The sequence below is a fragment of the Streptococcus sp. ACS2 genome (assembly GCF_000525585.1).
Lineage (GTDB): Bacteria > Bacillota > Bacilli > Lactobacillales > Streptococcaceae > Streptococcus.
This window is the reverse complement of record NZ_JALT01000031.1, coordinates 112,408-170,078: the sequence shown is the minus strand read 5'-3', so window position 1 is coordinate 170,078 and position 57,671 is coordinate 112,408. Positions and strand designations below refer to the sequence as shown.

The following is a 57,671-nucleotide window of genomic DNA, read 5'->3' as shown; positions in this document are numbered from 1 at the left end:
GTCACGAAGGGCCTCGTCTCCACGTTTTTTGACGTCCTCAATGATAGCCTGAACAGTGCTTTCAACGTCTCTATTTTCTTTTGACAGTTCCAATTGCTCCTGATAAAGAAGCTCCGCAATTTCTTTATTTGTTCCAGTTAATCGTTTCATTCGAACGGTACCTCCTCGTTCCCTACAAGTGATTCAATCTTACAAATGAATGGTAGAACTTCCTTGTTATTTTTCAAAGAAGCCTTATTAACAATCATTCGTGCTGAAATCCTGCAAATATCTTCATAAACTTTTAAGCCATTAGCAACAAGGGTATTCCCTGTCTCCACAATATCGACAATGGCATCTGCTAGACCAATGACAGGGGCAATCTCAACGCTCCCTTGAATCGAAATAATCTCGACATCCTCACCCTTTTGATTAAAATAATCCGTCGCAATAGTTGGATACTTGGTAGCAATACGTTTACGCTTATGGTCATCAGGGTTATAGTCTTCTGTTGATGCTACGGAGAATTTACAAAGGCCAAAATTAAGGTCTAACATTTCCAAATAGCCTGTCGGATGTTCAACCAAAACATCCTTCCCAACAATCCCAATATCTGCGACACCATGTCGGACATAGGTGGTCACATCTGGTGCTTTGACCAGGAGAAAACGGAAACGTTTGTCAGGACTTTCGAAAATTAAATTACGGCCCTTATCAGCCATGAAGGACATGTCAAAGCCAGCTTTTTCTAGTAATTTAACTGTATCTTTCTCAATTCGCCCCTTGGTTAAGGCAATTGTGATTTGATTGCTAGTCATCCAAGTCACCTCCAAATTCCACATCATCATGCACTGCTTGATAGACCGAATCGACATCAATGGCCCAACCAACCGCTGTTAACTCGGTAGCACCAAAGCGTTCAAACAGTTTATCGTAACGGCCACCAGATACAAAGGCATCTGGCACCTTATCACCAAAGACCTTAAACATCATGCCTGTATAGTAAGGCACTGCTGGTAATTGAGCCAAATCAAGCGTCGTCTCTGGGAGACTATCTGCTAGACGATTGGTTAAGACTTCCAAACTATCCAAGGCTGTCAAAAAGGCTTCACTATCTGTCAACTCTCTAGCCTTGGTCAAAACAGCCTTGGTCTCCCCAAAGAGGAAGGGCAACTGCTCCAAGACCTTGTCGTATTGACTTGGATTTTCTTTGGTGAATTCCTTGAGGCCTGTGATAGATTTGTCACGGATATAGGCCGCCAACTCTGCTTCTTTTACAGCTGGAAGGTCTAATTCTTCAAAAATGAGTTGCAAGAGGCGAGCATGTGAAAACTCAAACTTGTAATTTTTGACACCGGCAGCATCCAGAGCCTCTTTAGCAGATATCACAGCTTCTTCCATGGCCTGGTGAACGGGGAATCCTATGATCTCAATACCAGCCTGCGTATGCTCATTGGATAGGCCACGCATCTCCTCATTGTAGTTAAAGACTTTTCCAGAATAAGAAAATTTAATGGGTGTATGAACTTGTGTCGAAGCAATCACGCGCCCAATTTGGCTGGTAATATCCGGACGCAAACTAACAAGATCTCCATTTTTATCAAAGAAATTGTAGTTACCATTGTCCACAAGATCGCTAAAGACTTCGAAATGCTCCAAGGTGGGTGTCTCAATTCGAAGGAAGCCCTTTGTCATCAACAAGTCACAGATACGATGCTCAATCTGATACATGGTACGGGCACGTTTGAAAAGTTTATCGTGCATTCCTAAGGCTAATGTCGTTTTTTTCATGCTTGTAACTCCTGTATTGTCATTAGTACGCGCTCCATCTCATCCTGAGTTCCAATAGAGATGCGTAGTCTGTCTGAAATACGCTCCACTTTTGGAAAATAACGGACATAAATTTTCTTACTTTGGAGATAGTCAAACAATTGACCTGCAGTCACTCCGTGCGGTTTAACCAAAACAAAATTGGTTTTTGAAGGAAGAACATCAAAGCCAATAGCCTTCAATTCTTGACTAAACCAGTCACGTGTGTCCATAATCTTAGCGCAAGTGTCCTCATAGTAGTCCCAGGACTTAACCGCTGCAGTCGCCAAAACTTCTGCGATGCTATCCACATTATAGGGATTGACCGAATTCTTGACGGCATTGATTACAGCCATTAGCTTTGGACTTCCGATGCCATAACCGACACGCAAGCCTGCAAGTGAGGCGTCCTTAGAAAAGGTCCTTGTGATAAACACATTGTCATACTTTTCTAGGAGAGGTAAGGCAGTCTCCCCACCAAAGTTAATATAGGCTTCATCAATAATCACAACTACTGACTGATTGGCCTTTACGATTTCTTCAATTTGATCGAGAGGTTTATAAATACCTGTTGGCGCATTTGGGTTAGTAAGGACAATCCCACCATTTTCAACCAGATAATCTTGAGTATCAATCTCAAATGAAGAGTTCAAGGGCACTTCTCTAAATGGGATGCGATACAAATCTGCCCATACCTTGTAAAAACCATAGGTCAAATCTGGAAACAAAACTTCTTCCTCGCTATTAAAGAAAGCTAGAAAAGCCATTGATAAAATATCGTCTGACCCATTTCCAATAATCACTTGATCGGCAGGAACACCTAACTGTTCAGATAAGGCTTGACGCAAAGTCGCTTGATCCAAAGTCGAATACTTGCGTAACTGATGGGCATCAAAGGATGCTAAAGCTTGATGGACTGCTGAACTTGGTCCATAGGCATTTTCATTAGTATTCAACTTAATGATATTTTTCTCAGCAGGCTGACTACCCGCTACATAGGGTTCAATCTTTCGTAATCCTTTGATTTCCATAGTTTTTCCTTTCTGTTCGACTATAACCAAGTGTACTGCTAGCTACAAATGCTAAAAGCAAGGGTAACAAAAAACGTCCTCGCAAAAATAACTTTTGCAAGGACGTTGGCACGTGGTTCCACCTTAATTCGAACAGGGGTCACCCCCTCTTCCTCATGAAGTCACAAGGTCTCTCTTGTAACTCCTAGTCTCTAACGGAACCACCCGTCGTACACTACTGTCATCCAGAGTTCGCATACGCTCTCAAGAATGTGTCGTCTTTGATCTCATGCGTTCTCAGCTTCCCGCATTCTCTGTGAAACGATCTGACTTTTTCTCTCAACGATTTTATTTGAGATTATTCTACATGAAAATTCAGAACAATGCAAGTCTTTTTTGTATATTTTTATAAAAAGTTGAAAATCATGTATATTTAATAGCAGAAACAAGCCTTTTAAGACTTTCCTTAGGTGATGACGGACGCGGGTGAAATGATTCGATGGATAATTCTAGCCATCCAAAAGTTCCATGCCTAAGTTTTGAACCTCATGTCTCAAAAGTTCCTCGCACCGCAAATACGATAGATTCAGTCACTTCCATCACTATAGACAGTCTCGTTCTATCTAAATTCCTACCACAAAAAAATCAAGCTCAGTTATTTTTTATGAAAATATCTTCAGGCTAATTTCCCATTTAAAATAATTTCTTCCTATTATGGTTTGTATATTTATCCTAAATATTTTTTCAAAGTAAGACAAAAAGCCTGAAGCACAGCTCCAAGCTCTTATTTTATGCCAATTTTCTAGGTCTGATAAATCCTGTCATAATACTCAAACAAAGCAGCCCCGCAGCAACATACCAATAAGGCATATCCACGCTAGTCGTACGACCTGAAACCTCAACGATTCCCTTAACCAAGCAGGCACTAGCAACAACGGCAATAGACGAATTAAAAAGAAGTTTTGAAAGACGTGTTCTCACCCAAGACATTCCCACTCCTGTTAGCAGATAGATAAGTGCTCCAGCTAATGGTGCAAAAAACATCATACGCATAAACATGGATGATTCCCCGTAAGAGAAACGTTCATAGACAAAGGTAAATAGAAGGCTAAAAATGGTTAGACCGATATAAGTGAAAAAGTGTCTGCTGGCTGATTTTTTAGTAACCGATGTAAACAATATCGCTCACCGCCCTTTCTGAAATTTTGCTTCCGTTTGTGGTTGGCTTGTTAATGACTTGACCATTGAAGTACATGGTAGATGAGCCACCACCGTCAAGGTTATAAGCTGTCGTCACACCATAAGATGTCATCAACTCTGCCATTTCATAAAGAGTCAATCCTGACGACTCACTGGTACGACCATCAGAGACAATGACAATATAGTGCACACTGCCGTCACTCTCTTCGATAACTCCGATGGCTGTACGTGGATTGTCAGCCATGGCTTGACCAACCTCTTCATTTTCTGATACAGCTACCTTGCCATTTTCAACCAAGGTTGGACCAAAGGCAAAGGTATTCACCACACCTGAATCAACCAATTTTTGAGCCGTTGTATCGCTTTCCTTAAAGGTCTTGAAGCTACCATCTGAGTAAACGGCAAGGTCCTCGTAATCACTGTTTCGATCAGTATCACGATAGACTTGACCATTCTTAATCACATAACCTGACTGATTAGCCCCATAGTAATCACCATTGATGGCAAAGATAGCGTTGTTTTGCTGAGCAATACTTGAAGTAGTCTCGGTGATGTTGGTCCCATAGGTATTTTGTGCCAAAGCCGTTTTAAGGTAATCTGCACTTGAAAGCTTGATATCTGCCACATAGTAAGTGGTATCACTAGTTTTACCTGTTGTGATTTTGATATCCATGTTGTCATCTTTGTAAGTTGTATCCGTCTTAGTCACCTTACCAGTGCTGGTAGATGCTGTCGACGAAGATGTGCTTGAGCTAGTCGTATTGGCTGAAACCGTTGAGACTGCTGAGGGAATGACAAAGACCTTTAAGAGAGAGTAGACATTTGCCCCCATAAGAAAAAGGGTAAAAACTAAGGCATAGGCATGCCTTTTGAGAAATTTCATAGAAGACCTCCAATTTTGAAAGATGAGATAGAAACCATAAGTTTCTTTTGCTTGACATTAGCATAACAAGCAAAGCTTAAAATCTTCTATAAATCCCACAACCACGCTTTTCCTTTAAGTTTTCCTTAAGAAAAAGACAGCTTCAGTTGAAGCTATCTTCACTATATAATCATATCTTCTGTAATACCAAATTCTCTCAAGAGCTCCTGAATCTTATCAAAGTTCAGACGGAAATGCTCCAACTTATGACCATCAGACCCAATAGAATACTTGCGACATCCCAAATTCTTAACAAGGCGTAGGGCATAACGGTAGAGGGCTTCGTGATGATAGAGGTACATGCTCTTTGCATTCAGCTCAAAAGCCAAATCATTAGCAATCATTTTCTGGAAAATACGTTTGAGTTGTTCTTCATAGACTTTTAGCTCATCAACAGTCACATCAAACAGGCGAAAACCATAGTCAAAGTGGGCCAGAACATCTGCGTCCACACGACCAATAGCGTACTCCAACTTGTCCAGATACTCTTGAATAATGCTTGCCTTGTCCATATCAGCTACCTCATCATCAAGATAATCATTGACCCCATTATGGTGAACAGATAAAAGTTTGAGATCATAGTCCTTACCATCCAGAAAGTCTAAAATATCCCTTTCCCTAGGCTGGTAATAACCAATCTCGATACCACGTTTAATACGATTGCCATACTTACGGTTAAGACTTTCAATCTCACGACTATAGGCCTCGTACTCGGGCACATCATCCTGTTTGGTATAAGGATTAGAGAGATCATAATGCTCAGTCGTTACAATCTCCCCATCAAAATGTGTCAAATAGTCAGTAAAGTTCGCATCCGAATCATAAGAATGATGGGTATGCAAATGGTTATCACGAATAGACATAACTACTCCTTATTTTTCAAATACATTTTAAGCTGCTTACGGGCCAACAAAGTCAGACTCACCATGATTCCCTCATAAATAATAAAGAAAATCACAAAGCACTGAAGAAAGTACTCTTCTGGCAAAACATTGATAATCGGGTCCAAGATTGGATTAAAGAGCCAACTGCTATCCCCAGGAAAGAGGGCCTCATGAAAGAGCGTAAAAAACTCATCAAATCCGAGAAAAAGTCCCACAATCCCAATAAGGACCGGCAAGAGTGCTAGACTCATATAAAGTTTAGCGTAAAGACCAAAGGTCCCTTTCTTCACATTTCGCCAAAGAGAGGTTACGGCTGGATAAGCTAGTAGAATAACAAGCCCCTGTACCAAATGAAAGAGCCACTTCACATCATGGAAATGCTTGAGCCCACTCTCCGACGATGGAAAATCAGGCATGGACAGATGACCAACCCAAGGAAAGGTCAGGTACTTCATGAGGATATTGAAATTATGCCAGAGCTCTGTCTTGCCAAGAATGACATAGTTCAAAAGATGCATCCAATCAATATCAAAATAATAAAAGCCCCATGCCAGATAAATCGTCACTAGGATAGACAGGGCCAAGAGCCAAATCGGAGTCAGAACAGCCTCAATCTTAGTTCGCATCAAAATCCCACTCCGCTAGACTAGGAAGCACATGGTCTGGTTTTACTGGTAAATTCGCAACCTCTTCCGCCTTGGTAAATCCAGTTGTCACAAGAAGTGTTGGAAAGTCATTTTTAATACCAGCTGTAATATCAGTCAAGTAATTGTCACCAACCACGATAGTTTGGCTACGTTCTGTCCCAAGGATTTCAAGAGCCTTGTTCATGATAATAGCTTCAGGCTTACCGATAATGATTGGTTTCACACGTGTTGCTGCCTCAATAAGGGCTAAAAGGGAACCGGCACCTGGAAGAAGGCCGCGTTCTGTTGGGATATTCAAATCTGGGTTAGTTCCAATAAACATAGCTCCCTTATGGATGGCAAGCGTTGCTTTAACCAACATTTCATAAGTGACTTCACGGTCCAAGCCCACCACAACATAGGCAGGATTTTCCTCATCTACCGTATACCCCGCTTCCGCAATAGCAGATTTAAGCCCAGTCTCACCGATAACATAAACCGTCTTGCCACGATTCATATCGTTCATGTAGTCAACTGTCGCCAAAGTAGCTGTGTAAATGGTCTCAAGAGGTGTTTCCAATTCACACTGATTACGCAAAAGCTCTTGCACCATCTCTGGTGTACGCATACTGTTATTAGTCACAAAAAGATAGGGAATCCGGCGCTTCTGCAACTCCTTAACGAAGGCTTCTCCCTCAGGAATACGGTCCTTCCCCTTGTAAATGGTTCCATCTAAATCAATCAAATAACCTTTATATGTCATCTTACTCGTCTCCTATTTCTTTCCATTGGATAATAGCCTGAGCATGAATATTGCCATCAACACAAATCTGATGTTGACTGCTCAAACTTTCTTGGTCAAGCTCATAACCTGAATAAATCTCTGACCCATGATGAATTTCCTTAACATACTTGAGGTCAATATGGGCTGGTGTGTACTTGGTCAAAAAATCCAAATCGAAAACATCCAACATCCACTCCAAGTACTTGCTATTATTAACGTGGCCATTCATATCTAGGTCAAAATAACGCACACGATATAAAGTCTCAATTGGATTTTCCAAAGCCTTATAGCGAGGCCCTCTAAGCAACTTTTTAGTCTTATCTGCTTCGTAAGGTGCTACCACCTCATCTGGCACTTCTGCTACCTTACGCGTTTCATAATCCATAAGGGCAAAAGTAGTCTTAAAGAGCATGATTTGTTGACCAGTTTCATCTGTGATGTAAAAATTACGGTAACAGAAAATCTTATTATAGGAAATAGCTTCCGTTGTAATGGTCACCTTTTCATTGTAGCGAGGCAGACGGTCAATCTCAATCGCATAGTCTGTCACAATCCAAACCAGACCGTACTTATCAAAAACGTCCTTATCCGTATTTCCCAGAGACTCTGACTGCATACCAGATACTTGCAATGAAAACGCTAATAAGTGTGGTAATTTTACCTGATGCGTGATATCCGTCTCATAAAACGGAATCTGATAAGGAATACTAAATTTTAATCCCATCTAATCCTCCAAGATAAATTGCTCAGCGACACTATCACCCAAAAAGAGTCCTCGTTTAGTCATACGAACCACCTCTGGATCCTTGACCAAGAGCCCATCTTCCTGTAGTTTTTTTACAATGTCTCCATAAGTATCCGCGAATGACAAGCCAAACTTCTCTTCAAAACGTTTGATGGACACCCCCGACTTTTTACGCAAACCAAGGAAGAACTCCTCTTCCATCATCTCCGCCTTAGTCAGATGCTCTTCGTGAAGTCTAGCATGACCATCCTCAGCTATAGCCTTTAGATAATGCTGGATAGGCCCTCTATTGCAATAACGAACACCATTGACATAACCAGAGGCTCCAGCACCCACACCATAATACTCATCATTATTCCAATACATGAGATTATGTCGACTCTGCATCCCAGGTTTGGTAAAGTTTGAAATCTCGTAGTGCTCAAAACCATTGTTTTCCAATTCTTGGATAATATAGTCAAACATCTCTGCTTCCAAGTCTTCAGTTGGCAGATTGAGCTTACCCCGACGCATCTTATTCATAAAGACCGTGTGATGCTCCAATATCAAACTATAGAGACTTAGGTGGGGAATATCCAGTTCCAGTGCCTTTCTCACATTTTCCTTGACCTGATCCATGGTTTGACCAGGAAGGGCATAAATTAAGTCAATGGAAATATTATGAAAACCAGCAGCCTTCAAGCTATCAATACTTTCATAAATCTGTGCTTGATTGTGACTACGGCCAATTTGACGCAAGTGCTTATCATCAAAAGTCTGAACCCCTAAAGAGACGCGATTAACAGCAGATTTTTTGAGCACTTCAATCTTATCAACCGTCAAATCACCAGGATTAGCCTCAATAGTAAACTCCTCCAACTTAGACAAATCCAAGTTCTTCTGAAGATTGCTTAAAAGGTAGTCCAATTGCTCCGCAGAAATAGCTGTCGGTGTCCCACCACCAATATAAAGGGTGCGAAGCTCCTTGATATCTAAAAGCTCCCACTCACGAATCAAAGCCCGTAGGTAGTCATCAACGGGCTGATTTTTAATAAAGACCTTAGAAAAGTCACAATAATAACAAATTTGTGTGCAAAATGGAATGTGCACATAGGCTGACGTTGGTTTTGTTTGCATGTAACTATTCTACCATTTTTTAAGCAGAAATGAGACCTTGAAAAATAAGAGTTTAAAGCCAAAAAAGAAGCCATCTCTCCAGATCGCTTCTTTACTTTATTTTGTTAATGAGAATGGGAAAGCATTATAGTTGCTATAATCAAAGGTTGGTCCCAAGTCAGAGATGAATTGAACTGGCGTGTAAGTCCCATTTTCAAGAATAAAGCCAGGCTTAGCTTGGAAACCAGCTCCCCCTAGTCCTGTAATACCAGGAAGCAAGGTAGAAAAATCGCCACCCTCCCAAACATAGAGATTTCCAGAAATTTGAACAGCTTTTGCAGTTGTAGAGCTTTGACGATAGGGTTCGTAATCGACATTGAAATTTGCCTTCGAAGTGATGTTGCCATCAGCATCAACTGTAAAACTAATGTCTGTTGCTTGAGGACTTGTACCAGTCCAAGTTCCAACCAAAGCTGCTGGGACAGGAGCGTCACTTTGGGTATCAGCTGTTGCTTGACTAGACTTGTTTGACTCAGAAGCAGCACTGCTATTTGTCCCTGCTTGAGCATCATTTCCAGCTGAGGCTTGATTTTTTGAAGAGCTAGCTTCAGGAGCACTCTCTTCTTCTTGACCTTGAGAATCCTTTGAAGATGAAGCTTCTGTCTTAGCCTTTTTAGCAGACTTCTTCTCAGATGTTTTTGTTTTAGCAGATGACTTCACTACTTTAGAAGTTGAAGTTGTAGATGATGCTGCAGTGTCTTTTTCTGACTTAGAGCCACATCCTACAAGTGCTGTAGAGACAGCTACAGACAACAAAACAAGGGAACAAACACGAATAACTTTTCTTTTCATTTTCATAAACCTCTTTTCTATATGTCTATTATATCTATTTTGTTACAAAAATCAAGCATTTTATGTAATTTTTGTAACATTTATGTAATTTATTGTATCGCTGTCATAAGTTAATGTCGTATTTACAAGTAAAAAAAGTCCATCACTCCTAGAGGAATGATAGACTTTGGGATATGATCTAAGCACTTCTTATCTGCTAGAGGTATCCTAATTACTATTTGTCTTCTCTTTCAATATAACCCCCTATGGAGAGAATGTTGAAGCTATCCTCCAAGATAATAATGCGCTTACCACCATCTACAACGATATAATAGTATGACTTTCTCGCATCGTGGTAGATGTCATTAACACTCTTAGCCTGATAACCATGTGACTTAAGAGACTTCTGTATTTTAGCAAACTCTTTTTGCACCTTATCATTATCTGCGCTGCCTGATTGATCCGCCAGATATTCTTTTAAAGGCTTAGCAATTAAGATATCTAAAGGCTTAACATTTAAGATATCTATATCATCAGAATCTGTAGTCATAACACCATTTTCAGAGATAGTCAATTCTCCTTCTGATTCATTTTCATCATCATATGTCTTCCATTTTCCAACAAAGGCTTTTGGAACCTCTGCCTTATGAAAAAGACATTTCTTTTTTAAATCTTTGGTACTTCTTGATCCGTAGTAGAGGTCTGATAAGAATAAATCTAGAACTAAGTTTGTCCCATCTTTCTGAATCAGATTATAGTATCCAAACCATTCCCATTTCGTCTTAACCAGTATTATCTCTTTGGTCTGTAATTGATATTTCTTGTCAAAATCAGCAATCGTTTTTAGTTTTGAATTACTGACATCTTCTAAACGTGCTTCAAACTCCTGTCTAACTTTATTACCAATAGAGATTTCTTTGATTTCTTCTTCCCTATAGCCTGCAACAAGTTTTGACTTCTTCCCACTTAAATCATAAACCAAACCAACATTATCATTAGTTACCCACAAACCTCCCAAGTTTGTTCCTTTGGAAGAAAACAAAAAGAGTCCAAGACTTGTTGCTACAACAAGAAATAAAGCAATCCCAAGACCAATAAAAGTCTTCTTGCCAAACTTTTTCTTCTTAACAAAGACCATTTGTTGTGAATAAGCTGGGTTGACCATTTGACCAGTCATTTGATTCGGTAAAGGTCTGACTCCTTCAGTCACAGACTTTCCACTGTTGGAAAAAGTAGCTTGTTTTCCTTCCATAACAAATTCACCATTTAGAAGGGCCTGCTGACACTCCTGAATAGTGGGCTTACGATTATTAATCGCTTCAAAATATTCAATCCATTCTTTTCTATTCATCATCTCTCCTAATATTTCTTAATAGAAAAATCTATCACTAGCTTGGAAGTGATAGATTTCCCAATTATTTAAGCACTTCTTGTGTCTTAGCGTAGTTGGCTTCGACAGCTTCTTTTTCAGCTTTCCACCAGTCTTGGTGATCTGTGTACCACTTGATTGTTTCTTCCAAACCTGATTCAAAGTTTGTGAATTGTGGTTCCCAACCCAATTCTTCACGCAATTTTGTTGAGTCAATAGCGTAACGCAAATCGTGACCAGCACGGTCTGTCACACGGTCGTAAGCGTCTTTTGGTTGACCCATTTTTTCAAGGATGAGCTCAAGCACTTCCTTGTTGTTCTTTTCACCATCGGCACCAATCAAGTAAGTTTCACCGATACGGCCTTTAGTGAGGATAGCCCAAACACCAGTTGAGTGGTCGTTAGTGTGAATCCAGTCACGGACGTTTTTACCTTCACCATAAAGTTTTGGTTTAATCCCTGACAAGATGTTGGTGATTTGACGTGGAATGAATTTTTCGATGTGTTGGTATGGTCCATAGTTGTTTGAGCAGTTTGAAATAGTTGCCTTAACACCAAATGAACGCACCCATGCTTTAACGATAAGGTCTGAAGCAGCCTTAGTTGATGAGTATGGTGATGATGGGTTGTATTTTGTTTCTGCTGTGAATTTTTCACCAGGACCTTCACCGTGTCCAGGAAGATCTTCACGCAATGGAAGATCACCATAAACTTCATCTGTTGACACGTGGTGGAAACGAATATCGTATTTACGAGCAGCTTCCAAGAGTGTGTAAGTACCAATGAAGTTTGTGTGGATAAATGGTGATGGGTCGTTCAATGAATTATCGTTGTGGCTTTCAGCCGCATAGTGAACGATAGCATCAGCCTTAGCAGCCAATTTATCAACCAATTCAGCATCGGCAATATCACCAACAACCAATTCAACACGGTCACCAAGGATTTCTTCAATGTTAGCACGGTTACCAGCGTAAGTGAGTTTGTCAAGGACAGTCACATGTACGTCTGGATGGTTGTTGTAGACATAGTGTACGAAGTTTGAACCGATGAAACCTGCGCCACCAGTTACGATGATGTTTTTATATTCAGTCATTTTTTCTCCAAAAATTTTAGTTTTTTTATCGTTCCTTTCGCTAGTGAGGGACGCCAGCAACCCTTCGGTTTCATGGCTAAATCCGAAGCCGAAGTCTCCGGATTTCCCTACAAGATTCCCTACGGCAATCTTGTTATCACTAGGGCAGGAACGATACTACCAGGCTCCTTGCAGTCGCAAAAATACTGTGCAAGGTTTATTCTTACAAATCTTCTGCTCTTAGTGGTTTAACGTCTTTGAGCAATGGGTGATTTTTATCTGCTTCTGAGACTTCTGCTTCTTCCAAGTTTTCCCACTTGATATCAAGGCTTGGGTCAGCATAATTGACAAAGGCGTATTTAGGTTTAAGTTCAAGTGCCCAGTAATCGTTTACGAGGTAGCTGTATGATACTTTGTCAGACAAAACTTGGAAACCATTGGCAACACCACGAGGAACAAAGATTCCTTTTGAGGCATCAATCACTGTTTGGTAAGTATTTCCAAACGTTTCGCCTTCACGGAGGTCAACCCAAGTTCCAAGAACCTTTCCTTCATCTGCGACTGAGATGTATTTATCCCAAGGCTCAGCGTGCAAGCCACGCAAAACATTTTTACGTGAGAAAGAAACGTTGTTTTGCAATTTCCCTTCAGCAAAGAATGATTCTGGAAAACCAAGTGGCAACATCTTTTCCTTTTGGAAGTTTTCCTTGAACCATCCACGGTTATCTCCATGAACAGGAATATCAAATTCAAGCAGACCTGGGATAGCAGCAATCTTGCGGGCAGCTAGTTCTTTACCAAAAAATTGTTCAGTCATTATGCTTCTCCAATCAAACGGAGCAAATATTGTCCGTATTCGTTTTTCTTAAGTGGTTGTGCCAATTCAAGAACCTGTTCTTTAGTGATATAACCCATGCGATAGGCAATCTCTTCAAGGTTAGCTACTTGGACATTTTGCAAACGTTGAACTGTTTCAATGTACTGAGCAGCTTGCAAGAGACTTTCATGAGTGCCTGTATCCAACCAAGCAAAGCCACGTCCCATAAGCTCAACAGAGAGGTCTCCACGTTCTAGGTAAGCCTTGTTAACATCCGTGATTTCAAGTTCGCCACGAGGGCTTGGCTTGATGTTTTTAGCAATTTCCACAACATCATTGTCATAGAAATAAAGTCCAGTTACAGCAAAGTTTGATTTTGGATGCTCAGGTTTTTCCTCGATAGAGATGGCATTCATATTGTCGTCAAACTCAACAACACCAAAACGTTCTGGGTCCTTAACTTGATAACCAAAGACTGTAGCACCTTTTTCCTTAGCTTCAGCACGTTGAAGCATGGCAGAAAGACCATTGCCATGGAAAATGTTATCCCCGAGGACAAGTGCAACACTATCGTCACCAATGAAGTCTTCACCAATGATAAAGGCTTGAGCCAATCCATCTGGACTTGGTTGTACTGCGTAAGAAAGTGAAATACCGAACTCAGAACCATCACCAAGGAGCTCTTCAAAACGTGGAAGGTCCTGTGGCGTTGAAATGATGAGGATTTCCTTAATACCAGCCAACATAAGCGTTGAAAGTGGATAGTAAATCATTGGTTTATCGTAAATCGGCATCAGTTGTTTTGATGCAGCACGTGTCAATGGATACAAACGTGTCCCTGAACCGCCTGCAAGAATAATACCTTTCATAAGAAGGCTCCTTTTTTCTCTAATATATTACCTATATTTTAGCATTTTTCAGCACTCTTGTCACGATAAACCCTATGTTCTTAAGCTTTCATTAAGAAATTCATAAGTGTCCATTTTCTTAATGCAATCAAAAAAGGATCTCGCTTGAAACCCTTTTCGATTGAAGATAATATCTTGCAATATTCCCCTTGGAGAGTGTGATTAGCATCCTCTTAGTGTCTTTGTGCACTCATCCAGTCAAAGATACTGTTATAAGTTTGTCCATTGACACTGGCACGAGAGCCACCTCCATTGGTTGGATCAGTGGCTACCATTCCACTGTATCCCTCCCAATTTTTCGTATTTTCAGGATGCTGAACGCCAATCACCTGGTCATGGAAGAAATAAATCCAAGCCCAATGACCATCATACTCTGTGCCAGGAAGATCAGTCCCAGTCGCTGTTTCAAAGTATGAGAACCACTTGTTAGTAGCTCCAGAGGTAATCAAGCTCTTATATAAAGGCAAGACACTATTTTCTGGTTGTACTGTTGCGTCTGCCTTTGTGTGAATCAACCACATAGGCTGGTTCTTCAGTTTATCAATTCCAGATTGGTCAACAGTTAAGGGTGCAGCAATTGGAACAAGAGCTGCAAAATAATCTGGATAGGTTGCTCCCATGGTCAAGACCATACCACCACCATTTGAAACTCCCGCAAGATAGATTCGTCCCTTATCTACCTCAGGGTGATTAGCTAGGTAGGCATCAATGGTCTCTTTGAGTTGGGCTGCATTATCTGACCCCCAAGGTGTCTGTGTTTGAACAGCCAGAACATTAACCCCACGCGCCTGATCACCAGTTGTTAAGAAATGACCTTGAATCTCAGGCTGGGTAAGCGCATAGACGTCATTTGAAAGAAGCGGAATATTCATGTCTGTCCCTCTTTCACCAATGCCGTGTAACCAGACTATCAATGGTTTGGTGCTATTTCCCGTACCGGTCTGGGCACTATAAGCCGCATACTGCATGTTACCTACCTGTCCTCGCTCGTCGAAAACTTCCGTCGTTGGCATCAAACGATTGTTGATGGCATCTCGCTCAGATGAAACCATCTGTGACTGACTACTACCTTCTGCCACTACTGACAAGTCTTTCATTGATACCATGTAACTTTCCAGCCATTGGTTAGTCCAGGTAGTAAGGTTGAAATACATAGGTTCAGCATTTCCACCCATGTTGTAGCGGTTATAAGGCGGTAGGCTCAATTCAAGCGTCACGTACTTGCTGTTATCATAATAGACCACGTGCCCCTGATCATCAGACACATAAGAGTTTGTTACCTGACGACTGACCCCTGCTGTTGTAACCTGAGTTGAGCTGTGGACAACCTCTGGCGTGACCTTCTGATTAAATTCAAAAATGACTTTGGTTACAGCCGGTCCAAACTCATAACTTTCTAGCACAATACTTGTCTTTGTCACAGCCAAGTCTTCTGCTGCCCCTGCTTTGACAGACAGGCCTAAACTGATGGCTAGCAAAGTAACAATGACTGTCACATAAACTTTAACTTTTTGGAACATAGTCCCTCCCCTTTTTTATTAGTATTCACCTACAATCGATGAACAGTTACTATTTTATCATCTTCTAATTAAATAAGAAATAGATATAAATAACTCTAATAAAAAAGAATCAGCTAGCATCCCTCAATAAGGAGAAATAGCTAACTGATTCATAAATTCAATATATTGGAGGGCTTTAATACTATTAGTCTTTTTTCTTAACGTACTGAGCCACTGGATAGTCTGCACTGTCCAAACTACCAGGTCGGTTCATGGCCAATTCAACCAGATTTTTTCCAATCAGTGGCCCCGTCGTAAGCCCTGAAGATCCTAAACCAGAGGCGACAAAGACACTCTCAAGTTCTGGAACTTCTCCAAAGAAAGGAGAGAAGTCACTCGTGTAGGCCCTAGTTCCCACACGTTCTGAGAAGGACTTGGCAGTACTTAAGTCAGGAAAATAGGTTTTAGCCTCTTCCTCCAGACTTGCAAGTACAGTCTCATCAACTGTCAAATCAAAGCCTTGGTCATTTTCATGGCTAGCCCCTACCGAAATCTTTCCACCAGCAAAAGGAATGACATCTAATTCGCCCTCCGGCATCAGAACAGGTAATTTAGCAGTATCCATGCCCTCAAAGAAATAGTCACGCAATTGCCCCTTTTGGGGGCGAACATCTACTTCAAAACCAAGGGGTTCAAGCGTTTGACCTAGCCAGGCACCACAAGCGAGAATGACCTTATCAAAAGTTTGACCATTAATCTCGTAAGTGCCATTGTCAAGAGGAGAGAGTGTGATTCGACCTTCTACCTTTTCAAAACCAGAGGCCTCAATCAAAGTAGCTGTCAATTCTGCTCCCTCCACTCTGGCACCTCCAGAAGCATATAGATAACGGTCAAATCCAGTAAATTCAGGGAGGTCGGCAGCATTTTTTATAGAGAGTTCACCAATAATGGGTGATTCTTCTAGCCTAGTTTCTGCATGCTGATACAAACCGTCCAACTTACTGTCATCTTTCTTGAGAAGGGCTACACCAGACTGATCATAGAAGCTCGTGTCGTAACCATCATTTTCAAGATCTGAAACTAAATCTTGGTAAAAATCGGCTCCCAAACGGGCCATGCGATACCAGGCCTTATTACGACGCTTGGAAAACCAGGGGCTGATAATCCCTGCTGCTGCCTTGGTTGCTTGTCCAAGACCATGATCAAATACTGTAACTTCTACGCCTTTTTCTTTTGATAAGTAGTAGGCAGCCGTTGAACCGACGATACCTGCACCAACGATTGCAATTTTCATTTTTTACTCCATCTATTTGAAAAGAGCTGAGTCCTATATCAATAGGCACAGCTTTTTATTATTCTTTTACCCCAAGGCCACGTCCATGACCATCATGACGACAAAGCCAACCATAAGGCCCAAGGTTGCTACGTCAGTATTACCATTGGTTTGTGATTCAGGAATCAATTCCTCCGTTACCACAAAAATCATGGCTCCGGCCGCAAATGCCAAAGCATAAGGAATAATCGCCATCATCAACATGACAAGAGCAGCTCCCATAACAGCCCCTATAGGCTCCACGATAGCTGACATAGATCCCCAATAAAAGGCCTTGATACGAGATTTTCCATCAGCTCGAATAGGAACTGAGAGGGCTGCACCTTCAGGGACATTCTGCAAACCAATACCTATAGCTAAACCAATGGCTCCCATGAGACCAGCGAATGTCATATTGCCACCAGCCAAGGCTCCGAAAGTCACACCGACTGCTAATCCCTCTGGAAAATTATGAATGGTGATAGCCAAAAAGAGCAGGGCTGTCTTGGACAACTTTTTCTTACGAGGTTGAATACCTTCTGCTTTAGAGATGTCATTTCCCAAATGCAAATGGGGAACGACGGCATCAATCAAACGAAGGGCAATACCTCCAAGCAAGAAACCAGCTGCCGCAGGGAACCATGACCACTTTCCATAGCCATTTTGAGTCGCATAAGTTAAAGAGGGGTCCAAAAGTGACCAAAAAGAGGCCGCAATCATGACACCTGCCGCAAAGCCCATCATGATATCTAGCAATTTACGGCTAATATTCTTGAAAAAGAAAACAATGGCCGATCCGACAATGGTACAGCCCCAAGTAAAAAGACCAGCAAGCAAGGCCAAAAAGACCACATTTTGATGTAAAAGCCAAGTCACAGACTCATCCTCCTACAAATGGTCAAAAGGATTGGTTGAGGACTGACTTTCAAGTATCGTCACATTCCAATCATACTCAAGTTTCCAAGCCTCAAGTTTCTCAGCAATCTTTGGGATAAAAAGGGCTTCGATATGGTGCCCAGGATCAATTGCCAAGAGACCATTAGTAATCATTTCCTGTCCTGTATGGTAGTAAATATCACCAGTGATGAAGACTTGTGCGCCCTTTTTCAAAGCATCCTTGTAAAATCCTTGACCGCTACCACCGCAAATAGCCACACGGCTAACAAGAGGGTTTTCATGGTCATAACGAACCAAGCGAACACTATCTAAGGCAAAAACAGACTTGACTTTAAGAGCAAGTTCTTCAATAGTCTGAGGCACGATATCACCTACTCGACCGATTCCATGATTTTCAGAAGTCTGCGTTAAATAAGTGGTGTCTTTAATATCAAGTAAGTCACAGAACCAATCATTCAGCCCATCATTAACGACATCAATATTAGTATGACTCACATAGACTGCAATATCATGCTTAACCAGGTCAAGTAAAATATCTCGGTCAGGCGAAGACACCAAATCCTTAACTGGACGAAAAATTGGAGCATGTTTAGCAATAATGAGGTCCACACCTTTTTCAATGGCTTCGGCTACCGTATTCTCACGAACATCCAAGGTAACCATGACCTTCTGAATCTCTTTGTCCAGACTACCAATCTGCAAGCCAACCACATCACCTTCCATAGAAAGCTCCTGTGGACAAAATTCTTCATAAGTCTTAATAAGTTCACTAGCTAACATGATTCAAAACCTCCTTAATGGTTTGAATTTTATCTTCGATAGCTGTACGATCAGCCTGATTGGCCAATGGAATGGATCCTAAAGCAATCTCTAATTTATTGATTTCGCGTTGCCATTTGAGCTGGAAAACCTGAGATTGGTCTTTCATGAGATGAGGACCAAAACGCACTTCCTTGTCCGAAAGGTTCATGTGTCCAGCTTCTGCCACCATGATTTCGTAGTATTTGCCATTTTCAGTCATGATAGACTCTGCAATAATCTCAAAACCATTTTCCATCAACCAGATACGGAGATCATCTTCACGATTATTTGGTTGTAAAATCAGACGGTCTACGCCCTTAAGTTTGTCCTTTCCAGCATCAAGAATATCCGCAATAAGACGTCCTCCCATGCCACAGATTGTGATGGTTGTGACAGCATCAGAAGGTTCGAAGGCAGCCAAGCCATTAGCCAAGCGCACCTCGATTTTATCTTGGAAACCAGAAGCTGAGACATTAGCGAGAGCAGATTCATAGGGCCCTTTTACAACTTCACCAGCAATAGCTGAAGTAATCAGGCCTTTTTCAAGTAAATAAATCGGAAGATAGGCATGATCACTGCCTACATCCAAGAGTTTTGCACCTTTGGGAACATAGGTTGCTACGTCCTTGAGGCGTTGAGATAATTGTACGTACATATTTCATCTTTCTATTTTTTAAGTCTATTCAATTATATCAAAAAAGGAAGTTGGTAAGAAATGGTTTTAACACATTTCCTAACAACTTCCTTTTTGTTTATACTTTCTCGCCTGTAAAGACGAAGAATTTAGAAATAATATAGTTCAATACAATGATAAGGACCTGAGAGAAGAGGCTCTCGATACCGTTTACCCAAGCATGACTATGACCAACAAATTGACCAATAATTTCTGGATAGGTATCGACCAAGAAATAGGCCAGAGCCAAATCCAAGACCAAGGTCAATAGGCGAGCACCCACAAACTTAACAAAGCGCGTAACCATACCTGTCTTTTCCTGATTAAAGACAAACATGTCATTTGTAAAAAAGGCAAAGATAATGGCAATCGCATTTGCTAAGACTGCTGAAAGTGTTCCTTGTTGGGTAAACTGGAAAATCAAAGTACGACTGACCATATAGACCAAAGTTGCCAAGACACCAAAGAAAAGGTACTTGAAAACTTCGGTGGCCATGAAGGCTCTGAGCTTAGCTATCATACTTAGTCCAATCCAATTTCTGCACGAACAACATCGGCAATCGTATCAACATAGTAGTTCACTTCATCATCTGTTGGGGCTTCTGCCATAACACGAAGAAGAGGTTCAGTACCACTTGGACGAACCAAGATACGTCCATTTCCAGCCATCTCAGCTTCCATTTTTTCAATGATAGCGGCAATTGCAGGAACTTCCATAGCCTTATCTTTCATGCTATTTTCCACACGGATATTAACCAATTTTTGTGGATAGATGGTCACTTCTGAAGCCAATTCAGACAAGCTCTTACCTGTTTCAACCATGACTTTAGTCAATTGGATAGCTGTCAATTGACCATCACCAGTTGTGTTGTAATCCATGATAATAACGTGTCCAGACTGTTCACCACCAAGGTTATAGCCGTTTTTACGCATTTCTTCGACAACGTAACGGTCACCAACAGCAGTCACTGCCTTGTTAATGCCTTCACGGTCAAGTGCCTTGTGGAAACCAAGGTTTGACATAACTGTTGTTACAATAGTATTTTTAGCCAACTCGCCTTTTTGAGACAAATGTTTACCAATGATATACATCACCTTATCACCATCAACAATATCGCCATTTTCATCAACAGCGATGAGACGGTCACTGTCACCATCAAAGGCAAGACCAATAGCTGAGCCAGTTTCTTTAACCAAGGCTTGCAACTGCTCTGGGTGTGTCGAACCAACACCAGCATTGATGTTAAGGCCATCAGGTTGGTCACCAATAACAGAGATTTCTGCGTTCAAGTCAAGGAAAATGTTACGTGCAGATACCGCAGCTGCTCCATTAGCCGCATCCAAGGAAACTTTTATGCCACCGAGGTCAACACCTGTAGCCACCAAGAATTTTTCGTATTTACGAAGACCCTCTGGATAATCCACAAGTGTTCCAAGTCCTTCAGCCGAAGGGCGTGGAAGCGTATCTTCTGCAGCATCGAGAAGGGCTTCAATTTCCGCTTCACGCGCATCATCCAATTTAAAACCATCGCCACCAAAGAACTTGATACCATTATCAAGAGCTGGATTGTGGCTAGCTGAAATCATAACACCAGCGCTTGCATTTTCTGTACGGACCAAGTATGAGACGCCAGGTGTCGCAAGTACTCCAAGTTTGTAGACTTCAATACCCACTGAGAGCAAACCTGCTACTAAGGCAGATTCCAACATCTCACCAGAGATACGTGTATCACGTGCCACAAAAACTTTAGGACGGCCAGTCTCATGTTGGCTAAGCACATAACCACCAAAACGACCTAATTTAAAGGCCAATTCAGGCGTAAGTTCAACGTTTGCTTCTCCACGAACACCGTCTGTTCCAAAATATTTACCCATAATTTTATTATTAGTGCTTAAGCACTAAATCCTCCTTAAACTGTGATGCTGTTTAGCAAGAGTCAATCTAGTGAAATCTATCTAGATAATCTAACTTTATAAGATTTCGCCAATATTTTCAACCCTTGATTTTAAACATTTTTAATTGGTTACATTTTTATGAGATTAGTCCCTCTCAATCCCATCCATTATACATGAATTTAGGAAAAATGTAACTCCCCTATTTTTGCGTGACTTTTAAGTTAACCTTAACAGTGCCAGGCTGAACCGTAACACCTTCTGCCTTAAGGTCTATTGTTTTTGATGTGTCCTTAGTCACTTGGCTAATGTCCACAGGAACTGTGATGCTATCAATCTTATCCATAGCTTCTTGACTACCAACAATAGTCACATGCCCACGATTAAAGCTGTAGCTGATACTAGACACATTGCTAGCCTTATCTCCAGTCAGTTCGACCTTAACAGGAACAGATTTGCTTAATTTTCGCAAACTAATCTTGGCATGCACCTTAGCTGGTGAGATTGAACTTGCTAGTACTGTTCCATTTGTCGAAACTGCTTGAAGGACCAAGTTCCCATCATAATCTTCAGACAGGTTGGAATCGCCTTCCAATACTGCTTGAACATGATCAATCTGGTTAATGATATCTTCACTCGAAGTTACCTCTACCTTGGTTGCATCCAGGCTAACTTTTTTAACTTCATAGCCATTTGCTAACTTATCTGATGTGATATTAGCTACGACGTCAAAGGTCTTGCTGGCTTTTTTACCAATAGTCGCCGTCAAGGTTGATGGCGATACTTGCGCAGACATTCCAGCTGGAAGATCCTTAACCTGAATAGGTACTCGACTGGTTCCTTGACCCAGATTCGACAAATCAGCAACTAATTTAAAGTGACGCGTATCACTACTTGTCTCAGTCGTTAAAGCCAGCTGTGTTGTCGCCGTCAAATAGACTTCGGCATCATAGGAATAACCACTGATAAAGTACTTATCACTATCATATTTAATATCCACAGGAACCGATTCAACGGTTTGTGTAAAGGTATTAGATGCACTTGAGCTATTGTTTTTATTTTGCGTATTTCCCGACCATGCCGTGAAAAAGAGTACCACAGCAAAGAAGAGAGCAACTAGCATCTGCCATAAACGATCGTCTTTAAAGAAATTTACGAAACGCTTCATTTTTTGCTACCTCCCATCCAACGTTGGAAGAATGACTGACGTGGTTCTTGTTCTTTCAACAAGATAAGACTCAACTCTTGTTCAAATTCTTGAACAGAGAGATCATGGATGAAATTTCCCTTGTAAGCAATTGAAATCGCACCAGTTTCCTCAGACACAACAAAGGTCAGTGCATCTGTCTGTTCTGAAAGACCAATAGCAGCCCTATGTCTAGTCCCAAACTCTTTGGAAATCTTATTAGATTCCGTCAATGGCAGATAAGAACAAGCCGTCGCAACCTTGTTATCTCTAATGATAACTGCCCCATCATGAAGCGGTGTATTTGGGATGAATATATTAATTAAAAGTTCCCCAGTCACCACCGCATCAAGTGGAATCCCAGTCGCAATCTGCTCTTGTAAGGTCTGAGTCTGTTCAATAGAAACCAGCGCCCCAATCTTACGAGGACTCATGTACTTAACAGCTTTAACGTAGGCTTGAACCAACTTCTCGTCTGAGCTAACCTCTTTATTTTGCAAAAAATGCTGAGGTGTCCGTCCAAAGGTTTCAAGTGCAGAACGAAGCTCTGGCGCAAAGATTACAACCGCCGCAATGGCTCCATAGTTGATAACCTGATTCATCAAATAAGAAATCGTCGTGAAGCCTATAAAATCAGAAATCAGTTTGACTAAAATAAATAAGACAACCCCTTGAACAAGGGTCATAATTTTTGTCCCTCGTAGGGCCCTAATAAAGCGATAAATTAAAAAAGCAACAATCAATATGTCCAAACTATTGACGATAACTTTCAGCGGACTATCAAAGAGTGACCGCCAAAAATCAATATCAATGGACGAAAGTATTCCCATACATATCACACTTTCTTTTAATTTTTAAACAGTTTCTATTATACCACGAATTCTAACTATTTTGAGACTACAATCACTACTTTTTGTGATAAAATAAATTCATGACTATGAAAACTACCATGGGAATTCTGGCGGGTAAAGCTAGCCATTTCGTCCTTTCAAAATTGGGACGTGGCTCAACCCTGCCTGGAAAAATCGCCCTTAAATTTGACAAAGATATTTTAGACACTTTAGCCAAGGATTACGAGATTGTCGTTGTCACTGGAACCAATGGTAAGACTCTGACAACAGCTTTAACAGTAGGAATTCTTAAAGAAGCTTTTGGTGAGATTGTGACCAACCCTAGTGGGGCCAACATGATCACAGGAATCACTTCTACTTTCCTAACAGCTAAAAAAGCCAAGTCTGGTAAGAAAATCGCTGTCTTGGAAATTGACGAGGCTAGCCTTCCAAAAATCACTGAATACATCACTCCAAGTCTTTTTGTCTTCACAAATATTTTCCGTGACCAAATGGACCGCTATGGTGAAATCTATACCACTTATCAGATGATTTTAGATGGTGCTGCTAAGGCACCTGAGGCCACTATTTTGGCCAATGGAGACAGTCCTCTCTTTAATTCTAAAGAAGTGGTCAATCCTGTACGCTTCTATGGTTTTGACACTGAAAAACACGCTCCAAAGCTGGCACATTATAATACCGAAGGAATTGTCTGCCCTAAATGTGAGAGCATTCTTCAGTATCGCCTCAATACTTATGCTAATCTGGGTGACTATGTATGCCTCAACTGTGACTTCCACCGTCCAGAATTAGACTATAAGCTAACAGAGTTGACTAAAATCACTAACACTACTTCTGAATTTGTCATTGATGGACAAGATTACAAGATTAATGTCGGTGGTCTTTATAACATCTACAATGCCCTTGCTGCCGTTTCTGTCGCTGAATTTTTCGGAGTGGCTCCAGAGCAAATCAAGGCTGGTTTTGATAAGAGTCGTGCTGTCTTTGGACGCCAAGAAACCTTTAAGATTGGTGACAAATCATGTACTCTCGTTCTAATTAAGAATCCTGTGGGAGCTAGCCAAGCTCTGGATATGATTAAACTTGCAGATTATCCATTTAGCTTGTCAGTCCTTCTTAACGCCAACTATGCTGATGGTATTGACACCAGCTGGATTTGGGATGCCAACTTCGAAAGCATTCTCGAGATGGATATCCCTGAGATTAACGCTGGTGGTGTTCGCCACTCTGAAATTGCCCGCCGTCTTCGTGTAACCGGCTATCCAGAAGAAAAGATTACGCAAGCAGAAAAACTTGAAGATATTATGGCCTTGATTGAAAAACAAGATTGCGATCATGCCTATATCTTAGCGACCTATACTGCCATGCTTGAATTCCGTGATATTCTTGCTCAACGTCATGCTGTCGGAAAGGAGATGAACTAATGACTTATACTTCACTCAAATCTCCAGAAAATCGTGACTACACCTATGACCTAAATGTTGCCCACCTTTATGGTAATCTACTCAATACCTACGGTGACAACGGAAATGTCCTTATGATCAAATACGTGGGTGAAAAACTTGGTGCTAAGATGACCTTCGACATCGTTTCAGTTGGTGATGACTTCGACAAGGACCACTACGACATGGTCTTCTTTGGAGGTGGTCAAGACTACGAACAATCCATCGTTGCTAAAGACCTCCCAACTAAGCGTGAGGCTATTGGTCAATTCATCCAAGATAACAAAGTAATTCTTGCCATCTGTGGTGGTTTCCAACTTCTTGGTCAATATTACATCCAGGCTAATGGTGTCCGCATTGATGGTATCGGTGTTATGGGCCACTATACCCTCAATCAAGAAAATAATCGTTATATTGGTGACATCAAGATCCATAACGAAGAGTTCGATGAAACTTACTATGGCTTTGAGAATCACCAAGGGCGCACCTTCCTCTCTGATGATGAAAAACCACTTGGAAAAGTGGTCTACGGTAATGGTAATAACAAGGAAGACGGTTCTGAGGGTGTCCACTATAAAAATGTTTATGGTAGCTACTTCCATGGACCAATTCTTTCTCGTAACGCCAACCTGGCCTACCGTTTGGTCACTACTGCCCTTCGTAACAAATATGGCCAAGACATTAAATTGCCAAGTTACAATGACATTCTTTCAAGCGAAGTCGCTGAAGAATACGCAGATACTAAATCAAAAGCAGAATTTGAAAAATAATTCTATGACATAGCAAAATAGCGAAACCCTAAGGGTTTCGCTATTTTTTCATATCTATTTCCAAAGTCGTCTTTTCTTCAATCTGTCTTCAATTTTTCGATTATCAATCCTTAGAATGGCAATCATATCAAACAAGAGCCAAGTTCGTTTAGGATAAACAATGTATTTGGGAGACCAAATTGGAGAGAACTTCTCCTTATAACGTTGGAGCCCACTAAAAGAGTAAAAACGCTGCGCAAAGACATAGACCAAATTGGCAACCTTCTCTTCCAAAAAACTATCTTCTTCAGTACCCACATTCGCGAGTGGAGCCATTCCCATATCAAAATACTGCTTTCCTTCTGCTTGGAAGTACTGGAAGAGTTTCACAAAGAGGTAATCCATGATACCTTCGGGTGCCTTTTCAAAGTCATAACGCATAAGGTCAATCGTCGCCACCCGTTTGTTTTTGGTTGGCATGATGTTGGCAAAGGCTACAATTTCTCCCTCCTCACTCTCAACAATAGCAATCGGTGCTTGCTGCAGATAGGCTTCATCAAAGAAACCAAGGGAGAAGCCCTTCTCCTTACGACCGTTAAGCCAAATATCTGAGACAGCCTTCATTTCTTGCATCTGAGTCTCTGAAAATGGAGGGTCAAGTAACTTAAACTGGAAACCTGCTTTTTCAACACGATTGGTTGGCTTACGGAACTTCTTACCATGTTTACCATCAACAGAAAATGACGTCAAATCAACCATGGCATTTTCCCCAAATTTCATAAAATCAAAGCCATAATCATGAAGCATCAGGGTAATACTCTCATCTGCCTCATAAAACAAGGCTTGTAAATTCCAATCCGATAAGGTCTTCAAGAAAGATTCCCAAGCTACTCGGTAATAGTTTTCATTACCTATCGGATTTCCCATAACCACACACTTGTTACTGGTTTGTGCAAATTGGAAAACTACCTGGTCTTGTCCATCGACACGATACCAAAAGAGGCGTTTATCATGTAAATAAGCCAGGGCACTTTCTGATGCACCTCCATATTTCTCAAGGAGAGCTGTGAAGCGCTCATCATCCATGCTTTGACCAAAAGGCCTGCGGGGTGCCAAAATTCTCAAGACTCCCCAAACAATAGTTGCAATGATAACTGATGCCAGTAAAATATCAAACCAAATATGAACAAAATGTCCAAGAACATCCCGATTCTTAGGTGGCAATAAATGAGACCAAAAACCGCTGCCACCCAAAACGAGGAGAACCAGAATCGTAAAGGCTAGGAAAAGGAAATCCTTGGTTTTGTCTTCCCAACTATAAACAAAGTAACGATGATACAACCTCTTTCTGATGATCAACATAAGCACCAAAGAGAGTAAAATTAGGAAAGACATGGCCCATGAAATACCATTGAGATTGACATAAATTAAGGCCAAGACAAAGGTTATCAAGGAGGCAACAAAAGCACCCTTAACCCGACGTCTAATGAGACGAGCCATGAAAATGAATAAGGTACCAAATAGGATACTTGGGAATTGCCAAATCAACTGCTCCTGAATAGGATCAAAACGGCTAATAAAGTAGACATTAGCCAAGCGTTCAGGGATTAGGGCAGACAAAATCAAGAAAATCCCTAAAAAACGTAGCAAATAGACGAGAAAACGGTGGAGACTTCCACCAAATACTCGTGAAGAAAGTTTGAAGTATTTCTCGTTGATACGTCCTCCCATGTGTTTGAAAAAGAAGACAACACCAAGCATGAAGGGAATAACGTAGTAGGTTAAACGAAAGAGCAAGAGCAGACTAACCGCAAGAGCATTGCTAACCCCCATAGAGGTCAGACCGGTAATCACAATCAAATCGAAACTACCAATACCACCCGGAATCATAGAGAAGATACCAATAATAACCGCTAGGAAATAAAGTGGAACCAGATTATAAAGTGGAACATGTAAGCCCATTAAATAAGCCACACTGACAAAGCTCCCTAGGGCCGTTCCCCATTCAGCTGTCGAAGCTAAAAGAAGACTTAGCCTCGTTTTCAACGGTACTTGACCAAAATAAGTTAACTTTTCACGACTAGAAACAAAGAAAATAAAAGGCAGATAAAGGAAAATACCCAATAAGAGTAACCAATATTTTCTTAAGTCTGGACTTAGAGGGAAGAACCAAAAGACAGCGAATACCAAACCACTTAAAAGGGATAGACCCGACATAAAATAAGGCAATAAACGAGAAAGTGCCTTAACACCTGTCTTTTCCTGCCCATCCTCAGAATAAAAGGAATATCGCAGACCCACATCGACCAAACCAGCAAAACCAGCCAAGTTATTAATGGTATTGACAGCCCAACTTGTTTCTAAGATATAGGATTTGGAATAATCCGTTTCTAGCTCCTTATTCAGTATGATGTCATAAAAGAGCATGGGGGAGACAGCGACTAGTCCGATGACAGCCATCAAAACAAGATGCCAAATAGACAAACCGGACAGAGCTGACTCCAGTGACTCTAAAGTGATGGTCCGTTTTAGACGAACCAATTCTATGACGACAAGAACCGTAATCGAGATAAAGAAGATGGATTTAACGGCCGCTTTTAAAGGTTGAAGTCTCTCTAAAAGACGCTTCATGCCACCACCTCTTTTCGACTAATTCTCACAAGTTCACGAATCATTTGATTAAAGACCTTATATTTACGTTGAGCTAGACGATGTCCTTCTCGACGTTGGACATAGAGCTTATGAATAGGAAAGAGTTCTGAAATCTCTCTAGAATGCCTAATACTGATAACATCCCTTTGCCCCATAACTACCCAAACAGGATAGGCAGCCTGATGTAGACGTTCCCTATCTAGTGGCAAGTCATGAAGCATCAGACCCGTTACCTGAGCCATGATATCCATTTTAGATGAAAATGGTGACAAGGCTTTTAAGCAAAGATATTGTATATAGACCGCGAATCTTGAGCGTCTCGTCAACCCATTAAAGGTCATATTTCCCGCATTAAGCAAGAGCCCTGCAATCCGGTCAGGATAACGACTAGCATAAACCATAGCCAAATTAGCACCGTCACTATGACCGACAAATAAGGCCTTCTTAATATTCAAATATTGCAAAATTTCCTCCAAATCGGCAGCCATCTGTTCAAAGGTCATCTTGACACTCTGACGACTGGACCTGCCGTGATTACGACTATCAATGAAAATTAAACGATAGTCTCGATACAGAATTCCTTGCTTACCAAAGTAATTCCCTGACAAATTATTGCCATGCAAAAAAACAATTGGAAAGCCTTTACCGAGATCACGATAATAGATGATTTGACCATCTTTCACTTTGAATTCCATAATATTACCTACCTTTTCACTAACGCATTCTTATACGATAATTAGTCTTATAAGGCATTAGGGCTGATGAATTGGACTTATCACATTCCAAAATCATCTAACCCCCTTCACTCCATTATAACACTTCCACTAGGCAAGAGTCAGAATATTTGTGCATTTTCTGCAAAAAGAAAAAGCCTTTTCAGGCTTCTTTAAATATAATCTTTTTGAGACTTCCTTTAAGTGAGTACGGACGTCAGCGACCTTCTTCGAAGTTCCATGACTAATTTTTGAGCCTAAAGTCTCAAAAATTCCGAGTGGCTGGTACTAAAAAGATTCAGCCACTTTTCTCACAACAGGAAGTCTCATCTAGCTTTATTTAATTACTTCTTGAAGAATTTATTTGTATTTATTGCCACGATTGATAAATCACTTAAGGCTAAATTATACTTTTTTTCTAGTATGAGAATTGTTTATCACTCAATACCTAAATATTTTTTTGCAATACCATAAGAGTCTTCCAAATAGCTAGCTTTATTACTAATTCCGTCATTTACACCTGTAAAAATTGCACCAGATTTAGGTAAACCATTGTACTTATTGTATGCATGCATTGAGTAGCTACCACCTTCACCAAAATCAAATGTAAAATCAATCGCTGTATTCATATCTCCTGTATAAGAAGCAGTAGTGACTACTGCACTCTCTTCATTATCATATTTTGTTATCTCAAAAATTTGATGATTTTGGGTATCTAAAACATAAAACTTTTTATAATCATAAAAATCAATCTTATATGCAATATGATTTTTATTATAATCATCTATCTTCTGTTTTTCTCTAGCTGCATTTTCTGATGCTGCTATGCTTGATGATGCACTAGCTTCTTCAGAAGATTCAATTCTTTCAATTACCTTTTTATTCTGATGTAATGTTATGTATTTAACTCGATTCTTTTTACCATTTTTTAAATCAAGTCTAATTTTAGAATCATTCTTATCTTTCAGTTTAAATGACATACTGAATTTACCATCGTCTTTTGCATCTATACTCTGTTCATCTGAAGATGATATTTGTGTTCCCTTTTCTGTAATACCATTAACCTCAACATTGCCATTTTCATCAGCCGTAAACTCTCTATCGAGTTCCAATTTTAGAATTTTCTGATCTCTATTTGAATATGTATGATAAGTTATAGTAACTTTGTCATTCTTTGAAAAAGATGCTCCCTTTTTAAAATTCGTAGTCTTTCCTACTTGAACTTCTTCTACTTCTCCATCGAAATGTACAAATCCAAAAATAAGATCTTCATCTTTCTTGACTACAACATCTGTAAATCCTGCTTTTTTAAAATCAGTCACTAAATCATCATAATACTCTTCATCTAAGTTTTTAGAAGATATAGGAGTCTTTACTTCATTTTCAACTTTCGAATCTGCATTAACATGCGCCACTGCTATCGAAAAAATTATAAGTAATGATAGAAAAGTCATACTACGTAATTTCATTATATTAAACTCCAAATTAATTTGATATCATCAGTATATTTTAAAAGAAATAAAGTGTCAACGTATTCTTTAATTTTTATTTAATTTTAATATTTTGCTTATTTAAGGACTTTTTATTATTTGAGTAAAGTATGTATCAAATAATAAATTAGAGTTTGACAAAAAGAAAAAGCCTTTTCAGGCTTCTCCTCTTATTGTTCGAAAGTTTGTTGAGCGATGAGCTTATTATAGTTTTCTTCATCTTCTTGGTTATCACGGACAACCTTAGATACTGTAAATGAAGATGAAATCAAACCAACACATCCCATGAGGTAGTAACCCTTAACCATCAAAGGCTCTTTAAGGGTATAGAGGCCTACCAACATCAAGATTACGAAGAAGGCAAATGATCCCCATGCCATCATGTTGAAAGATGTTGTGTTACGATACACTTTTTTCTTTACTTTGTTCATAAAGTTAGTCTCCTTTTATATACTAAGACTATTATACCAACAATGTAAGCCTTTCACAGCTCAAAACATGAAAAGGTTCTCATCATCCCTTAACCTTCCAATTGTTCTGATAGGGCACTCCACTCTTCCATCAGAGCTTCTTGATTGACTGATAAGTCATCCAGCTCTTTCTGTAAGTCAGACAATTCTGCCACGTCATTTGTTTCAAGCATGGCAGCAGAGATTTCCTCCAATCGTTCTTCAATCGTCTCTAGCTCATTTTCAATTTGCTCAATGCGTCGGCTTAATTTACGTATCTCTTTTTGATTGGCTTTTTGAGCTTGATAATCACTAGCACCCGCTGAAGCTACTTGGACTTCCTCTGATACTTGATTTTCCTCTGCTTCAAGACGTGCTAACTCTTCAAGCTCCGCCTTCTTCTTAAGGTAGTAATCATAATCTCCAAGATAAATGGTTGCCCCATCCTCAGAAATTTCCATCACTTTGGTTGCCACACGGTTGATAAAGTAACGGTCATGGCTGACAAAGAGAAGCGTTCCATCAAAGTCAATGAGAGCATTTTCCAAGACTTCCTTACTATCAATGTCCAAGTGGTTGGTCGGCTCATCTAGGATGAGAAAGTTGTTGTTTTCCATTGACAATTTGGCTAGGAGTAAGCGAGCTTTCTCACCACCAGAAAGCATGGAAACAGACTTTTTGACATCATCACCTGAGAAGAGAAAGGCCCCCAGACGGTTACGAATCTCAACTTCAGGAGTCGTCGCAAAATCATTCCACAACTCATCAAGGACTGTGTTCGACGATGTCAAGGCAGATTGGGTTTGATCATAATACCCCACTTCAACATTAGCACCATAGGTTGACGTTCCCTTGATAAAAGGCAATTTACCCACTACCGACTTGATAAAGGTTGTTTTCCCGATACCATTTGGACCAACGATGGCAATGGCATCCATCTTCTTAACATCCAGGGAAATAGGCTCTGAGAGAACCTCGTCGTCATAACCAATAGCAGCATCCCTAACTGTCAAGACCACATTCCCAGAGACCTTATCCGCATGGAAAGTCATATTAGCTGACTTCTGGCTTTCTGTTGGCTTATCCAGACGTTCCATTTTCTCTAGCTGTTTACGACGAGCTTGAGCACGCTTAGTTGTAGAAGCACGGACAATATTACGATTAACAAAGTCCTCCAACTTAGCAATTTCCTTTTGTTGTTTTTCGAAGTTCTTTGCTTCAGTGGCCAACTTTTCAGCCTTAAGGTCCATGAATTTTGAATAGTTTCCGACATAACGATCTAAACTATGTTTGGTCAAATCCAGGGTTACTGTCGCCACCTTATCCAAAAAATAACGGTCGTGACTGACAATGATTAGAGCTCCCTGATAATTGACCAGGTAATTCTCCAACCAGGCAATGGTTTCGATATCCAAGTGGTTAGTCGGTTCATCCAGTACCAAGAGTTCAGGCTTCTCAAGCAGCATTTTCGCCAAAGCTAAGCGCGTGTTTTGCCCTCCAGAAAGATCTGAAATGGGCATTTCCCACATGCTTTCATCAAACTTAAAACCATTGAGAATGGCTCTGATATCAGATTCATAGGTAAAACCACCTCGCTGTCTGAAATCCTCAGAAAGGCGATCGTAGTCAGTCATTAACTTGTCCAAGTCTGACCCAGTTAACTCAGCCATCTTCATTTCCATGTCACGAAGGCGTTTTTCGTCTGCACGAAGACCTGCAAAAACATTTAACATTTCCGCATAGATGGTATTGCTAGACTCAAAGCGACTATCCTGAGCTAAGTAAGACAAATTCAAATCACGTTTTGTGTTGATTTCACCACTTGTCGGCGCTTCCTCTCCAACCAAAATTTTCAATAGGGTTGATTTCCCAGCACCGTTACGTCCAACAAGGGCAATACGATCGCGTTCATCTACCTGAATATTAATATTATCAAAGAGCACATCCCCTGAGAAAGAGCGCTCAATCTTGTTTCCTTGTAAAATAATCATAACGTTTCAATTATACCAAAAAAGCCAAGCTCCTGCTTAGGCTTTCTGACTTTCTTTCAAAATGCTTGCTACCTTAGTATTAATCAAATCGATAGCAACAGTATTTGTAACACCTTCAGGAATCACCACATCTGCGTAGCGTTTCGTAGGTTCGATAAACTGGTGGTACATAGGTTTAACCACACTGATATATTGCTCAATAATACTATCCAAGCTACGGCCACGCTCTTCCATGTCACGCTTGATACGACGGATAATACGAATGTCATCATCAGTATCTACAAAAAGCTTGATATCCATCAAATCACGCAAGCGTTTATCCTCAAGTACCAAAATCCCTTCAACAATGAAGACATCCTGTGGTTCCTGACGATAAGTCTTTTCACTACGAGTGTGTTGGGTGTAGTCATAAATCGGAATATCCACTGGACGCCCAGCAATCAGCTCATTGATGTGTTCAATCATAAGATCTGTATCGAAGGCAAAGGGATGGTCGTAGTTAGTTGATACACGCTCTTCAAAAGTCAAATGTGACTGATCCTTATAATAAGAATCATGCTCAATCATAGCAATTTTCTCATCTGGAAAATTTGATAGAATGGCACGAGAAACACTGGTCTTACCTCCACCAGAGCCACCCGTAACCCCAATAATAATCGGTTTTTTAGGCATGGTAAATTCCTATCTAATATAGTCTTTCTTATCTATTCTACACTAAATCATGATATAATAAAAGCAAATCCATATAGAAAATGAGACTTTTATGTTTAAAAACTTTCCTGAACAATGGCAAGACCTCCTTAAAGAAAAAGGAATCACTACAGAGACTGCCATTCAAAAAGAACTCTTTGCACCAATCACTGAAGGAGACAATATCCTAGGTATCAGTCCTACAGGAACAGGTAAGACTCTAGCCTACCTTCTCCCATTGCTCCTCTCACTCAAGCCCAAAAAATCTCAGCAATTGCTTATCCTAGCACCCAATTCAGAGCTTGCTGGACAGATTTTTGATGTGACCAAACAATGGGCTGAGCCACTAGGACTCACTGCCCAACTCTTCCTTTCTGGCTCTAGTCAAAAGAGACAAATTGAACGCCTGAAGAAAGGACCGGAAATTCTCATCGGAACACCTGGCCGTGTCTTCGAGCTGATTAAACTCAAAAAGATCAAGATGATGAATGTCAACACCATCGTCCTAGATGAATTTGATGAGCTTCTCAGTGATAGCCAATACCACTTTGTGACAAAAATCAGCCACCATGTTCCTCGTGACCATCAAATGATTTATATTTCGGCAACCAACAAAATTGATGATCAAAATCTTGTCGAAAATACCATCGTTTATGACCTATCTGATCAAGAACTTGACACTATCAAACATTATTATATCAGTGTTGATAAACGTAACCGTGTCGAACTTCTCCGTAAGTTCTCCAATATCCCTGACTTCCGTGGCCTTGTCTTTTTTAACAGTCTATCTGACCTTGGGGCTACTGAAGAACGCCTCCAATTTAACGGAGCTTCAGCGGTATCATTGGCTAGTGACATCAACGTCAAATTCCGTAAGGTTATCTTGGAAAAATTCAAGAATCATGAGATTTCACTCTTACTAGGTACTGACCTCTTGGCACGCGGCATCGATATTGAAAATCTAGAGGTAGTCATCAACTTCGATATACCTCGAGATCGCGAAGCCTATACTCACCGTGCAGGACGTACTGGTCGTATGGGAAATGAAGGTAGCGTCATTAGCTTGGTAACCCATCCAGAAGACCTCAAAAAACTTAAAAAATTCGCCAAAGTTTCAGAACTGGTTCTTAAAAATCAAGAACTTCACGAAAAATAAGGCATCACAAAAGCACTTCAGTTTACTCTGAAGTGCTTTTAACATATACAGATTAGGCTTTTTTACCAAAGTCCTCAATCATTTGTTCCATTTCCTCACGACTTGGAGTTGTCAACATATAGAGGAAGTCACCTTGCAACTCTGCAAAGGCTGCAGGCATGATTTTCTTAACTTTAAGTTGTTCACGATACTTATCAAAAAGTTCTTCTTCTGAATAAGCATAGTGAGAGCTTGCACGACGTGAAGTCGCCAAACAGTAAAGTGGCTCAAACTGAGAAGCTGGGAATGGTTCGCCAGCAACGATATCCGCATACCCCTTGTACAAATCGAAAGAGTGAGCATAGTTATACACGTCGATTGTGAAACCACCTGCTGGACGGTTGTTATATTCAATAGCAATATAATCGTCACCATCACGGAAGAACTCAATATGGAAGAAACGTTCCTTCATACCAAATTCTTTGACAATTGCCTCACCATACTTACGTAACTTAGGATCCATTTCTTTAAGAACGTAGTAAGAATTATCCATCTTGTAAATCATCAAGTCAAGTGGTGTGTGGGCATAATCAAAAGTTGTCGAGAAGACAATATTACCATCATGATCAATCAAACCATCGAAAGTACAGATTTCGCTTGATGTTACAAATTTTTCAAAGAAATAAACTGTTTCATGATCCCACTCAGCCTTAAAGTGATTGATATCATCTTCTGTTTCAAGTTTGAAGGTTGCAGCTGCACCAACCCCATTATCTGGCTTAGCAATCATTGGAAGACCGATTTCTTTCACAGCTTTATCCACATCTTCATCAGTTTTAATGATAGCACCAGGTACAACTGGAACTCCAGCTTTTTGGAAGAGTTTTTTCATTTCAGACTTGAATTTAGTCTTCTTAAGATCTTCTGGCTTAGCACCAAAAACATTGAACTGTTCACGAAGAGCAGCATCCAATTCCAACCAGTATTCGTTATGAGATTCGATTCGGTCAATTGGTCCGTGTTTATAGAAAAGAAAGGCTACCGCACGTTTAACTTCATCCAAGTTTTCCAGATTGTCTACACGGAAGTACTCAGTCAAAGCCTCTTTCAAAGGTTGATCCAATTGTTCATAAGGCTCTTGACCAATACCAAGAACAGTGATTCCCTTATTAGCAAGTTCAACTGTAAACTGTTGGAAGTTTTGTGGATAGTATGGTGAAATAACAAGATAATTCATTAGTAATTCCTCTTTTATAGTTATTTAGATGGGATGGACAAAGAAATTATAGGTTCATATTGTCAAGGAAATAAGGCATTTGTTTACGCCACCATTCCCAATCATGAGCGACATCATGGCCCCACTCAGAGAACCAAGCTGGAATATTCTTTTGTTCAAAGGCTTCCTTGAGTTTATAGTAAGATGGAAGACCATCTTGTTCCCAAGCACCAAGACCTGTACATACGATAATCTCAGCTTGACGGTAACGGTCGATAAACCAACCATCATTTTGGTTCCAGATATAATCTGATGGGGAATTTTGGTAAATAGCTTCGTCCCCTCCAAACTCACCCACAAAGAAACGAGCATCGTAGACACCACTGAGGGCTACCACTTTATTGAAAACATCAGGGTGTTGCAAGAAGAAATTAAGCGCATGGTATGCCCCCATTGAACAACCTGTTGTCATCATTGGATCAAACCAACCAGTTTTGTGTTTGATAAATGGAATAGCTTCTTCAATAACATAGCGTTCATAGGCACGGTGCATTTCAGCACGATCGTGTGGATTTTTCCAATCACAAAGCCAGCTTTCACTGTCCACACTTGAAAGCGTAAAGAATTGTACGCGTCCTTCTTCGATAAAACGTGCACAAGCATCAATCATACCAAAGTCATAGTATTCGTTATGGCTACCACCTGATGAGGCAAAAACCACAACAGGGATACCAGCGTGCCCGTAACGGTTAACATACATTTCACGGTTAAGTTGACCACTCCAGTGGCTAAGATGTTCGATATTCATATTTATATTCCTTTTCCTAAATTAAATTAAATTAATTTGCATTAATAAAGACTAGTCCCATTTTTCAGCGAAAAAGCGAAGACAGTCTGGTAAATTCTCGGCCCAAGCTTCTTCATTGTGTTCAGCACCAGATTGAATGTGAATCTTGATATTTTCCAAATCAACCCCACGAGCAATCAAATCATGATAATAGCTCAATGAAGAGTCTATATAAGCCTGCTTAATATTACCAGCCATCAAGGTCTTGTCAGTATCATCAGCTTCCTCAGTTCCTACATATATGTAGACACGTTGATCTGAATCGAGCTTTTGACGCGACATGTAACGATCAAAAGCATCCTGATGCAACCAGTTAGCTGAAGAAAATACCCCAAGACAACCAATCTGCTCCTTATAATCAAGCCCCATAAACTGAGTAATATTACCACCGAGAGATGAACCAATCATAGCTGTGTGCTGACGGTCAGAGAGGGTACGGTATTCCTTATCAATAAAGGGTTTAACCACATCCATGACAAACTCTGCATACTCTACACCCTTACCTCCGAACTGGACACCAGGGATATTAGATTCTTGGTACTTCCACGCAGAATACTCATTCATACGGCCAGGACCATCATTATCAATAGCTACAACAATCATGCGCGAAATATCAGGATTACGCTTGATTGTTGGGATAATCTTCCAAGAATAGCCAGAAAACGACTCCTTACTATAAAGAACATTCTGACCATCATGGAAATACACGACAGGGTAAGAACGATCTGTATCCGTTTCATAGTTCTTAGGTAGAAGAACACGCACACGACGAAGTTGACCAGTGTATGGTACCTCTAACTCATGCGTCTTCATAACCAAGTAAAAATAAGATTTATTCATTGTCAGAAAACTCTCTATATTCGAAATTTAGTTCTATTATACCATATTTTAAAAGAAAAAGAGCCCCTATTATTGGGACCCTTTACACTTTTTTAATGATTGAATAGCTACACTCTTAGTAGTTTGCGATATCAAATACTGTTGATTTCACACGAGTCATAGCTTCGATAGAGTATTTCACACCTTGAGTTCCGGCACCAGATCCTTTAACACCAAGGAATGGGAAGTTATCTGTACCACGTTGTGTTTTGTTGTTGATGTGAACTGTACCAACTTCAAGTTGTTCAGCAATTGCAAATGCACGTGGGTAGTCTTGTGTGAAGACAGCACCTTGAAGTCCAAATTCAGATTCGTTAGAAATCTTGATTGCTTCTTCAACTGAAGATACACGGATGAATGGCAATACAGGACCAAATGGTTCTTCCCAAGCAAGACGCATATCAGTTGTTACATGGTCAAAGACTGCTGGGTAAATAAGGTTACCTTCACGTTTCAATTCAGTTTTAGCAGTAGCACCTTGTTCAACTGCATCATCAATCAAACCTTGAACGAAGTCAGCAGCTTTTGTATCGATAAGTGGTGTAACGCTTGCGCTTTCTTCAGGCATACCAACAGTGATATTACCTACCAAAGCAGTTACTTTTTCTACCAATTCATCTGCAACGCTATCCATTACAAGGACACGTTTGATAGCTGTACAACGTTGACCTGAATAGTCAAAGGCACCAGCAACAATGTTTTTAGCAGTCAAGTCAAGATCAGCATCTTCAAGAACGATAGCGGCATCTTTACCACCAAGTTCAAGCATGATTGGACGCATAGCTGCCAAACGACCGATATTTTCACCAACTGGTGTTGAACCTGTAAAGTTGATGAAATCAACTGCTTTGTGCTCAACAATGTAGTCACCGATAACAGAACCACGACCTGTGATAGAGTTCAAGACACCTGCAGGGATACCAGCTTCTACAAATGCTTCAACCAAAAGAAGACCTGAGATAGAACCTTGTGTTGGTGGTTTGAAGGCAACAACGTCACCAGCAATCAAGGCAGGAGCAATTTTAGAACCAGCCAAGTTTACTGGGTAGTTAAATGGAGAGATAGCAAGGACAAGACCTACTGGTTCGCGACGAACAACAGCGATTTTTTTCTTGCTACCAGCGTCAAATGCACCACCTTCAAGTACTTCACCTTCCAAACGCAAACCTTCTTCAGCTGCATAGTGGATGATTTCAGCAGTACGAACGACTTCACCGATTGCAGATTTCAAACCTTTAGAGATTTCTTTAGAAAGAACTTGACCGATCTTTTCTGCATCACGTTCCAAGATATCTGCTGCTTTATGAAGGTAAGCTGCACGTTCAGCATATGAAAGCGCACGCCATGCTGGGAGTGCTGCTTTAGCTGCTGCGTAGACTTCGTCTACTTCAGCTTGGCTCATTGCTGGAACTGATCCAAGTTCCTCACCGTTTGCAGGTGCATAGATAGTAATTTCGTTTTCAGATGTTTTCCACTCACCATTGACATAGTTTTTGTATTGTTTAGCCAAGATAGTAACTCCTTTTATCTATTATAAGACCTATTTTATCATTTTTTTAGAAATATTCCAAGATTTAAACGAGAATTATTCAGAAAATTTTGACAAAAAATAGTTAAAATTATTAACCTAGGTTAGCGGTATTCTACTCCTAACTAAAGAATGAGTCAATTATTTTGTCTCCGTTTAGATATAAAAAAAGTGAAAGCCTAAGCCTCCACTTTTTATGATTAGTCTACGTTAACGTATTCTTTTGAAAGTTCAAGAACTTCTTCCATTGTTGCACATTCAGTAAGAGCACGGTTAGCGTATTCTTCCATTTTAGCTGTGTCAAGTTTCTTCATCAAGCTACGTGTACGAAGAACAGATGTCGCTGACATTGAGAACTCATCCAAGCCCATTCCAACAAGAAGTGGAACAGCAGTTTGGTCACCGGCCATTTCACCACACATACCAGCCCATTTACCTTCAGCATGAGCAGCTTTGATAACATTGTTAATCAAACGAAGGATTGATGGGTTATATGGTTGGTAAAGGTATGAAACTTGTTCGTTCATACGGTCAGCAGCCATTGTGTATTGGATAAGGTCATTTGTACCAATTGAGAAGAAATCAACTTCCTTAGCAAATTGGTCAGCAAGCATAGCTGCAGCTGGGATTTCAATCATGATACCTACTTCGATATCGTCTGCAACGGCAACACCTTCAGCAACCAATTTAGCTTTTTCTTCTTCAAGAATACCTTTAGCAGTACGGAACTCAGTCAACAAAGCAACCATTGGGAACATGATACGCAATTTACCGTGAACAGATGCACGAAGCAAAGCACGCAATTGTGTACGGAACATTTGATTACCAGTTTCAGAGATAGAAATACGCAAAGCACGGTAACCCAAGAATGGGTTCATTTCTTTAGGAAGGTCGAAGTAAGGGAGTTCCTTATCCCCACCGATATCCATTGTACGAACGACAACAGGTTTACCGTTCATACCTTCAAGAACTGCTTTGTAAGCTTCATATTGGTCATCTTCAGTTGGGAAGTCTTGAGAATCCATATACAAGAATTCTGTACGATAGAGACCAACAGCTTCTGCACCGTTATCATTTACACCTTCAACGTCTTTAGGTGTACCGATGTTAGCAGCCAATTCGAAATGTTTTCCATCAGCAGTAACTGTTTGAGCATCTTTAAGGAGAGCCCATTCAGCTTTTTGTTTAGCGTAAGCTTCACCAGCTGCTTTGAACTCAGCAATTTGCTCTTCAGTTGGGTTGATAACAACTTCACCAGTAATACCTGAAACAGCCAAAACATCACCATCTTTGACAAGTTCTGTGATGTTATTTGTTCCAAGAACAGCTGCGATTTCAAGTGTACGCGCCATGATAGCTGAGTGACTTGTACGTCCACCGATGTTAGTAACAAAGGCTTTTACGTACTTTTTGTTCAACTGAGCTGTATCAGATGGTGTCAAGTCATGAGCAACAACGATTGATTCTTCGTTGATTGTTGCTGGGTTAGGCAATTTCTTACCAAGCAAGTTAGCAAGCACACGTTTTGTAACGTCACGAATATCCGCTGCACGTTCTTGCATGTATGGGTTGTCTTCCATACCTTCAAAAATAGCGATAAACATGTCTGTTACTTCTGTCAAAGCAGCTTCAGCATTAACTTGTTTAGCACGGATAGTTTCTTTAATTTGACCAGTCATTTCTGGGTCAGCAAGAACCATCAAATGAGCATCAAAAACGGCTGCCGCTTCTTCACCAAGGCTTTCAACTGCTTTTTCACGGATAACAGAAAGCTCGTCTTGTGACGCCGCTAGAGCAGCATCTAGACGAGCCTCTTCTGCACTTGTATCTTCAACTGTTACAGTTTCAAATGACAAGTCCGGTTGAACAAGCAGATATGCCTTAGCAACTGCAACACCATCAGATGCTGCGATTCCTTTAAGCATTTCTGTCATATTCTTATGCCAATCCTTCTTTTGTCATTGTTTCTGCGATTGCTGCGATTGCATCATCAGCATCAGCACCTTCTGCAGAGATAGTTACGTCAGCACCTTGACCAACACCAAGACTCATAACACCCATGATTGATTTAAGGTTAACTGCTTTACCTTTGTAGTCAAGAGTGATATCTGAAGCAAATTTGCTAGCTGTTTGAACAAGCAAAGTAGCTGGACGTGCGTGGATACCTGTTTCTGCAACAATGTGGAAATCTTTAGAAGCCATAATGGATTCTCCTTCTTAGTTTGGAATATTTGAGTTATCAATGATAACCCTTACAATTTAGAATTATAACATAGCTAATTGAGATTATCAAGGTTAAAACGTACTTTCTACAAGTTTTTCGAAAGCTTGTCTCTCATTTTACTGCTCATTTTCATTTTTCAAAACATAAGCAAATACTAGTCTCTAGTTATTTACAACATTTTCAGAAAATTTCTTTCATGGTGTTTTCAATCGTTAATTTTCATTTTCGAGCAAAAACAATCACATAATTGAAAGAATTTGATTGCTAAAGGCACTCGTTGAATAAGCTTGTTTCCCAAATGCCAAGTCAGCTGTAAAGATATCAGCTTTAAATGTCTTTTCAATAGCACTTGTAATCAGTTGAGCTGCCTCAGTCCAACCAATATAATCTAGAAGCATGCAGCCAGATAATAGAACTGAGCAAGGATTAGCCTTATCTTGATCCGCGATATCCGGAGCTGTTCCATGTGTTGCTTCAAAAATAGCATGACCTGTTTGATAGTTAATATTGGCTCCAGGGGAGATGCCGATACCACCAACTTGTGCAGCTAAGGCGTCACTGGCATAATCACCATTCAAGTTGGTTAAGGCAACAACATCAAATTTTTCTGGATTTAAAAGAATCTGTTGTAGAAAGTTATCCGCGATTATATCATTAATCTCTAAACGACCAGCCAGCAATTCTTCTTTATATTCTTCCTGAGCCACTTCATAACCCCATTTACGGAAGCCACCTTCTGTAAATTTTTGAATATTTCCCTTATGAACCAAGGTCACTTTTTTTAGATTGTTCTTGAGAGCATAGTCAATAGCCGAGCGAATGAGACGTTTACTTCCTTCTATTGAAATCGGCTTGATTCCGATACTACTTGATTCTGGGAAGCGAATTTTACTAACATTCATTTCTGTCTGGAGAAACTCAATCACGCGCTTAACATCTGCTGTTCCCGCTTCCCATTCAATTCCCGCATAAATATCTTCAGTATTTTCACGAAAAATAGTAATATTCGTTTTTTCTGGTTCCTTAAGCGGACTTGCTACTCCTTCAAAGTAACGAACCGGTCTAACACAAGCGTAGAGATCAAGTTCTTGACGTAAAGCTACATTTAAAGAACGAATCCCTCCACCTACTGGCGTCTCAAGCGGACCCTTAATAGCAACTAAACTTTCTCGAATAGTTTCCAATGTTTTTTTCGGCAACCATTCTCCTGTTTTATCATAAGCCTTCTTACCAGCTAGGAGCTCTTGCCACTCAATATGACGCTTCCCTTCATAGGCTACTTCTACTGCTTTATCAAAGATTGCTTGGGCATTCTTCCAGATATCATGTCCAACACCATCCCCTTCAATAAAAGGGATAATTGGACTATCAGAAACTTGAAGCTGTCCATTTGTCATTACGATTTTTTCTGCCATATAGCTTTCCTCCCTAACGTTTTTCTAAAGGAATATAGGTCATATTTTCTTGTCCAATATACTGTGAGCGAGGACGAATCAATTTGTTATTTTTTTGCTGCTCTTGAATATGAGCAATCCAGCCGGCGACACGACTCATTGCAAAGATAAGTGTGAAGATATCGCTGTCAATTCCTAGAGTATGGTATACGGTGGCTGAATAGAAGTCTACATTGGGAATTAATCCCTTCTTATCTTTCATGAACTCTTCAATTTCTTGAGACATATTAAAGAATTCTTCATTCTCGGTACCCTCTGTCAACTTTTTGGCCATATCTCTTAAGAAAATTTCACGAGGATCCTGTTTCTTGTATACACGGTGCCCAAATCCCATGATTTTCTCTTTAGAGTCAAGTTTTTCCTGCAAGTAAGCATAAACATCACCTGATTCGCGGATTTCTTTAAGCATATCAAAGACGCGTTCATTAGCCCCACCATGCAGGGGACCTTTTAGAGCACCAATAGCTGTTGTAACACAAGAATAAATATCTGTCAGAGTCGAAGCACAAACACGCGCTGCAAAAGTTGAAGCATTCAACTCATGATCAGCATGTAGAATTAAGGCCTTATTCATAGCCTCAACTTCAATTTCAGAAGGTTCAACACCATTCAGCATGTAAAGAAAATTAGCAGCAAAACCTAAGTCTTCTCTTGGTTTGAGGGGCATTTTACCAGTGCGTAAGCGTGCAAAAGTCGTAATAATTGTTGGCAATTTAGCCATCAATTCAATACTTTGCTGATAAACGGCTTCCATGGATCTCTCCTCAGCATCCACATTGTATACCCCAAGAAGTGAAACTGTTGAACGTAAAACACTCATTGGGTGCAAATGTGGACGAGATTGGATAAGAATGCATTGTTCTACAGCATCTGAAATGTCATAGTTCTTACGCAACTCAGCTTCAAAATACTTGAGTTCCATTTGCGTAGGAAGATGACCATTCCATAAGAGATAAATCACTTCCTCAAAAGACGCTTTATTTTCCATAAACTCGGAAATATCATATCCTGCATAGGATAAATGATCATCAATAATAGATGAAATCCTAGTATTACAGGCAATCATATCCTTAAGTCCATTAGTTTCAACTGTTGTCATATTAGGCTCCCTTCAATTTTTTTCTTACAACCATTGGCAAGATACCACCATTTTTATAGTAGCGAATATCAGCATCTGCATCGAAGCGTACCAAGGCTTTAAAGGTTTTGGTTTGTTCAGGTGTTGAAGCTGTAACAGTGATAACATCATGGACACCTGGATTTTCTGAAAGATCAAAGCTAAAGGTCTCATGTCCTGTCAATCCAAGACTTTCAGCATTTTCCCCTTCCATAAATTGTACCGGTAAAATTCCCATCATAACTAGATTTGAACGGTGAATACGCTCAAAACTCTCAGCAAGCACTACTTTTACACCAAGGAGATTTGCACCTTTAGCCGCCCAGTCACGACTAGAGCCCATACCATAATCCTTACCAGCAATTACAAGCGTATCTTGATTTGCTTCTTTATATTTCATAGCAGCATCATATATAGGTAGAATATCACCATCATATTTAGTATATCCACCAATTTTTCCATCTGCTAGCTCATTCTTGATACGAATATTAGCAAAAGTTCCTCGCATCATGACTTCGTGATTTCCACGACGGCTACCATAAGAATTAAATTCTTGATAATCAACACCATTCTCAGTCAAATAACGAGCTGCTGGGCTATTTCTGGCAATATTACCCGCTGGAGAAATATGGTCTGTTGTAACCGTATCTCCAAATTTAGCCAAAACCTTCAAATCATTCAATGGTTTAATACTCAAATCATCTCCTAAAGCATCAAAGTAAGGTGGGTTTTGAATATAGGTAGAGTTTTGATTCCATTTATAATTTTGACTTTGTTCAGTAGGAATGGCATTCCACTTCTCGCTATCAGAAAAGACACTGGCATATTCATCTTGGAAGAGTTGACGGGTGACGTATTTATCAACATAAGTCTCAATGTCATCACGAGATGGCATAATCTCCTCTAAATAAACAGCTTGACCATTGTCGTCAAAGCCTAGAGGTTCAGTTGTCAAATCAATATTCGTGTTACCAGCCAAGGCATAAGCAACAACCAATGGTGGACTAGCCAAGAAATTCGCTTTAACAAGTGGATTAATACGCCCTTCAAAATTACGATTTCCTGACAATACAGCACTCGCTAAGAGATCATTGTCTACAATAGCCTTAGCCACTTCAGGACGTAAATCTCCTGAGTTACCAATACAAGTTGTGCAACCATAACCTACCAAGTTAAAGCCAAGCTTATCTAGATAGGTTTGCAAGCCTGAAGCTTTGAGATAACCTGTAACGACTTTAGATCCAGGCGCCAAAGAGGTCTTGACTGTTGGAGAGACTTTTAATCCTTTCTCAACCGCTTTTTTAGCTAAAAGACCGGCTGCCATAAGAACGTACGGATTTGAGGTATTGGTACATGATGTGATTGCTGCAATGGCAACATGACCCGTTTGAATTGTTTCTGAATGATCCTCAAAATCAACTTTTGCAGTTTTTGCTAACTCTTCATTATCCAAACCGAAACCACGGACACCTGCTTCACGTACCACTGCATCTTGAAATTCTTGCTTAGCATCAGATAAGAGAATCAAATCTTGTGGACGTTTAGGACCTGAGATAGAAGGTTTAATAGATGACAAATCGACTTCAACAATCTTAGTATACTTGGCTTCTTTACTTGGATCATAGAAAAGATGATTGGCTTTTGTATAGGCTTCAGTGACTTGGATATGTTCCTCATCACGATTAGTTAAACGCATGTAGTTAAGAGTCTCGTCATCAATAGGAAAATAACCACAAGTCGCACCATATTCCGGTGCCATATTAGCGACAGTAGCACGGTCAGCTAGAGATAAACTCTTCAAGCCAGGTCCAAAGTACTCAACAAATTTACCAACCACATTTTCAGAACGAAGCACCTGAGTAATCTTGAGAGCCAAATCTGTTGCTGTGGCAATTTTAGGCAGCTCTCCTGTCAGATGTACACCAATAACCTCTGGAATTGGGAAATAAGACGCTTCACCTAGCATAGCTGCTTCAGCTTCAATTCCACCAACACCCCAACCAAGAACGCCAATACCATTAATCATAGTCGTGTGACTATCTGTACCAAACATAGAGTCAGGATATAGGAGCCCATCATTTTCAATAATGACATCACTCAAAAATTCAATATTAACCTGATGAATAATACCTGTTGCTGGTGGAACAGCACGGTAATTTTCAAAAGACTGTTCGGCCCATTTAAGAAACTCATAGCGCTCGTTATTACGTTTAAACTCTAGATTGATATTATCTTCAAGAGCAGTATCACATCCATATGAATCAACTTGGACAGAGTGGTCGATGACCAAATCTACTGGAATCTCGGGATTAATAAATTCGGCTTTACCTCCATTAGCCACTATAGCATCACGCATGGAAGCTAAATCAACAACAACAGGAACCCCTGTAAAATCCTGTAAGATAACACGACTTGGTTTAAAAGGTACTTCAGAAATGGTTGGAAAATTCGGAAATTTTATTAGATCAGAAATGTGAGATTCCTTAACATCAATACCATCTTTTTTTCGGAGGAGACTTTCAAGTAGTATTCGAATGGTATAAGGTAGTTCTCCGACCTTAACATCATGAGATTTTGCTGCTTTTTCGAGATCATAGAAAGAGAATGTCTTACCATTTACAGTTAGATTTGAACAGTATTCTTGCATACTTGAACCTCCATTAGTTAAAAATTTTCTTTATTCTACACTGTTATTTTTAAAAAAACAAATAGAATCGGCATTTTGATGTTATATTATGTAACATTTATGGTGAGATATTTCTTTTTTAGCCATTTTCATAAACAAATTCTATTTAATTTAGAGAACTTAAAAAAGCCTTTGAAACACAAGATATAGGGTTGTGTTTCAATACTAAACACAAAATATTGTATTTCCTTAAGATATTTAGCTTGATTTTTCCCAATATTTTGGGTATTCTATTAGAGTTGAAAAAGTGACTCCTAGTCACTTAAAATCTTTTTATAAAGGAGTATTTGCAATGGCAAAGATTACATTGTTTTCTAAAAACAACTGCATGCAGTGCAAAATGACTAAAAAATTCTTGGAAAAGGAAGGTGCTGATTTCGAAGAAATCAACATTGATGAACAACCAGAAAAAATCGATTACGTAAAAAGTCTTGGTTTCACTGCTGCTCCAGTTATTGAAGCAGGCGATATCGTCTTTTCAGGTTTTCAACCGACTAAACTTAAAGAAATCCTTTAATTATCAAGTTTTTAAATAGAAAGGAACTTGTCTGCTTAGTATAATGTTTTAACCTTAATATACTATTAAACTAAGTAAGCCTGGTATCTGTATTATGTCTTTAAAAAATCTTGGCGATGTCTCATACTTCCGCCTCAACAACGAAATTAACCGTCCTGTTAACGGTCAAATTCCTTTGCATAAGGACAAAGAAGCACTTCGTGCCTTCTTCCTTGAAAACGTTAAGCCAAATTCAATGGCATTCAACAGCATCACAGATAAAATTAATTATTTGATTGAGAACGATTATATCGAGTCTGAATTCATCGGTAAATACGAACCTGCTTTCATCGAAAAGTTGTCTGCAGAAATTCATTCTCAAAAATTCCGCTTCCAATCTTTCATGGCAGCCTACAAGTTCTACCAACAATATGCCCTCAAAACAAACGATGGCGAGTCTTACCTCGAAAGTATTGAAGATCGCGTTCTTTTCAACGCCCTTTACTTTGCTGATGGTGATGAAAACCTTGCTAGTGACCTTGCTAACGAAATGATTCACCAACGTTACCAACCTGCTACTCCTTCATTTCTAAATGCTGGACGTAGCCGTCGTGGTGAACTCGTGTCATGTTTCCTTATTCAAGTAACGGATGACATGAATTCTATCGGACGTTCTATCAACTCGGCCCTCCAGTTGTCTCGTATTGGTGGTGGGGTAGGTATTAGCCTATCTAACCTACGTGAAGCTGGTGCTCCTATCAAAGGTTATGCTGGGGCAGCCTCTGGTGTCGTACCTGTTATGAAGCTTTTCGAAGATAGCTTCTCTTACTCAAACCAACTTGGCCAACGTCAAGGTGCTGGTGTTGTTTACCTGGATGTTTTCCACCCAGATATCCTTGCCTTCCTTTCTACTAAGAAAGAGAATGCTGATGAAAAGGTGCGTGTTAAGACACTGTCACTTGGTGTTACAGTTCCAGATAAATTCTACGAGTTGGCACGTAATAATGAAGATATGTACCTCTTCAGCCCATACTCAGTCGAAAAAGAGTATGGTAAACCATATAACTACATTGATATTACAGCTATGTATGATGAGTTGGTTGCCAATCCCAATATTACAAAAACCAAGATTAATGCACGTGAGCTAGAAACTGAAATTTCTAAACTCCAACAAGAATCAGGTTATCCATATATTGTCAATGTTGATACAGCCAATCGACACAACCCAATTGATGGTAAGATCGTCATGTCCAACCTCTGTTCTGAAATTCTCCAAGTTCAAACACCAAGTGAACTTAACGATGCACAAGAGTTTGTCAAACTCGGTACAGATATTTCATGTAACCTTGGATCAACTAATATCCTTAACATGATGACATCTCCTGACTTCGGACGTTCGATTAAGGCTATGACACGTGCACTTACCTTTGTTACAGATAGTTCAAGTATTGATGCTGTACCATCCATCAAAAATGGTAACCAACAAGCTCATACCTTTGGTTTAGGAGCTATGGGGCTTCACTCTTACCTTGCTAAACACCATATCGAGTATGGTAGCCCCGAATCTGTTGAATTCACTAATATCTACTTCATGCTTATGAACTACTGGACTTTGGTTGAATCTAACAATATTGCCCGCGAACGTCAAGAAACCTTTGTCGGTTTTGAAAAATCAAAATATGCTGATGGTTCTTACTTTGATAAATACGTTACAGGCCAATACGTTCCTAAATCTGACCGTATCAAAGAACTTTTCGATGGTCACTTCATCCCACAAGCAAAAGATTGGGAAGAACTACGTGAACTCGTTAAGAAAGATGGACTCTACCATCAAAACCGTTTGGCTGTTGCACCAAATGGCTCAATCTCTTATATTAATGACTGTTCTGCTTCTATCCATCCAATCACACAACGTATTGAAGAACGTCAAGAAAAGAAAATCGGAAAAATTTACTATCCGGCCAACGGTCTTTCAACAGACACAATTCCTTTCTACACTTCAGCCTACGACATGGACATGCGTAAAGTTATCGACGTCTATGCCGCTGCGACTGAACACGTTGATCAAGGTTTGTCATTAACCCTATTCTTGCGTAGTGAGTTACCAAAAGAAATTTACGAATGGAAAACAGAAAATAAACAAACAACTCGTGACCTTTCTATCCTTCGTAACTACGCCTTTAATAAAGGAATTAAATCAATCTACTACATCCGTACTTATACAGATGATGGGGAAGAGGTTGGTTCTAACCAATGTGAAAGCTGTGTCATTTAAGATAGTGATTTAACGATAGCAACTTCACTACTCTTATTTACAAAATGCATTAAAAGGTCGGTTCGCCGACTTTTTTAATAGATCAACTCAAAAAACTATATCATGATTTTGAATTATGATAAAATAGTAACGATATCAATAAAGAAAGAGGTTTCTAATGGAAACTTACTACAAAGCCATTAACTGGAATGAAATCGAAGATGCGATTGATAAATCTACCTGGGAAAAATTGACCGAGCAATTTTGGCTAGATACACGTATCCCACTTTCAAATGACCTTGATGACTGGCGTAAACTTTCCGCTGAAGAAAAAGATTTGGTTGGAAAAGTTTTCGGTGGTTTAACATTGCTAGATACCATGCAATCTCAAACGGGTGTTGAAGCCATTCGTGCAGACGTCCGTACACCTCATGAAGAAGCTGTATTGAACAACATTCAGTTCATGGAGTCTGTTCACGCCAAATCTTACTCTTCAATCTTCTCAACTTTGAATACTAAATCTGAAATTGAAGAAATTTTCGAGTGGACTAACAGTAACAAATACCTCCAAACCAAGGCGAAAATCATTAACGATATCTATGAAAATGGAACGCCTCTTCAGAAAAAGGTTGCTTCAACATATCTTGAAACTTTCCTTTTCTATTCAGGGTTCTTCACTCCACTCTATTATCTTGGTAATAACAAGCTAGCTAACGTCGCTGAAATTATCAAGCTCATTATCCGTGACGAATCTGTTCACGGAACCTATATTGGCTATAAATTCCAACTTGGATTCAACGAATTGCCTGAAGAAGAGCAAGAAAGTTTCCGTGAATGGATGTATGATCTCCTCTATCAATTGTATGAAAATGAAGAGCTCTACACTAAATCTCTTTATGACGGTGTTGGATGGACTGAGGAAGTTATGACTTTCCTTCGTTACAATGCCAACAAGGCTCTTATGAACCTGGGACAAGATCCACTCTTCCCAGATAGTGCGAACGATGTTAACCCAATCGTTATGAATGGTATTTCTACAGGAACATCTAACCACGACTTCTTCTCTCAAGTTGGTAATGGTTACCTTCTAGGAACTGTCGAAGCCATGCAAGACGATGATTATAACTACGGACTATAATAAAAAACTAGCTTAGCTAGTTTTTTATTGTGTTCAATACTATATTCGAAAAACAAATAGAAAAAAGAGTTCACGGTGAACTCTTTTTATTTTATTTTGCTTTTACTTCAAAACCTTCTGCTACACCTTCAGCAAAGTTTTCTTCAACAATGCTAGCACAGTGATCACAGATAGTCGCGTTGTAGCTACGTTCTTTAGTAGTTGGATCGATACGACGACAACGGTCACAGACATCACCTGTAGCACGTTCTACTGTGAATGCCACGCCTTCAAAGCTTACAGCAGATTCAGGTGCTTCTCCTTCAGCAATAGTCAATGCTGAAACAATCAAAAGTTGAGCAAGGTTAGTGTTCAAACCTTCAATAAGTTCTTTGACTTCATCATCAGGATAGATAGTCAAATGAGCTTCAAGCGATTTACCAATAACTTTTTCATTACGAGCTTCTTCCAAAGCTTTTTGAGCTTGGCCACGGAAATCCATGAAGGCATTCCATCTTTCAAGAAGTGCATCTTGGCCCACAAAATATTCTGCTTCTGGCAACTCTGACAATTGAACATAGTCTTCTGTTTCAAATTCAAGATATGACCAAATTTCTTCTGCAGTATGAGGAAGGATTGGAGTCAAGAGTTTTGTAATCTTAACAAGAATATCGTAGAAGACTGTTTGCATTTGACGACGTTCAAGTGATTCCGCACTCTCAATATAAACCACATCTTTGGCAAAATCAAGATAGAATGCAGACAACTCAACGTTAATAAAGTTAACCAAGGCTTTGTAGATAGTCAAGAACTCAAAGTTTGCATAGGCATCACGAATAATCTTAACTAATTGGTTAAATCGAATAGTCATGTACTGATCTACAGAACGCAAGTCTTCAAAGGCTACTGCATCAGTTGTTGGATTGAAGTCAGAAGTATTGGCAATCAAGAAACGGAGTGTGTTACGAATCTTACGATAAGATTCTGATACTTGACTAAGGATATCCATTGAGATACGAACGTCATTAGTTGTATCAACACTTGTTACCCAAAGACGAAGAATTTCAGCACCAAATTGTTTCTCAACATCACTAGGAGCAATTGTGTTACCAAGCGATTTAGACATCTTCTCACCCTTACCATCAAGCGCAAAACCTTGAGACAAGAGTTGTTTATATGGTGCTACACCATGGTTGGCAACAGATGTGATGAGTGATGAGTTGAACCAACCACGGTATTGGTCTGAACCTTCGAGATAGAGGTCAGCTGGATAAGTTAACTCAGGACGGTTAACAACAACACCGTTCCATGATGAGCCTGAGTCAAACCATACGTCCATAATGTCAGTTTCTTTAGTAAACTCGCCGTTTGGTGAGCCAGGATGTGTAAAACCTTCTGGAAGAAGATCTTTGGCATCACGTTCCCACCAAATAACTGAACCGTGTTCTTCGAAAAGTTTAGCCACATGTTCGATAGTTTCTTCAGTCATGATTGGTGTTTTATCTTCAGCATAGAAGATTGGGAGTGGCACACCCCAAGCACGCTGACGAGAGATTACCCAGTCACCACGGTCACGAATCATGTTGTAGAGACGAACTTTACCCCACTCAGAATGGAATTTAACTTTTTCAATCTCATCCAGAATCTCTTGACGGAATTTAGAAACAGATGCAAACCATTGTGGTACTGCACGCCAGATGATTGGTTTCTTCGTACGCCAGTCGAATGGGTATGAGTGTGAGATTTCTTCTTTGGCAAGGAGTAAATCGCCGAGTTTTTCCATAACAATTGGAGCCACTTTATCGTAGAACTGACCTTCAAAATCAGGTCCAGCATTTTCCATCATGATACCACGCTCATTAACGGTTACGGCAACTTCAAGACCATTAGCAATACCTACGTTATAGTCATCCTCACCAAAACCAGGAGCCGTATGGACGATACCTGTACCTGAATCTGTAGTAACGTGGTCACCAAGAATAACAAGCTCATCAACTTCTTTATCCCATGGGTGTTCAGTCACAATTTTATTTAATTCTTCACCACGGTATGATTGAAGTACTTCCACATCTGTCCAACCAAATTTCTCAGAAAGACTATTAAGTAATTCAGAAGCAACAACAAATTTGCGGTCTTCTCCAGCAGGTTTTACGAGAACGTATTCGATATCAGCACCAACAGTCAAACCACGTGAAGCTGTTACTGTAAATGGTGTTGTTGTCCAAACTACGATATATGTATCTGTGTCTAATACTCCTTTACCATCCTTAACCTTATTGGCATAGTAAAGTGAAGTTGAAACCAAATCATGGTACTCAATTTCTGCTTCAGCAAGCGCTGATTCTGATGACCATGACCAATAAACTGGTTTTGCACCTTGATAGATGTAACCTTTTTTAGCCATCTCACCAAAGACACGAATCTGAGCTGCTTCATAATCTGGTGTCAAAGTAACATATGGGTTATCCCAATCAGCCGAAACACCAAGACGTTTGAAATCTTCACGTTGTTTGTCAACTTGTGAAAGTGCATAATCGCGACACATCTTAAGATATTCAGCACGATCAAGTTCTTTACGTTTCACACCTTGTTTTGCCAACACTTGTTCAATTGGAAGACCATGCGTGTCCCAACCAGGAACGTAAGGAGCATAGAAACCAGACATTGATTTTGAACGCACAATGATATCCTTAGAAATTTTATTCATCGCGTGACCAACGTGAATATTACCATTGGCATAAGGAGGACCATCATGAAGAGTGAAGTGAGGTTTACCTTGGTTCAACTCTTGACGACGTTGATACATCTTGGCTTCTTCCCACTCTTTTTGCCAGATTGGTTCTTTGTTAGGAAGTCCAGCTCGCATTGGAAAGGCTGTCTTACCTAGATTTAAGGTTTCTTTGAGTTTCATTATATCTCCTCTTTAATTTAATTTACTAAATAAAAAGAGCCTTCATCAAAAAGGACGAAAGCTCGTGGTACCACCTTAATTCAGAGCAAAAGAATTTGCTCCCTCATATGTCCGTAAGGAGGACCATCCTTCTAACTTACTTATTTTCAGTTAGAATGCTTGAAAATGATAACTATCCAAATAGGGAATGTGGGACTCACACCATCTCCCACTCGCTGTTAATATACTTGGTAAGTTGTATTTTTCTTATTCGCTAATATTCAATTTAAACGTTTGCGTTTCGTTTAGATTAATTTCACCTGTTGTCTCAGGTTGCAAATCAAAATCTTCATCTACTGGTGCTGAAGTTGGGAAATCTGCCACTTCACTCTCGAAAGTGTCTGGAATACCAAACTCAACTGGAGTTGAAACAACTTCGTTTGTTTCATCAACTTCTGGACTAGAGAAATCTTCAACTTGCTTATTACTTTCAGCAACGCGACGTTGAAGTTCAGCCATTTCATCAGGAGTGAATTGACGAGTTGCATCAAATGAAGCTGCATCATTTGAATCAGGTACATGCTCATCCAAAACTTTTTCAACAACTTCTTTAAAGGCAGCATCTGAATTTTGAAGATAAATAGCTGTTGGTTGCAACAATTCACCCCATTCTGGAGCACTTGCTAAGCTAAGCTGACCTTCAACTGCAGCCAATAGGCGTTGGTGGAAGACACGACTTTGACGTTTCAGTTCTTCTGTTTCGATGGCAACACGTTTGGCTTCATCTGTTGCATCACGAAGAATTTCAGATGCCTTAGATTTAGCTTCTTCAACCAAATGAGTAGCATTGAAGTTAGCCTTATTAATCAAGTTAGCTGATTCGTCAGCCGCTGAAGCTTTAACTTTTTCTGCTGTTTCTTGAGCCAAAATAACTGATTGACTCAATGATTCTTTCATTTCATCAAAATAAGCCAATTTTTCTTCAAGCTCTTTTACACGAGCAGCAAGTTCACGATTGTCACGAACTAAATCTTCATAATCGTCTACAATAATATCAAGAAATTCATCAACTTCTTGCTCATTATATCCACGAAATTTAGTTGTAAACTGTTTATCTTTAATATCAAGTGCTGTAATAGCCATTACAGGCCTCCTTTATTTTTCATTACCATATTTAATGGTTTAAATTAAATAACTACTTTTTTCTCCGTCTTAACAGACTTTCAATAACGATTTTAGCTTTTCCGGACTTTGAAAATCCGTCTTGTTGAGCTAGTCGAAATCGACCATAACCTCTAACCGAAATCATATCACCAATAATAACCGCCTGATCAGCCTTCTCAACTTGTCTATAATTTAATTTTACTTTTCCTGAAGCAATAAGTTTTAAGGCGTTAGAACGAGATAAGTTTAATACCGTCGCCAACACATTATCAAGACGCATACTGGAAAGTAAGACAAAAGTTTTTGAATACTTTTCTTGATTTGAAATCCAATCGTCTTTACTTACTTCTTTTAGAGTAACCGAAACATTACCAATCTTAGTAATAGTCATTATCGCATAACTTGCTAAATGAGAAGCAATGTAAAATTGAACGCGTCCTTCTTCATCAAGAATAATATCTCCAAATACTTGACGATCAAGACCAAGCTGATTAATCAGCGCTCCCAAAACTTTTGGGTGTGTCAATTTATTGAACTGTCTCGCATATGAGATTTCTAATCGTTTAATTTCAAAGTCATCTTCTTCAAGCTCGTAATATTCGGGAGCAAGTATCACTCTTCCATACTCTTCAGATTCAAGAGTTGAACTCACAAAAAATTTTAAATTGTAATAACGAGCCAACTCTTCAACAATCTGAATTTCACGAGGATTCAAGAAATCAGTTAAGTAAGGACTGTACCTCTCATCAACTAAATGACAAAATCCCCTAACCTTCTCTAGAAAAGGCCGTTCATCTAACGAGTAATGCTGTTCAATTTTTTTAATATCTGACATCAGAGTAGAATAAATCTAAGAATTCTAAGTGAAAAGTTTAGTAGAAGTACAATTACGATTATTGAAAAATCAATACCAGCAAAAGCTAAATTCAGGCGACGAAATGGTGCGAGAATCGGTTGAACAATTTGTCTAATGATTCTTCCAAGGCTAGTATCATAAGCTCCTGGAAACCAAGATAACAAAGCATAGACTACAAGAAGAATCTCTATCACGTTAACAACACGTGCCCAAATAACATAAAGTAATACAGACATCACTTAACGTCTCTTCATATCGAAGTCGAAATTAGCTTCTTGGTTGCCGTGAGACAAACCAATCTCTTCAATGTCTACTACGACATTAATTGGCGTAAGCAAATACATTGAAGAGCCAACTTTTTGCAAGTTGCCTGTAAGTACCTTGCTAGCACCATCAATAAAGTCAAGACAACGACGAGCTTGCGCTTCCAACATATATTGAAAATCGATTAAAACACATTCATTTTCAATCAATAGTTCTACAATTTCCTGAGCATCTTCATACTTTTTAGGATATTTAATTGCAATTGTTGTTTTAGTTGTATTCATTTGTTGTGGTCCCTGATTTGCTTGTGAACGACTCAGAGGTAAACTACGAAGGACTTGAGTTTCCTGTAAGTCTGAATTAACATGTTGGCGACGAGGAGGGACTGTTGCCTGAGAACGCTCAGGTTGACGTTGCTGACGAGGAGGTGGTGTCTGCACAGGTCTCTGTGCTTTTACTGGACGTGCTTTTACTGGACGTTCTTTAGCCTCTTCTTTAGCAGCATCTTCATAATCTGTTACTTCGTCGGTATCAAAATATGAAACAATTTTATCAATTGCGTCTTTTAATGCCATAAGGTTATTCTCCGTTCTCTTTAAAGAATGCACTGCCTATTCTGACAAAGGTTGATCCATTCTGAATAGCCATGTCATAGTCTCGACTCATCCCCATGCTTAACTGATCACAAGGAACATTCTTTAGTTTTTTCTCTTGAATTGATTGTCTAAGCTCATTTGTCTCAGAAAAAATCTTATCAAGTTCTTGAGCATCTGCATCAATTGGAGCCATAGTCATTAGTCCAACGATACAAATCTTATCAAGATTTTCAATTTGTTTTAGAACAGTATCAAGTTCTTCAGCTGAAAAACCATGTTTTGATTCCTCCCCTGAAACGTTAACTTGTAGGAAGCAATTAATAGTATGGTCGGCACGCTTTTGAATTTCCTCTGCTAATTTAACAGAATCCAAAGCATGAAAATAATCAACTAAATTAATAACATCCTTTACTTTACGACGTTGCAAGGTACCAATAAGGTGCCAAGTCAAATCATAATTTTTTAAAGCTTGATACTTATCTAAGAATTTATCAACGCGATTTTCAGCAATGTGCTTAATTCCCGTTTGAACCAATTCTTCAGCGACATCACTTGAAACATATTTGGTTACGGCAATAATATTGACTTCATCACTAGAGCGATTAGCCCTTTCACATGCTTCTTTTACCGCTTGATAAACATTATTTTTATTCTCTTCTATAGTCATTATTAACGATTTTTAAAGAATGGTGGTGTCTCCAATTCATCATCATCTTCAACATCACTTGAGAATGTAGACATAGTCAATTGACTATCTAGTTGACCAGTTTCAGGACGAGAAATATTATCACGTCTCAAATCCCAATTACCAAAAGCTGACTGCTCTTGTTGAGGAGCTGCCGCTGCAGGACGAACTCCTGGTTGTGGCATTGAAGGTGTTTCATTATAGTCAAAATTTGGTTGACGTTCAAATGAAGGTTGAGAGACTGGACGTTGTTCTTCTTGAACAACTTGTTGAGTAGGAGCTGATGGTTGTGAAGGAGCTGTAGTCACTTTACGTGGTTGAGCTTTGATACCAGATGCTTTTTCAGCACGATCTTGGCGAACACCAGTTGCAACAACTGTTACACGGATTTCATCTTTCAATGTATCATCGATTGATGTACCAAGCCAAATGTTAACACCATTACCAGCTGCTTGGCCAACAATTTCAGAAGCTTCTTCTGCTTCCGTAAGCGTCATATCAAGACCACCAGTTACGTTAACGATAACATCTTCTGCACCATCAATAGTAGTTTCAAGAAGTGGTGAATAGATGGCTTTGCGTGCAGCTTCAACAATACGTTCTTCACCAGACCCAATACCGATACCCATAAGTGCATTACCTTTATTGGCCATAACTGTTTTCACATCGGCAAAGTCGAGGTTAATCAAACCTGGGTTAGTGATAAGGTCTGTAATACCTTGGACCCCTTGACGAAGAACATTATCTGCTTCACTAAGAGCTTCAAGAAGAGGTGTTTTCTTATCAACGATTTCAAGAAGGTTATTGTTAGAGATAATAAGAAGGGTATCAACTTGCTCACGCAACTCTTGAATCCCTTCGACAGCAAAGGCACCACGTTTGTTACCTTCAAATCCAAATGGACGTGTCACAACTGCAACTGTC

At 39.8% G+C, this 57,671-nt stretch carries 52 protein-coding genes, 2 pseudogenes and 1 other annotated feature (2 of these 55 only partly in view); of the genes and pseudogenes, 6 read left to right on the top strand and 48 right to left on the bottom strand.

Features of this window, described 5'->3' with window-relative positions:
- The 25 genes from hisD to cdaA form a co-directional block, all read right to left on the bottom strand.
- Positions 1 to 150, bottom strand: the 5' portion of a protein-coding gene (hisD, locus tag HMPREF1517_RS07150) for a histidinol dehydrogenase (RefSeq protein WP_037600572.1). 1,134 nt of this gene lie to the left of the window's left edge; only the first 150 of its 1,284 coding nucleotides appear in the window; its start codon is at positions 148 to 150; its stop codon lies off the left edge, out of view.
- Positions 147 to 797: an ATP phosphoribosyltransferase gene (gene hisG, locus HMPREF1517_RS07145; RefSeq protein ID WP_002883998.1), complete on the bottom strand. Its 651-nt coding sequence runs from the start codon at positions 795 to 797 to the stop codon at positions 147 to 149. The genes hisD and hisG overlap by 4 nt, the downstream gene beginning before the upstream one ends.
- On the bottom strand, positions 790 to 1,770 hold the full coding sequence (locus HMPREF1517_RS07140; protein WP_002890729.1) for an ATP phosphoribosyltransferase regulatory subunit: 981 nt from the start codon (positions 1,768 to 1,770) through the stop codon (positions 790 to 792). Before HMPREF1517_RS07140 ends, hisG begins: the two co-directional genes overlap by 8 nt.
- Positions 1,767 to 2,819 (bottom strand): histidinol-phosphate transaminase, encoded by a 1,053-nt coding sequence (gene hisC / locus HMPREF1517_RS07135; RefSeq protein ID WP_037600569.1) that lies wholly within the window; start codon positions 2,817 to 2,819, stop codon positions 1,767 to 1,769. Before hisC ends, HMPREF1517_RS07140 begins: the two co-directional genes overlap by 4 nt.
- A 768-nt stretch (positions 2,820 to 3,587) precedes the next feature.
- The gene (locus HMPREF1517_RS07130; RefSeq protein ID WP_037600566.1) at positions 3,588 to 3,977 is read right to left on the bottom strand and encodes a hypothetical protein; all 390 of its coding nucleotides are present in this window, start codon (positions 3,975 to 3,977) and stop codon (positions 3,588 to 3,590) included.
- Positions 3,958 to 4,881, bottom strand: coding sequence for a phosphodiester glycosidase family protein (locus tag HMPREF1517_RS07125; RefSeq protein WP_037600564.1), 924 nt, complete (start codon positions 4,879 to 4,881; stop codon positions 3,958 to 3,960). Before HMPREF1517_RS07125 ends, HMPREF1517_RS07130 begins: the two co-directional genes overlap by 20 nt.
- 161 nt (positions 4,882 to 5,042) lie before the next feature.
- A complete protein-coding gene (locus tag HMPREF1517_RS07120) occupies positions 5,043 to 5,777 on the bottom strand; it encodes a PHP domain-containing protein (RefSeq protein ID WP_037600610.1) in 735 nt (244 codons plus the stop codon).
- Between the two features lie 8 nt (positions 5,778 to 5,785).
- Positions 5,786 to 6,430, bottom strand: a complete 645-nt coding sequence (locus HMPREF1517_RS07115) for a TIGR01906 family membrane protein (RefSeq protein ID WP_037600561.1) — start codon at positions 6,428 to 6,430, stop codon at positions 5,786 to 5,788.
- Positions 6,420 to 7,193 (bottom strand): TIGR01457 family HAD-type hydrolase, encoded by a 774-nt coding sequence (locus tag HMPREF1517_RS07110; protein ID WP_037600558.1) that lies wholly within the window; start codon positions 7,191 to 7,193, stop codon positions 6,420 to 6,422. Before HMPREF1517_RS07110 ends, HMPREF1517_RS07115 begins: the two co-directional genes overlap by 11 nt.
- A 1-nt stretch (position 7,194) precedes the next feature.
- Complete coding sequence (locus HMPREF1517_RS07105) at positions 7,195 to 7,938, bottom strand: acyl-ACP thioesterase domain-containing protein (protein WP_037600555.1); 744 nt, start codon at positions 7,936 to 7,938, stop codon at positions 7,195 to 7,197.
- A complete protein-coding gene (hemW, locus tag HMPREF1517_RS07100) occupies positions 7,939 to 9,075 on the bottom strand; it encodes a radical SAM family heme chaperone HemW (protein ID WP_037600552.1) in 1,137 nt (378 codons plus the stop codon).
- Between the two features lie 96 nt (positions 9,076 to 9,171).
- A complete protein-coding gene (locus HMPREF1517_RS07095) occupies positions 9,172 to 9,912 on the bottom strand; it encodes a hypothetical protein (RefSeq protein WP_037600549.1) in 741 nt (246 codons plus the stop codon).
- A 208-nt stretch (positions 9,913 to 10,120) separates the two neighbouring features.
- On the bottom strand, positions 10,121 to 11,236 hold the full coding sequence (locus tag HMPREF1517_RS07090; protein ID WP_037600546.1) for a hypothetical protein: 1,116 nt from the start codon (positions 11,234 to 11,236) through the stop codon (positions 10,121 to 10,123).
- A gap of 64 nt (positions 11,237 to 11,300) precedes the next feature.
- Positions 11,301 to 12,347: a dTDP-glucose 4,6-dehydratase gene (rfbB, locus tag HMPREF1517_RS07085; protein WP_002884100.1), complete on the bottom strand. Its 1,047-nt coding sequence runs from the start codon at positions 12,345 to 12,347 to the stop codon at positions 11,301 to 11,303.
- A 202-nt stretch (positions 12,348 to 12,549) separates the two neighbouring features.
- A complete protein-coding gene (locus tag HMPREF1517_RS07080; protein WP_037600543.1) occupies positions 12,550 to 13,143 on the bottom strand; it encodes a dTDP-4-dehydrorhamnose 3,5-epimerase family protein in 594 nt (197 codons plus the stop codon).
- Positions 13,143 to 14,012 (bottom strand): glucose-1-phosphate thymidylyltransferase RfbA, encoded by an 870-nt coding sequence (gene rfbA / locus HMPREF1517_RS07075; RefSeq protein ID WP_002883992.1) that lies wholly within the window; start codon positions 14,010 to 14,012, stop codon positions 13,143 to 13,145. The genes HMPREF1517_RS07080 and rfbA overlap by 1 nt, the downstream gene beginning before the upstream one ends.
- A gap of 212 nt (positions 14,013 to 14,224) precedes the next feature.
- Positions 14,225 to 15,571: an acyl-CoA thioester hydrolase/BAAT C-terminal domain-containing protein gene (locus tag HMPREF1517_RS07070; protein ID WP_037600540.1), complete on the bottom strand. Its 1,347-nt coding sequence runs from the start codon at positions 15,569 to 15,571 to the stop codon at positions 14,225 to 14,227.
- A gap of 184 nt (positions 15,572 to 15,755) precedes the next feature.
- A complete protein-coding gene (locus HMPREF1517_RS07065; RefSeq protein ID WP_021144346.1) occupies positions 15,756 to 16,844 on the bottom strand; it encodes an NAD(P)/FAD-dependent oxidoreductase in 1,089 nt (362 codons plus the stop codon).
- Between the two features lie 66 nt (positions 16,845 to 16,910).
- A complete protein-coding gene (locus tag HMPREF1517_RS07060; protein WP_021144347.1) occupies positions 16,911 to 17,738 on the bottom strand; it encodes a ZIP family metal transporter in 828 nt (275 codons plus the stop codon).
- 12 nt (positions 17,739 to 17,750) lie between these two features.
- Positions 17,751 to 18,539: a Nif3-like dinuclear metal center hexameric protein gene (locus HMPREF1517_RS07055; RefSeq protein WP_021144348.1), complete on the bottom strand. Its 789-nt coding sequence runs from the start codon at positions 18,537 to 18,539 to the stop codon at positions 17,751 to 17,753.
- Entirely contained in the window at positions 18,529 to 19,215 is a 687-nt protein-coding gene (locus HMPREF1517_RS07050; RefSeq protein WP_037600536.1) for a tRNA (adenine(22)-N(1))-methyltransferase, read from the bottom strand. The genes HMPREF1517_RS07055 and HMPREF1517_RS07050 overlap by 11 nt, the downstream gene beginning before the upstream one ends.
- A gap of 97 nt (positions 19,216 to 19,312) precedes the next feature.
- Positions 19,313 to 19,753, bottom strand: a complete 441-nt coding sequence (locus HMPREF1517_RS07045; protein WP_013990768.1) for a GtrA family protein — start codon at positions 19,751 to 19,753, stop codon at positions 19,313 to 19,315.
- 2 nt (positions 19,754 to 19,755) lie between these two features.
- On the bottom strand, positions 19,756 to 21,108 hold the full coding sequence (gene glmM / locus HMPREF1517_RS07040; RefSeq protein WP_037600533.1) for a phosphoglucosamine mutase: 1,353 nt from the start codon (positions 21,106 to 21,108) through the stop codon (positions 19,756 to 19,758).
- A gap of 220 nt (positions 21,109 to 21,328) precedes the next feature.
- Positions 21,329 to 22,294 carry a CdaR family protein gene (locus tag HMPREF1517_RS07035; RefSeq protein ID WP_037600530.1) on the bottom strand — a complete coding sequence of 322 codons (966 nt, stop codon included), beginning with the start codon at positions 22,292 to 22,294 and terminating at the stop codon, positions 21,329 to 21,331.
- On the bottom strand, positions 22,291 to 23,142 hold the full coding sequence (gene cdaA, locus HMPREF1517_RS07030) for a diadenylate cyclase CdaA (RefSeq protein WP_037600527.1): 852 nt from the start codon (positions 23,140 to 23,142) through the stop codon (positions 22,291 to 22,293). The genes HMPREF1517_RS07035 and cdaA overlap by 4 nt, the downstream gene beginning before the upstream one ends.
- A 101-nt stretch (positions 23,143 to 23,243) precedes the next feature.
- Here cdaA and murT point away from each other — a divergent pair, with 101 nt between their 5' ends.
- Positions 23,244 to 24,587 carry a lipid II isoglutaminyl synthase subunit MurT gene (gene murT / locus HMPREF1517_RS07025; protein ID WP_037600524.1) on the top strand — a complete coding sequence of 448 codons (1,344 nt, stop codon included), beginning with the start codon at positions 23,244 to 23,246 and terminating at the stop codon, positions 24,585 to 24,587.
- On the top strand, positions 24,587 to 25,375 hold the full coding sequence (gene gatD, locus HMPREF1517_RS07020) for a lipid II isoglutaminyl synthase subunit GatD (protein ID WP_037600521.1): 789 nt from the start codon (positions 24,587 to 24,589) through the stop codon (positions 25,373 to 25,375). The genes murT and gatD overlap by 1 nt, the downstream gene beginning before the upstream one ends.
- A gap of 54 nt (positions 25,376 to 25,429) precedes the next feature.
- Here gatD and mprF read toward each other — a convergent pair whose 3' ends face one another.
- The 6 genes from mprF to udk all read right to left on the bottom strand — a co-directional run bounded on the left by mprF (position 25,430) and on the right by udk (position 33,321).
- Positions 25,430 to 27,985: a bifunctional lysylphosphatidylglycerol flippase/synthetase MprF gene (gene mprF, locus HMPREF1517_RS07015; RefSeq protein ID WP_037600518.1), complete on the bottom strand. Its 2,556-nt coding sequence runs from the start codon at positions 27,983 to 27,985 to the stop codon at positions 25,430 to 25,432.
- Positions 27,982 to 28,701, bottom strand: coding sequence for an alpha/beta fold hydrolase (locus tag HMPREF1517_RS07010; protein ID WP_022495803.1), 720 nt, complete (start codon positions 28,699 to 28,701; stop codon positions 27,982 to 27,984). The genes mprF and HMPREF1517_RS07010 overlap by 4 nt, the downstream gene beginning before the upstream one ends.
- 455 nt (positions 28,702 to 29,156) lie before the next feature.
- Entirely contained in the window at positions 29,157 to 30,188 is a 1,032-nt protein-coding gene (locus tag HMPREF1517_RS07005; protein WP_037600513.1) for a hypothetical protein, read from the bottom strand.
- 191 nt (positions 30,189 to 30,379) lie between these two features.
- Positions 30,380 to 30,640 carry a YiaA/YiaB family inner membrane protein gene (locus HMPREF1517_RS07000; protein WP_002883990.1) on the bottom strand — a complete coding sequence of 87 codons (261 nt, stop codon included), beginning with the start codon at positions 30,638 to 30,640 and terminating at the stop codon, positions 30,380 to 30,382.
- An 89-nt stretch (positions 30,641 to 30,729) separates the two neighbouring features.
- Complete coding sequence (locus tag HMPREF1517_RS06995; protein WP_037600510.1) at positions 30,730 to 32,649, bottom strand: ABC-F family ATP-binding cassette domain-containing protein; 1,920 nt, start codon at positions 32,647 to 32,649, stop codon at positions 30,730 to 30,732.
- A 36-nt stretch (positions 32,650 to 32,685) separates the two neighbouring features.
- Positions 32,686 to 33,321, bottom strand: coding sequence for a uridine kinase (gene udk / locus HMPREF1517_RS06990; protein ID WP_002890688.1), 636 nt, complete (start codon positions 33,319 to 33,321; stop codon positions 32,686 to 32,688).
- A 91-nt stretch (positions 33,322 to 33,412) separates the two neighbouring features.
- On the opposite strand from udk, the gene HMPREF1517_RS06985 reads away from it, so the two are divergent.
- A complete protein-coding gene (locus HMPREF1517_RS06985) occupies positions 33,413 to 34,495 on the top strand; it encodes a DEAD/DEAH box helicase (protein WP_037600508.1) in 1,083 nt (360 codons plus the stop codon).
- Between the two features lie 52 nt (positions 34,496 to 34,547).
- On the opposite strand, the gene HMPREF1517_RS06980 is transcribed toward HMPREF1517_RS06985, so the two are convergent.
- From HMPREF1517_RS06980 to acnA, 9 genes are all read right to left on the bottom strand, one after another.
- Complete coding sequence (locus tag HMPREF1517_RS06980; RefSeq protein WP_037600505.1) at positions 34,548 to 35,711, bottom strand: ATP-grasp domain-containing protein; 1,164 nt, start codon at positions 35,709 to 35,711, stop codon at positions 34,548 to 34,550.
- Between the two features lie 46 nt (positions 35,712 to 35,757).
- Positions 35,758 to 36,498 (bottom strand): esterase family protein, encoded by a 741-nt coding sequence (locus HMPREF1517_RS06975; protein WP_002884014.1) that lies wholly within the window; start codon positions 36,496 to 36,498, stop codon positions 35,758 to 35,760.
- A 51-nt stretch (positions 36,499 to 36,549) separates the two neighbouring features.
- The gene (locus HMPREF1517_RS06970) at positions 36,550 to 37,377 is read right to left on the bottom strand and encodes an alpha/beta hydrolase (RefSeq protein ID WP_004182709.1); all 828 of its coding nucleotides are present in this window, start codon (positions 37,375 to 37,377) and stop codon (positions 36,550 to 36,552) included.
- 115 nt (positions 37,378 to 37,492) lie between these two features.
- Positions 37,493 to 38,926, bottom strand: a complete 1,434-nt coding sequence (locus HMPREF1517_RS06965; RefSeq protein ID WP_002890682.1) for an NADP-dependent glyceraldehyde-3-phosphate dehydrogenase — start codon at positions 38,924 to 38,926, stop codon at positions 37,493 to 37,495.
- Positions 38,927 to 39,144: 218 nt separating this feature from the next.
- A complete protein-coding gene (ptsP, locus tag HMPREF1517_RS06960; protein WP_002890681.1) occupies positions 39,145 to 40,878 on the bottom strand; it encodes a phosphoenolpyruvate--protein phosphotransferase in 1,734 nt (577 codons plus the stop codon).
- A 4-nt stretch (positions 40,879 to 40,882) separates the two neighbouring features.
- Positions 40,883 to 41,146: a phosphocarrier protein HPr gene (locus tag HMPREF1517_RS06955; protein ID WP_002884015.1), complete on the bottom strand. Its 264-nt coding sequence runs from the start codon at positions 41,144 to 41,146 to the stop codon at positions 40,883 to 40,885.
- A gap of 261 nt (positions 41,147 to 41,407) precedes the next feature.
- Positions 41,408 to 42,583: an NADP-dependent isocitrate dehydrogenase gene (gene icd, locus HMPREF1517_RS06950; protein WP_037600498.1), complete on the bottom strand. Its 1,176-nt coding sequence runs from the start codon at positions 42,581 to 42,583 to the stop codon at positions 41,408 to 41,410.
- 13 nt (positions 42,584 to 42,596) lie between these two features.
- Entirely contained in the window at positions 42,597 to 43,721 is a 1,125-nt protein-coding gene (locus tag HMPREF1517_RS06945) for a citrate synthase (RefSeq protein WP_037600495.1), read from the bottom strand.
- A gap of 1 nt (position 43,722) precedes the next feature.
- A complete protein-coding gene (acnA, locus tag HMPREF1517_RS06940; RefSeq protein ID WP_037600492.1) occupies positions 43,723 to 46,386 on the bottom strand; it encodes an aconitate hydratase AcnA in 2,664 nt (887 codons plus the stop codon).
- Positions 46,387 to 46,717: 331 nt separating this feature from the next.
- Here acnA and nrdH point away from each other — a divergent pair, with 331 nt between their 5' ends.
- The 3 genes from nrdH (at position 46,718) to nrdF (ending at position 50,313) form a co-directional block, all read left to right on the top strand.
- Complete coding sequence (gene nrdH / locus HMPREF1517_RS06935; RefSeq protein WP_004182714.1) at positions 46,718 to 46,942, top strand: glutaredoxin-like protein NrdH; 225 nt, start codon at positions 46,718 to 46,720, stop codon at positions 46,940 to 46,942.
- A gap of 94 nt (positions 46,943 to 47,036) precedes the next feature.
- A complete protein-coding gene (gene nrdE / locus HMPREF1517_RS06930; RefSeq protein ID WP_002890676.1) occupies positions 47,037 to 49,196 on the top strand; it encodes a class 1b ribonucleoside-diphosphate reductase subunit alpha in 2,160 nt (719 codons plus the stop codon).
- Between the two features lie 157 nt (positions 49,197 to 49,353).
- Positions 49,354 to 50,313 carry a class 1b ribonucleoside-diphosphate reductase subunit beta gene (gene nrdF / locus HMPREF1517_RS06925; protein WP_002890675.1) on the top strand — a complete coding sequence of 320 codons (960 nt, stop codon included), beginning with the start codon at positions 49,354 to 49,356 and terminating at the stop codon, positions 50,311 to 50,313.
- Positions 50,314 to 50,404: 91 nt separating this feature from the next.
- Here the strand turns inward: nrdF and ileS are convergent, their stop codons facing one another.
- From ileS to ftsZ, 8 genes and pseudogenes are all read right to left on the bottom strand, one after another.
- A complete protein-coding gene (gene ileS, locus HMPREF1517_RS06920; RefSeq protein ID WP_037600489.1) occupies positions 50,405 to 53,203 on the bottom strand; it encodes an isoleucine--tRNA ligase in 2,799 nt (932 codons plus the stop codon).
- A 47-nt stretch (positions 53,204 to 53,250) separates the two neighbouring features.
- Positions 53,251 to 53,463 (bottom strand) — a binding site (T-box leader).
- Positions 53,450 to 54,325 (bottom strand): DivIVA domain-containing protein, encoded by an 876-nt coding sequence (locus HMPREF1517_RS06915; RefSeq protein WP_002890673.1) that lies wholly within the window; start codon positions 54,323 to 54,325, stop codon positions 53,450 to 53,452. Its footprint overlaps the feature before it by 14 nt.
- A gap of 52 nt (positions 54,326 to 54,377) precedes the next feature.
- A complete protein-coding gene (locus tag HMPREF1517_RS06910; RefSeq protein WP_037600486.1) occupies positions 54,378 to 55,181 on the bottom strand; it encodes a YlmH family RNA-binding protein in 804 nt (267 codons plus the stop codon).
- Complete coding sequence (locus HMPREF1517_RS06905) at positions 55,181 to 55,438, bottom strand: YggT family protein (RefSeq protein WP_002890670.1); 258 nt, start codon at positions 55,436 to 55,438, stop codon at positions 55,181 to 55,183. The genes HMPREF1517_RS06910 and HMPREF1517_RS06905 overlap by 1 nt, the downstream gene beginning before the upstream one ends.
- Before the next feature lie 3 nt (positions 55,439 to 55,441).
- Positions 55,442 to 56,041: a cell division protein SepF gene (locus tag HMPREF1517_RS06900; protein ID WP_037600484.1), complete on the bottom strand. Its 600-nt coding sequence runs from the start codon at positions 56,039 to 56,041 to the stop codon at positions 55,442 to 55,444.
- A gap of 4 nt (positions 56,042 to 56,045) precedes the next feature.
- The gene (locus HMPREF1517_RS06895) at positions 56,046 to 56,729 is read right to left on the bottom strand and encodes a YggS family pyridoxal phosphate-dependent enzyme (protein ID WP_037600483.1); all 684 of its coding nucleotides are present in this window, start codon (positions 56,727 to 56,729) and stop codon (positions 56,046 to 56,048) included.
- A gap of 2 nt (positions 56,730 to 56,731) precedes the next feature.
- Positions 56,732 to 56,890: pseudogene (locus tag HMPREF1517_RS10810) on the bottom strand (cell division protein FtsZ); the annotation flags it as partial.
- Positions 56,891 to 56,964: 74 nt separating this feature from the next.
- A pseudogene (gene ftsZ, locus HMPREF1517_RS06890) lies at positions 56,965 to 57,671 on the bottom strand (cell division protein FtsZ); its annotated part runs 383 nt beyond the window's last position; the annotation flags it as partial.

Excerpts from the sequence above, each read along its gene's own strand:
- HMPREF1517_RS07115 (WP_037600561.1), bottom strand. The coding sequence starts at position 6,430 with ATGCGAACTAAGATTGAGGCTGTTCTGACTCCGATTTGGCTCTTGGCC.
- HMPREF1517_RS07140 (WP_002890729.1), bottom strand. The coding sequence starts at position 1,770 with ATGAAAAAAACGACATTAGCCTTAGGAATGCACGATAAACTTTTCAAA.
- HMPREF1517_RS06945 (WP_037600495.1), bottom strand. The coding sequence starts at position 43,721 with ATGACAACAGTTGAAACTAATGGACTTAAGGATATGATTGCCTGTAAT.
- HMPREF1517_RS06995 (WP_037600510.1), bottom strand. The coding sequence starts at position 32,649 with ATGATTATTTTACAAGGAAACAAGATTGAGCGCTCTTTCTCAGGGGAT.
- HMPREF1517_RS07065 (WP_021144346.1), bottom strand. The coding sequence starts at position 16,844 with ATGAAAATTGCAATCGTTGGTGCAGGTATCGTCGGTTCAACGGCTGCC.
- HMPREF1517_RS07000 (WP_002883990.1), bottom strand. The coding sequence starts at position 30,640 with ATGAACAAAGTAAAGAAAAAAGTGTATCGTAACACAACATCTTTCAAC.
- HMPREF1517_RS06980 (WP_037600505.1), bottom strand. The coding sequence starts at position 35,711 with ATGAATTATCTTGTTATTTCACCATACTATCCACAAAACTTCCAACAG.
- murT (WP_037600524.1), top strand. The coding sequence starts at position 23,244 with ATGACTATGAAAACTACCATGGGAATTCTGGCGGGTAAAGCTAGCCAT.
- udk (WP_002890688.1), bottom strand. The coding sequence starts at position 33,321 with ATGCCTAAAAAACCGATTATTATTGGGGTTACGGGTGGCTCTGGTGGA.
- HMPREF1517_RS07005 (WP_037600513.1), bottom strand. The coding sequence starts at position 30,188 with ATGAAATTACGTAGTATGACTTTTCTATCATTACTTATAATTTTTTCG.
- nrdH (WP_004182714.1), top strand. The coding sequence starts at position 46,718 with ATGGCAAAGATTACATTGTTTTCTAAAAACAACTGCATGCAGTGCAAA.
- HMPREF1517_RS07050 (WP_037600536.1), bottom strand. The coding sequence starts at position 19,215 with ATGTACGTACAATTATCTCAACGCCTCAAGGACGTAGCAACCTATGTT.
- nrdE (WP_002890676.1), top strand. The coding sequence starts at position 47,037 with ATGTCTTTAAAAAATCTTGGCGATGTCTCATACTTCCGCCTCAACAAC.
- HMPREF1517_RS06955 (WP_002884015.1), bottom strand. The coding sequence starts at position 41,146 with ATGGCTTCTAAAGATTTCCACATTGTTGCAGAAACAGGTATCCACGCA.
- gatD (WP_037600521.1), top strand. The coding sequence starts at position 24,587 with ATGACTTATACTTCACTCAAATCTCCAGAAAATCGTGACTACACCTAT.
- ileS (WP_037600489.1), bottom strand. The coding sequence starts at position 53,203 with ATGAAACTCAAAGAAACCTTAAATCTAGGTAAGACAGCCTTTCCAATG.
- HMPREF1517_RS06895 (WP_037600483.1), bottom strand. The coding sequence starts at position 56,729 with ATGACTATAGAAGAGAATAAAAATAATGTTTATCAAGCGGTAAAAGAA.
- HMPREF1517_RS06985 (WP_037600508.1), top strand. The coding sequence starts at position 33,413 with ATGTTTAAAAACTTTCCTGAACAATGGCAAGACCTCCTTAAAGAAAAA.
- ptsP (WP_002890681.1), bottom strand. The coding sequence starts at position 40,878 with ATGACAGAAATGCTTAAAGGAATCGCAGCATCTGATGGTGTTGCAGTT.
- mprF (WP_037600518.1), bottom strand. The coding sequence starts at position 27,985 with ATGAAGCGTCTTTTAGAGAGACTTCAACCTTTAAAAGCGGCCGTTAAA.
- HMPREF1517_RS06900 (WP_037600484.1), bottom strand. The coding sequence starts at position 56,041 with ATGGCATTAAAAGACGCAATTGATAAAATTGTTTCATATTTTGATACC.
- HMPREF1517_RS07055 (WP_021144348.1), bottom strand. The coding sequence starts at position 18,539 with ATGTTAGCTAGTGAACTTATTAAGACTTATGAAGAATTTTGTCCACAG.
- acnA (WP_037600492.1), bottom strand. The coding sequence starts at position 46,386 with ATGCAAGAATACTGTTCAAATCTAACTGTAAATGGTAAGACATTCTCT.
- hemW (WP_037600552.1), bottom strand. The coding sequence starts at position 9,075 with ATGCAAACAAAACCAACGTCAGCCTATGTGCACATTCCATTTTGCACA.
- icd (WP_037600498.1), bottom strand. The coding sequence starts at position 42,583 with ATGGCAGAAAAAATCGTAATGACAAATGGACAGCTTCAAGTTTCTGAT.
- HMPREF1517_RS07045 (WP_013990768.1), bottom strand. The coding sequence starts at position 19,753 with ATGATAGCTAAGCTCAGAGCCTTCATGGCCACCGAAGTTTTCAAGTAC.
- HMPREF1517_RS07010 (WP_022495803.1), bottom strand. The coding sequence starts at position 28,701 with ATGGAATTCAAAGTGAAAGATGGTCAAATCATCTATTATCGTGATCTC.
- HMPREF1517_RS06975 (WP_002884014.1), bottom strand. The coding sequence starts at position 36,498 with ATGAATATCGAACATCTTAGCCACTGGAGTGGTCAACTTAACCGTGAA.
- HMPREF1517_RS06910 (WP_037600486.1), bottom strand. The coding sequence starts at position 55,181 with ATGTCAGATATTAAAAAAATTGAACAGCATTACTCGTTAGATGAACGG.
- hisC (WP_037600569.1), bottom strand. The coding sequence starts at position 2,819 with ATGGAAATCAAAGGATTACGAAAGATTGAACCCTATGTAGCGGGTAGT.
- HMPREF1517_RS06915 (WP_002890673.1), bottom strand. The coding sequence starts at position 54,325 with ATGGCTATTACAGCACTTGATATTAAAGATAAACAGTTTACAACTAAA.
- HMPREF1517_RS07105 (WP_037600555.1), bottom strand. The coding sequence starts at position 7,938 with ATGGGATTAAAATTTAGTATTCCTTATCAGATTCCGTTTTATGAGACG.
- HMPREF1517_RS07035 (WP_037600530.1), bottom strand. The coding sequence starts at position 22,294 with ATGAAGCGTTTCGTAAATTTCTTTAAAGACGATCGTTTATGGCAGATG.
- HMPREF1517_RS07110 (WP_037600558.1), bottom strand. The coding sequence starts at position 7,193 with ATGACATATAAAGGTTATTTGATTGATTTAGATGGAACCATTTACAAG.
- HMPREF1517_RS07070 (WP_037600540.1), bottom strand. The coding sequence starts at position 15,571 with ATGTTCCAAAAAGTTAAAGTTTATGTGACAGTCATTGTTACTTTGCTA.
- HMPREF1517_RS07080 (WP_037600543.1), bottom strand. The coding sequence starts at position 13,143 with ATGACTGAACAATTTTTTGGTAAAGAACTAGCTGCCCGCAAGATTGCT.
- hisG (WP_002883998.1), bottom strand. The coding sequence starts at position 797 with ATGACTAGCAATCAAATCACAATTGCCTTAACCAAGGGGCGAATTGAG.
- HMPREF1517_RS06905 (WP_002890670.1), bottom strand. The coding sequence starts at position 55,438 with ATGTCTGTATTACTTTATGTTATTTGGGCACGTGTTGTTAACGTGATA.
- cdaA (WP_037600527.1), bottom strand. The coding sequence starts at position 23,142 with ATGGGAATACTTTCGTCCATTGATATTGATTTTTGGCGGTCACTCTTT.
- HMPREF1517_RS07090 (WP_037600546.1), bottom strand. The coding sequence starts at position 11,236 with ATGAATAGAAAAGAATGGATTGAATATTTTGAAGCGATTAATAATCGT.
- rfbA (WP_002883992.1), bottom strand. The coding sequence starts at position 14,012 with ATGAAAGGTATTATTCTTGCAGGCGGTTCAGGGACACGTTTGTATCCA.
- HMPREF1517_RS07125 (WP_037600564.1), bottom strand. The coding sequence starts at position 4,881 with ATGAAATTTCTCAAAAGGCATGCCTATGCCTTAGTTTTTACCCTTTTT.
- glmM (WP_037600533.1), bottom strand. The coding sequence starts at position 21,108 with ATGGGTAAATATTTTGGAACAGACGGTGTTCGTGGAGAAGCAAACGTT.
- HMPREF1517_RS07095 (WP_037600549.1), bottom strand. The coding sequence starts at position 9,912 with ATGAAAATGAAAAGAAAAGTTATTCGTGTTTGTTCCCTTGTTTTGTTG.
- HMPREF1517_RS06970 (WP_004182709.1), bottom strand. The coding sequence starts at position 37,377 with ATGAATAAATCTTATTTTTACTTGGTTATGAAGACGCATGAGTTAGAG.
- rfbB (WP_002884100.1), bottom strand. The coding sequence starts at position 12,347 with ATGACTGAATATAAAAACATCATCGTAACTGGTGGCGCAGGTTTCATC.
- nrdF (WP_002890675.1), top strand. The coding sequence starts at position 49,354 with ATGGAAACTTACTACAAAGCCATTAACTGGAATGAAATCGAAGATGCG.